General features: G+C 31.2%; 34 protein-coding genes, 3 tRNA genes and 3 rRNA genes (2 of these 40 running past the window's edge). 7 read left to right on the forward strand and 33 right to left on the reverse strand.

Translation table 11 applies throughout. The features are described from left to right. The 5 genes from LPB137_RS14255 to LPB137_RS13015 form a co-directional block, all read right to left on the reverse strand. Positions 1–19,273 carry the 5' portion of an Ig-like domain-containing protein gene (locus tag LPB137_RS14255; protein ID WP_076088778.1) on the reverse strand. The gene continues 5,594 nt to the left of window position 1, outside the view, so only the first 19,273 of its 24,867 coding nucleotides appear in the window; the start codon lies at positions 19,271–19,273; its stop codon lies off the left edge, out of view. A gap of 21 nt (positions 19,274–19,294) precedes the next feature. Further along, a complete protein-coding gene (locus LPB137_RS14260) occupies positions 19,295–19,471 on the reverse strand; it encodes a hypothetical protein (protein ID WP_156981743.1) in 177 nt (58 codons plus the stop codon). A gap of 128 nt (positions 19,472–19,599) precedes the next feature. After that, positions 19,600–21,159 (reverse strand): HlyD family type I secretion periplasmic adaptor subunit, encoded by a 1,560-nt coding sequence (locus LPB137_RS13005; RefSeq protein WP_083657270.1) that lies wholly within the window; start codon positions 21,157–21,159, stop codon positions 19,600–19,602. Continuing rightward, complete coding sequence (locus tag LPB137_RS13010; protein ID WP_076088780.1) at positions 21,156–23,321, reverse strand: type I secretion system permease/ATPase; 2,166 nt, start codon at positions 23,319–23,321, stop codon at positions 21,156–21,158. The genes LPB137_RS13005 and LPB137_RS13010 overlap by 4 nt, the downstream gene beginning before the upstream one ends. Positions 23,322–23,339: 18 nt before the next feature. Beyond that, positions 23,340–25,175, reverse strand: a complete 1,836-nt coding sequence (locus tag LPB137_RS13015) for a TolC family protein (RefSeq protein WP_076088782.1) — start codon at positions 25,173–25,175, stop codon at positions 23,340–23,342. A 146-nt stretch (positions 25,176–25,321) separates the two neighbouring features. Here LPB137_RS13015 and LPB137_RS13020 point away from each other — a divergent pair, with 146 nt between their 5' ends. After that, positions 25,322–26,035, forward strand: a complete 714-nt coding sequence (locus tag LPB137_RS13020) for a response regulator transcription factor (RefSeq protein ID WP_076088784.1) — start codon at positions 25,322–25,324, stop codon at positions 26,033–26,035. Between the two features lie 143 nt (positions 26,036–26,178). On the opposite strand, the gene rrf is transcribed toward LPB137_RS13020, so the two are convergent. The 6 genes from rrf to LPB137_RS13050 form a co-directional block, all read right to left on the reverse strand. Then, positions 26,179–26,294: ribosomal RNA gene (rrf, locus tag LPB137_RS13025) — 5S ribosomal RNA — on the reverse strand. A 167-nt stretch (positions 26,295–26,461) separates the two neighbouring features. After that, positions 26,462–29,377 (reverse strand): 23S ribosomal RNA (locus LPB137_RS13030). Positions 29,378–29,789: 412 nt separating this feature from the next. Next, positions 29,790–31,306: ribosomal RNA gene (locus tag LPB137_RS13035) — 16S ribosomal RNA — on the reverse strand. The 16S, 23S and 5S rRNA genes sit together here with 3 tRNA genes alongside, the layout of an rRNA operon. A 493-nt stretch (positions 31,307–31,799) precedes the next feature. After that, positions 31,800–31,875, reverse strand: a tRNA-Cys gene (locus tag LPB137_RS13040). 56 nt (positions 31,876–31,931) lie between these two features. Beyond that, a tRNA-Ser gene (locus LPB137_RS13045) sits at positions 31,932–32,020 on the reverse strand. 14 nt (positions 32,021–32,034) lie between these two features. Next, positions 32,035–32,121: transfer RNA gene (locus LPB137_RS13050), tRNA-Leu, on the reverse strand. Between the two features lie 191 nt (positions 32,122–32,312). Between LPB137_RS13050 and ilvD the strand changes: the two genes are divergently transcribed. The 4 genes from ilvD (at position 32,313) to LPB137_RS13070 (ending at position 37,446) form a co-directional block, all read left to right on the forward strand. Beyond that, positions 32,313–34,001 carry a dihydroxy-acid dehydratase gene (gene ilvD / locus LPB137_RS13055; RefSeq protein ID WP_076088786.1) on the forward strand — a complete coding sequence of 563 codons (1,689 nt, stop codon included), beginning with the start codon at positions 32,313–32,315 and terminating at the stop codon, positions 33,999–34,001. Positions 34,002–34,125: 124 nt separating this feature from the next. Next, entirely contained in the window at positions 34,126–35,544 is a 1,419-nt protein-coding gene (locus LPB137_RS13060; protein ID WP_076088788.1) for a Do family serine endopeptidase, read from the forward strand. Positions 35,545–35,554: 10 nt separating this feature from the next. After that, positions 35,555–36,232 (forward strand): response regulator transcription factor, encoded by a 678-nt coding sequence (locus LPB137_RS13065; RefSeq protein WP_228144715.1) that lies wholly within the window; start codon positions 35,555–35,557, stop codon positions 36,230–36,232. After that, complete coding sequence (locus LPB137_RS13070) at positions 36,229–37,446, forward strand: ArsS family sensor histidine kinase (protein ID WP_076088792.1); 1,218 nt, start codon at positions 36,229–36,231, stop codon at positions 37,444–37,446. Before LPB137_RS13065 ends, LPB137_RS13070 begins: the two co-directional genes overlap by 4 nt. Before the next feature lie 30 nt (positions 37,447–37,476). Here the strand turns inward: LPB137_RS13070 and LPB137_RS13075 are convergent, their stop codons facing one another. Genes LPB137_RS13075 through dsbD form a run of 15 tightly spaced genes read right to left on the reverse strand, consistent with a single transcriptional unit; the run spans position 37,477 to position 50,577 of the window. Next, entirely contained in the window at positions 37,477–38,337 is an 861-nt protein-coding gene (locus LPB137_RS13075; RefSeq protein ID WP_076088794.1) for a DMT family transporter, read from the reverse strand. Between the two features lie 7 nt (positions 38,338–38,344). Then, positions 38,345–38,767, reverse strand: a complete 423-nt coding sequence (locus LPB137_RS13080) for a hypothetical protein (RefSeq protein WP_076089381.1) — start codon at positions 38,765–38,767, stop codon at positions 38,345–38,347. Then, complete coding sequence (cbiB, locus tag LPB137_RS13085) at positions 38,767–39,654, reverse strand: adenosylcobinamide-phosphate synthase CbiB (RefSeq protein WP_076088797.1); 888 nt, start codon at positions 39,652–39,654, stop codon at positions 38,767–38,769. The genes LPB137_RS13080 and cbiB overlap by 1 nt, the downstream gene beginning before the upstream one ends. After that, positions 39,644–41,035 carry a cobyric acid synthase gene (locus LPB137_RS13090; protein WP_076088799.1) on the reverse strand — a complete coding sequence of 464 codons (1,392 nt, stop codon included), beginning with the start codon at positions 41,033–41,035 and terminating at the stop codon, positions 39,644–39,646. The genes cbiB and LPB137_RS13090 overlap by 11 nt, the downstream gene beginning before the upstream one ends. Continuing rightward, positions 41,028–42,608 carry an McrB family protein gene (locus LPB137_RS13095; RefSeq protein WP_076088801.1) on the reverse strand — a complete coding sequence of 527 codons (1,581 nt, stop codon included), beginning with the start codon at positions 42,606–42,608 and terminating at the stop codon, positions 41,028–41,030. Before LPB137_RS13095 ends, LPB137_RS13090 begins: the two co-directional genes overlap by 8 nt. Next, the gene (locus LPB137_RS13100) at positions 42,598–43,728 is read right to left on the reverse strand and encodes an McrC family protein (protein WP_076088803.1); all 1,131 of its coding nucleotides are present in this window, start codon (positions 43,726–43,728) and stop codon (positions 42,598–42,600) included. Before LPB137_RS13100 ends, LPB137_RS13095 begins: the two co-directional genes overlap by 11 nt. 13 nt (positions 43,729–43,741) lie before the next feature. Further along, positions 43,742–44,011, reverse strand: coding sequence for a type II toxin-antitoxin system RelE family toxin (locus LPB137_RS13105; protein WP_076088805.1), 270 nt, complete (start codon positions 44,009–44,011; stop codon positions 43,742–43,744). Beyond that, a complete protein-coding gene (locus LPB137_RS13110; protein WP_076088807.1) occupies positions 43,998–44,198 on the reverse strand; it encodes a hypothetical protein in 201 nt (66 codons plus the stop codon). Before LPB137_RS13110 ends, LPB137_RS13105 begins: the two co-directional genes overlap by 14 nt. A 47-nt stretch (positions 44,199–44,245) precedes the next feature. Then, positions 44,246–44,851, reverse strand: coding sequence for a transglutaminase-like domain-containing protein (locus LPB137_RS13115; protein WP_076088809.1), 606 nt, complete (start codon positions 44,849–44,851; stop codon positions 44,246–44,248). Continuing rightward, positions 44,845–45,858 (reverse strand): aminotransferase class I/II-fold pyridoxal phosphate-dependent enzyme, encoded by a 1,014-nt coding sequence (locus tag LPB137_RS13120; protein ID WP_076088811.1) that lies wholly within the window; start codon positions 45,856–45,858, stop codon positions 44,845–44,847. The genes LPB137_RS13115 and LPB137_RS13120 overlap by 7 nt, the downstream gene beginning before the upstream one ends. After that, entirely contained in the window at positions 45,855–46,601 is a 747-nt protein-coding gene (locus tag LPB137_RS13125) for an adenosylcobinamide-GDP ribazoletransferase (protein ID WP_076088813.1), read from the reverse strand. Before LPB137_RS13125 ends, LPB137_RS13120 begins: the two co-directional genes overlap by 4 nt. Then, positions 46,598–47,092 carry a bifunctional adenosylcobinamide kinase/adenosylcobinamide-phosphate guanylyltransferase gene (locus LPB137_RS13130; protein ID WP_076088815.1) on the reverse strand — a complete coding sequence of 165 codons (495 nt, stop codon included), beginning with the start codon at positions 47,090–47,092 and terminating at the stop codon, positions 46,598–46,600. Before LPB137_RS13130 ends, LPB137_RS13125 begins: the two co-directional genes overlap by 4 nt. Beyond that, entirely contained in the window at positions 47,092–47,691 is a 600-nt protein-coding gene (locus LPB137_RS13135; protein WP_083657273.1) for a MarC family protein, read from the reverse strand. Before LPB137_RS13135 ends, LPB137_RS13130 begins: the two co-directional genes overlap by 1 nt. 3 nt (positions 47,692–47,694) lie before the next feature. Then, positions 47,695–48,759: a nicotinate mononucleotide-dependent phosphoribosyltransferase CobT gene (gene cobT / locus LPB137_RS13140; protein ID WP_076088819.1), complete on the reverse strand. Its 1,065-nt coding sequence runs from the start codon at positions 48,757–48,759 to the stop codon at positions 47,695–47,697. A gap of 45 nt (positions 48,760–48,804) precedes the next feature. Further along, positions 48,805–50,577, reverse strand: coding sequence for a protein-disulfide reductase DsbD (gene dsbD / locus LPB137_RS13145; protein ID WP_076088821.1), 1,773 nt, complete (start codon positions 50,575–50,577; stop codon positions 48,805–48,807). A 158-nt stretch (positions 50,578–50,735) separates the two neighbouring features. On the opposite strand from dsbD, the gene LPB137_RS13150 reads away from it, so the two are divergent. Then, positions 50,736–51,095: a rhodanese-like domain-containing protein gene (locus LPB137_RS13150; RefSeq protein WP_076088823.1), complete on the forward strand. Its 360-nt coding sequence runs from the start codon at positions 50,736–50,738 to the stop codon at positions 51,093–51,095. Here LPB137_RS13150 and LPB137_RS13155 read toward each other — a convergent pair. The 4 genes from LPB137_RS13155 to LPB137_RS13175 all read right to left on the reverse strand — a co-directional run bounded on the left by LPB137_RS13155 (position 51,092) and on the right by LPB137_RS13175 (position 54,822). Continuing rightward, a complete protein-coding gene (locus LPB137_RS13155; RefSeq protein ID WP_076088825.1) occupies positions 51,092–51,493 on the reverse strand; it encodes a rhodanese-like domain-containing protein in 402 nt (133 codons plus the stop codon). The genes LPB137_RS13150 and LPB137_RS13155 overlap by 4 nt on opposite strands. A gap of 107 nt (positions 51,494–51,600) precedes the next feature. After that, positions 51,601–51,831: a hypothetical protein gene (locus tag LPB137_RS13160; RefSeq protein WP_076088827.1), complete on the reverse strand. Its 231-nt coding sequence runs from the start codon at positions 51,829–51,831 to the stop codon at positions 51,601–51,603. Positions 51,832–51,901: 70 nt separating this feature from the next. Further along, positions 51,902–53,950: an EAL domain-containing protein gene (locus LPB137_RS14310; RefSeq protein WP_122893867.1), complete on the reverse strand. Its 2,049-nt coding sequence runs from the start codon at positions 53,948–53,950 to the stop codon at positions 51,902–51,904. Positions 53,951–54,015: 65 nt separating this feature from the next. Beyond that, a complete protein-coding gene (locus LPB137_RS13175; protein ID WP_076088829.1) occupies positions 54,016–54,822 on the reverse strand; it encodes a phosphatidylserine decarboxylase in 807 nt (268 codons plus the stop codon). 130 nt (positions 54,823–54,952) lie between these two features. On the opposite strand from LPB137_RS13175, the gene LPB137_RS13180 reads away from it, so the two are divergent. Beyond that, positions 54,953–55,192: a hypothetical protein gene (locus LPB137_RS13180; protein ID WP_076088831.1), complete on the forward strand. Its 240-nt coding sequence runs from the start codon at positions 54,953–54,955 to the stop codon at positions 55,190–55,192. Positions 55,193–55,204: 12 nt separating this feature from the next. Here LPB137_RS13180 and mltA read toward each other — a convergent pair whose 3' ends face one another. The 3 genes in view from mltA to dnaK are tightly spaced (at most 35 nt apart) and all read right to left on the reverse strand, a layout consistent with a single transcriptional unit that may run on beyond the window. Beyond that, on the reverse strand, positions 55,205–56,317 hold the full coding sequence (gene mltA / locus LPB137_RS13185) for a murein transglycosylase A (protein WP_076088833.1): 1,113 nt from the start codon (positions 56,315–56,317) through the stop codon (positions 55,205–55,207). Positions 56,318–56,352: 35 nt separating this feature from the next. Then, a complete protein-coding gene (locus LPB137_RS13190) occupies positions 56,353–56,631 on the reverse strand; it encodes a hypothetical protein (RefSeq protein WP_076088835.1) in 279 nt (92 codons plus the stop codon). 11 nt (positions 56,632–56,642) lie between these two features. Further along, on the reverse strand, positions 56,643–57,671 hold the 3' portion of the coding sequence (dnaK, locus tag LPB137_RS13195) for a molecular chaperone DnaK (RefSeq protein WP_076088837.1). 867 nt of this gene lie beyond the right edge of the window; only the last 1,029 of its 1,896 coding nucleotides appear in the window; the start codon falls outside the window, past its right edge — the gene reads right to left on this strand; its stop codon occupies positions 56,643–56,645.

A 57,671-nucleotide genomic window follows, 5' to 3' on the forward strand; every position in this document is an offset into this window, starting at 1 on the left:
CATCTGTAATTGTTGCATCTACTACTAATGTTTCTCCATCAATAATATCTTCTGCTGGAATTGTTACTGTTACTGTTCCATTTGTTATATCTTCTGGTGTTAACTCTTTTGTAAAGTCTGGCTCTCCATCTCCATCTGTATCTACATCTAATGTATCTCCAGCTACTGCTTCTGGTGGCAATGTAATTACTGCTTCAACTCCTGCATTCACTTCTTCTTCATTTAAGAATCCATCTCCACCGTCTAGTATCTCTACTGTTGGTGCTGATGTTTCTTCTGTATCTACACTATAAGTCTCATCATCCATTACTGTTGTTGAGTTACCTGCTTCATCTGTTGTTGTTACTGATGCTTCTATTTTATTATCTGGATCTGCTACTAAGTCTGCTCCTGGAACGTCTATTGAGAACGTTAAATCATCTTCAACTGTTCCTGTAAACTCTTTTCCATTTACACTTAATGTTACTGTATCTCCAGGTTTTACATCATCACCAACTGTACCAGTGATTGCGATATCTTCATTTGCTTCACTCGCATTTATTACATCATCAGGTGTAATTGCTTCATCTAAAGTTATTGATGCTTCTGGTGGTGTTGTATCCACATTTGAAGAATCTGTTCCTTTTGGTGATGTATTCCCTGCTTCATCTGTAATTGTTGCATCTACTACTAATGTTTCTCCATCAATAATATCTTCTGCTGGAATTGTTACTGTTACTGTTCCATTTGTTATATCTTCTGGTGTTAACTCTTTTGTAAAGTCTGGCTCTCCATCTCCATCTGTATCTACATCTAATGTATCTCCAGCTACTGCTTCTGGTGGCAATGTAATTACTGCTTCAACTCCTGCATTCACTTCTTCTTCATTTAAGAATCCATCTCCACCGTCTAGTATCTCTACTGTTGGTGCTGATGTTTCTTCTGTATCTACACTATAAGTCTCATCATCCATTACTGTTGTTGAGTTACCTGCTTCATCTGTTGTTGTTACTGATGCTTCTATTTTATTATCTGGATCTGCTACTAAGTCTGCTCCTGGAACGTCTATTGAGAACGTTAAATCATCTTCAACTGTTCCTGTAAACTCTTTTCCATTTACACTTAATGTTACTGTATCTCCAGGTTTTACATCATCACCAACTGTACCAGTGATTGCGATATCTTCATTTGCTTCACTCGCATTTATTACATCATCAGGTGTAATTGCTTCATCTAAAGTTATTGATGCTTCTGGTGGTGTTGTATCCACATTTGAAGAATCTGTTCCTTTTGGTGATGTATTCCCTGCTTCATCTGTAATTGTTGCATCTACTACTAATGTTTCTCCATCAATAATATCTTCTGCTGGAATTGTTACTGTTACTGTTCCATTTGTTATATCTTCTGGTGTTAACTCTTTTGTAAAGTCTGGCTCTCCATCTCCATCTGTATCTACATCTAATGTATCTCCAGCTACTGCTTCTGGTGGCAATGTAATTACTGCTTCAACTCCTGCATTCACTTCTTCTTCATTTAAGAATCCATCTCCACCGTCTAGTATCTCTACTGTTGGTGCTGATGTTTCTTCTGTATCTACACTATAAGTCTCATCATCCATTACTGTTGTTGAGTTACCTGCTTCATCTGTTGTTGTTACTGATGCTTCTATTTTATTATCTGGATCTGCTACTAAGTCTGCTCCTGGAACGTCTATTGAGAACGTTAAATCATCTTCAACTGTTCCTGTAAACTCTTTTCCATTTACACTTAATGTTACTGTATCTCCAGGTTTTACATCATCACCAACTGTACCAGTGATTGCGATATCTTCATTTGCTTCACTCGCATTTATTACATCATCAGGTGTAATTGCTTCATCTAAAGTTATTGATGCTTCTGGTGGTGTTGTATCCACATTTGAAGAATCTGTTCCTTTTGGTGATGTATTCCCTGCTTCATCTGTAATTGTTGCATCTACTACTAATGTTTCTCCATCAATAATATCTTCTGCTGGAATTGTTACTGTTACTGTTCCATTTGTTATATCTTCTGGTGTTAACTCTTTTGTAAAGTCTGGCTCTCCATCTCCATCTGTATCTACATCTAATGTATCTCCAGCTACTGCTTCTGGTGGCAATGTAATTACTGCTTCAACTCCTGCATTCACTTCTTCTTCATTTAAGAATCCATCTCCACCGTCTAGTATCTCTACTGTTGGTGCTGATGTTTCTTCTGTATCTACACTATAAGTCTCATCATCCATTACTGTTGTTGAGTTACCTGCTTCATCTGTTGTTGTTACTGATGCTTCTATTTTATTATCTGGATCTGCTACTAAGTCTGCTCCTGGAACGTCTATTGAGAACGTTAAATCATCTTCAACTGTTCCTGTAAACTCTTTTCCATTTACACTTAATGTTACTGTATCTCCAGGTTTTACATCATCACCAACTGTACCAGTGATTGCGATATCTTCATTTGCTTCACTCGCATTTATTACATCATCAGGTGTAATTGCTTCATCTAAAGTTATTGATGCTTCTGGTGGTGTTGTATCCACATTTGAAGAATCTGTTCCTTTTGGTGATGTATTCCCTGCTTCATCTGTAATTGTTGCATCTACTACTAATGTTTCTCCATCAATAATATCTTCTGCTGGAATTGTTACTGTTACTGTTCCATTTGTTATATCTTCTGGTGTTAACTCTTTTGTAAAGTCTGGCTCTCCATCTCCATCTGTATCTACATCTAATGTATCTCCAGCTACTGCTTCTGGTGGCAATGTAATTACTGCTTCAACTCCTGCATTCACTTCTTCTTCATTTAAGAATCCATCTCCACCGTCTAGTATCTCTACTGTTGGTGCTGATGTTTCTTCTGTATCTACACTATAAGTCTCATCATCCATTACTGTTGTTGAGTTACCTGCTTCATCTGTTGTTGTTACTGATGCTTCTATTTTATTATCTGGATCTGCTACTAAGTCTGCTCCTGGAACGTCTATTGAGAACGTTAAATCATCTTCAACTGTTCCTGTAAACTCTTTTCCATTTACACTTAATGTTACTGTATCTCCAGGTTTTACATCATCACCAACTGTACCAGTGATTGCGATATCTTCATTTGCTTCACTCGCATTTATTACATCATCAGGTGTAATTGCTTCATCTAAAGTTATTGATGCTTCTGGTGGTGTTGTATCCACATTTGAAGAATCTGTTCCTTTTGGTGATGTATTCCCTGCTTCATCTGTAATTGTTGCATCTACTACTAATGTTTCTCCATCAATAATATCTTCTGCTGGAATTGTTACTGTTACTGTTCCATTTGTTATATCTTCTGGTGTTAACTCTTTTGTAAAGTCTGGCTCTCCATCTCCATCTGTATCTACATCTAATGTATCTCCAGCTACTGCTTCTGGTGGCAATGTAATTACTGCTTCAACTCCTGCATTCACTTCTTCTTCATTTAAGAATCCATCTCCACCGTCTAGTATCTCTACTGTTGGTGCTGATGTTTCTTCTGTATCTACACTATAAGTCTCATCATCCATTACTGTTGTTGAGTTACCTGCTTCATCTGTTGTTGTTACTGATGCTTCTATTTTATTATCTGGATCTGCTACTAAGTCTGCTCCTGGAACGTCTATTGAGAACGTTAAATCATCTTCAACTGTTCCTGTAAACTCTTTTCCATTTACACTTAATGTTACTGTATCTCCAGGTTTTACATCATCACCAACTGTACCAGTGATTGCGATATCTTCATTTGCTTCACTCGCATTTATTACATCATCAGGTGTAATTGCTTCATCTAAAGTTATTGATGCTTCTGGTGGTGTTGTATCCACATTTGAAGAATCTGTTCCTTTTGGTGATGTATTCCCTGCTTCATCTGTAATTGTTGCATCTACTACTAATGTTTCTCCATCAATAATATCTTCTGCTGGAATTGTTACTGTTACTGTTCCATTTGTTATATCTTCTGGTGTTAACTCTTTTGTAAAGTCTGGCTCTCCATCTCCATCTGTATCTACATCTAATGTATCTCCAGCTACTGCTTCTGGTGGCAATGTAATTACTGCTTCAACTCCTGCATTCACTTCTTCTTCATTTAAGAATCCATCTCCACCGTCTAGTATCTCTACTGTTGGTGCTGATGTTTCTTCTGTATCTACACTATAAGTCTCATCATCCATTACTGTTGTTGAGTTACCTGCTTCATCTGTTGTTGTTACTGATGCTTCTATTTTATTATCTGGATCTGCTACTAAGTCTGCTCCTGGAACGTCTATTGAGAACGTTAAATCATCTTCAACTGTTCCTGTAAACTCTTTTCCATTTACACTTAATGTTACTGTATCTCCAGGTTTTACATCATCACCAACTGTACCAGTGATTGCGATATCTTCATTTGCTTCACTCGCATTTATTACATCATCAGGTGTAATTGCTTCATCTAAAGTTATTGATGCTTCTGGTGGTGTTGTATCCACATTTGAAGAATCTGTTCCTTTTGGTGATGTATTCCCTGCTTCATCTGTAATTGTTGCATCTACTACTAATGTTTCTCCATCAATAATATCTTCTGCTGGAATTGTTACTGTTACTGTTCCATTTGTTATATCTTCTGGTGTTAACTCTTTTGTAAAGTCTGGCTCTCCATCTCCATCTGTATCTACATCTAATGTATCTCCAGCTACTGCTTCTGGTGGCAATGTAATTACTGCTTCAACTCCTGCATTCACTTCTTCTTCATTTAAGAATCCATCTCCACCGTCTAGTATCTCTACTGTTGGTGCTGATGTTTCTTCTGTATCGATTACTGCTGAATCTGTATCTTCTTCTGACACATTTCCTGCTACATCTGTAATTGTAGCTTTTACTTCAATCTCTTCACCTTCTGCTGGTGCTGGGTATGTTAAGGCTAATCCATTATCTAACATATCTTGATCTACTGGGTAGTCAGTTGTTGTTCCATCTGGGTTTGTTACATTTAAAGTATCACCAATTTTTGCTTCTGTTGGTACTGTTATTGTTACATTTACATCACCATTTAATTCATCTGCATTAATTAATCCATCATCATTTACATCTTCAGTAATTGTTACTGTTGGTGCTGGAGGTGGAGTAATATCAACTGTATAATCTTCAGTATCTTTTACTGTAATTTCATTTCCTGCTTCATCTTTTACTACTAAAGTTGCATCAACAACTTTATCTAAATCAGTAATAAACTCTTCACCTGGAACTTCAATAGAGAATGTTAAATCATCTTTAACTTCTCCAGAGTAATCTTTACCGTTAACTCTAATAGTAACGATATCACCTTCTTTAGCATCGCCTGTAACAGTACCTGTAACTTCTACTGGTCCTTCTGATTCTAATTTATTAATAATTCCATCTTCAGTGATTTCATCTAAAATAATTGTTGCTTCTGGTGCAGTTGTATCAACAACTGATTCATCACTACCTTTTTCTGATGTATTACCTGCTTGGTCAGTAATTGTTGCATCTACTACTAATGTTTCTCCATCAATAATGTCTTCATTATCAATTGGTACAATTACTTCACCTGCAGTTATATCTTCAGGAGTTAATACCTTTGTGAAGTCTGGCTCTCCATCTCCATCTGTATCTACATCTAATGTATCTCCTACTATTGCAGTATCAGGTAATATAACTTTAGCTTCTACTCCTGCTGCTACTTCTTCACCATTTAAGAAGTCATCTCCACCATCTAGTATCTCTACTACTGGTGCTTCTGTTGCTTGTGTATCTACAGTGAAATCTTCATCATCATTAGCGCTTGCTTTATTTCCCGCTTCATCTTCAGTTGTTACTGTAGCTTCCACTAATTTATCTGCATCTGCTAATAATTCTGATCCAGGTACTTCTACTTTGAATGTTAAACCTGGTTCTACTGTAGTTGTATACTCTGTACCATTTACAGTTACAACAACTTCATCACCAACTTTTGCATCTCCACCAACTGTTCCTGTAATCTCTACTGGAGCTTGTGATTCATCGCTATTAATAATTCCATCTGTTGTAATTTCATCTAATGTAATTGTAGGTATTGGATCAATAGTATCAACTAATGATGTATCTGTACCTGGAGCAGATGTGTTACCTGCTGTATCTGTAATTGTTGCTTCTACTGTTAATACACCTTCTTCTGGAACATCTTCTGCGTCTACTGGTACAGTTACAGTACCTGCTGTTATATCTTCAGGAGTTAATACTTTTGTGAAATCAGCTTGACCATCACCATCTGTATCTACATCAAGAATATCACCAGCTACTGCATTATTTGGTAATGTAACAATTGCTGTTACACCAGCATCTACTTCTTCACCATTTAATTTTCCATCACCACCATCTTGTATTTCTACTGTAGGCGCATCAACTGGATTAATATTAAGTTCATAATTCTCATCATCTGTATCACTTGCTGTATTACCTGCTAAATCTGCAATTGTAATTGCTGCATCAACTAATTTATCTGCATCATCTACTAAATCACTACCTTGCACATCAACACTAAATGTACCATCTGCATTAACAGTTGTAGGATAATCAACATCATTAATTGTAACAACTAAAGGATCATTCTCTTTAAAGTCACCTGTAACTGTACCTGAAATTTCAACTTGAGCTTCAGATTCTGCTTTGTTAATAATTCCATCTACTGTAATTTCATCTAATGTAATTGTAACTACTGGTGGTACGATATCAACATTTGAAGTATCTGTTCCTTTTTCTGATGTATTTCCTGCTTCATCTGTAATTGTTGCATCTACAGTTAATACACCTTCTTCTGGAATATCTTCTGCGTCTACAGGTACAGTTACAGTACCTGCTGTTATATCTTCTGGTGTTAATACTTTTGTGAAGTCCGGTTGACCATCACCATCTGTATCTACATCTAATGTATCTCCAGCTACTGCAGTATCAGGTAATGTAACAATTGCAGTTACTCCAGCATCTACTTCTTCACCATTTAAATATTCATCACCACCATCTTGTATTTCTACTGTTGGTGCTTCAGTTGCATTTATATCTACAGTGAAATCTTCATCATCATTTGCTACAGCTTTATTTCCTGCATCATCAAATGTTTCTACACTGGCATCTACAATTCCATCAGTATCAGCTAATAAGTCACTTACTTGCACTTCAATTGCAAATACATTCCCTGCATTAACAAAACCTGTATATGTAACTCCTGCAACTATTAATGTTACTTTATCTCCAATTTTTACATCATCTCCAACAGTTCCTGATACTATAATTGTATCTTCTTGTGATTCAACAAAGTTAATAATTCCATCACTTGTAATCTCATCTAGTGTAATTGAAGCTTCTGGTAAAATTGTATCTACTAATGATGAATCAATTGCTTTTGGAGATTTATTTCCAGCTGGATCTACAATAATAGCTTCTACTTTTAATTCTCCATTTTCTGGAATATCTTCTGTAGGAATATCTACTATTACTTTTCCAGTTGCTACATCAGTTGCATCTAATACTTTTGTAACATCTGCTATTCCATCACCATCTGTATCTACTTCTAATATATCACCAATATCTGCTGATTCTGGAATTGTAATTTCTGCTTGAACGCCGGCAGCTATTTCTTCTGCATTTAATTTTCCATCTCCACCATCAAGAATTTCTAAACCTGGAGATCCAATTTCACCTGCATCAACTCCATATAATTGACTATCTTCAGCTGTAGCTGTATTTCCTACTGCATCACTTGTTGTAATTGTTGCATCAATTGTAGAATCATCTGTTTCTTTATCTGCTACTAAATCACTTCCTGGAACATCAATAGAGAATGTTAAATCATCTTTAACTTCACCTGTAAATTCTTTTCCATTTACTGTTAATGTTACTATATCACCAACTTTTGCATCTCCACCAACCTTTCCAGTTACTGGTACATCTGTTTGTGATTCGGCTACATTTATTACATTATCAGCTGTTACATCATCTATTTCAATAGTTACGTTTAATTCTGTTGTATTAACTACAGACGTATCTGATGCCTTTGGAGATTCTTTTCCAATTGAATTAACAATAACTGCATCAACTGTTAATGTTTCACCATTTTCAGGAACATCTTCGGCAGGAACATCTACAATTACTTCTCCTGCTGTAATATCTTCAGGTGTTAATACTTTTGTGAAATCTGGTTGACCATCTCCATCTGTATCTACATTTAATGTATCTCCAATTTCAGCATCTTCAGGTAATGTAATTTTTGCTTTTACACCTGCGTTTACTTCTTCTGTATTTAGTACTTCATCACCACCATCTAATATTTCCACTACTGGAGCTTCTGGTATTGGATCAACAGTTAATGTTACAGTTGCTGGTTCTGATAGTAATCCATCATTATCTTCTACTGTATATTCAAACGAATCTGGTCCATTATAGTTCTCTTCTGGTGTATATGTTACCTCTCCTGTTAGTGGATCTACTACTAACACACCATGTTCTGGTTGTTTTGTGATAACTACTGTTGTTGGATCGATTGTTCCATCTACATCTGTATCATTTCCTAAAATATTTAATGGTGTTGCTAAATCTTCATCTACATTAAACGTATCATCAACTGCAACTGGTGCATCATTTACACCAAGGATTGTAAGGTTTACTGTATCTGATTCACCTTTTAATCCATGCTCATCTGTTGCTGAATAATCGAATGAAATTGTTGCGCTATCATCTGGCCCTAAAAGATTAAATAATGGACTTCTTACATCATAGTTATCACCTGTGATTTCTATTGATAATAATCCTTGTGCTTCTAATGCTGCTGCTACAGAATCTGGTATCTCAGTACTCATTGTAATTGTATCTGCACCTAGTACTAATCCTCTAGTTGTTTCTAAACTAGTGATTAATGCTTTTAATTCTGTTGCATCATTTGCATTTTCAACTGCTGCTACGAATGCTATATATACTGGGTCATTTTGAACTACTTGACCTATTAATGAATTCTCTACGAAATCAAGTATTACATCTTTTGCTTCATCTAAAGGAACTGAAGATGGATCATCAAAGATATTTCTTGCATCTAAATCTGTTTTTGTTACAGAAATTTTTAAATTATTCTCATAGTTAAATGATTGAATAGCATCACCATCTGGATCTATCGCACTTAACGTTCCATTATAATGACTATCTTCTAAAGGAACATCTAATAAATCACTTTCCATTACTGTTGTATTTAATTCTGCTACTACTGGTGCATCATTTGTGGGATCTACAGTTAATGTTACAGTTGCTGGTTCTGATACTAATCCATCATTATCTTCTACTGTATATTCAAACGAATCTGGTCCATTATAGTTCTCTTCTGGTGTATATGTTACCTCTCCTGTTAGTGGATCTACTACTAACACACCATGTTCTGGTTGTTTTGTGATAACTACTGTTGTTGGATCGATTGTTCCATCTACATCTGTATCATTTCCTAAAATATTTAATGGTGTTGCTAAATCTTCATCTACATTAAACGTATCATCAACTGCAACTGGTGCATCATTTACTGGATCTACTGTTAATTTAACTACTGCTGGGTTTGAAACATCTCCATCAACATCTTTAACTGTATATGTAAATTCATCTGCTCCGTTATAGTTCTCTTCTGGTGTATATGTAACTGTTCCATCAGGATTAACTGTTAATGTTCCATGTGTTGGTTGTTTTGTAATTACTACTGATGTTGGATCTAATTGCGAATCTACATCTGTATCATTTCCAAGAATATCTAATGGTGTTGCGATATCTTCATCTAATGTGAATGTATCATCAACTGCTACTGGTGCATCATTTACTGGATCTACTGTTAATTTTACTACTGCTGGGTTTGAAACATCTCCATCAACATCTTTAACTGTATATTCAAACTCATCTGGTCCATTATAGTTCTCTTCTGGTGTATATGTTACTGTTCCATCAGGATTAACTGTTAATGTTCCATGTGTTGGTTGTTTTGTAATTACTACTGATGTTGGATCTAATGGAGAATCTACATCTGTATCATTTCCAAGAATATCTAATGGTGTTGCGATATCTTCATTTAATGTGAATGTATCATCAACTGCCACTGGTGCATCATTTACTGGATCTATTGTTAATTTTACTACTGCTGTATCTGTAGAACCATCTTCATTTATAATGTCATAAGTAAATTCATCTGGACCGTTATAATTTTCTTCTGGTGTATATGTTATTGTTCCATCAGGGTTAATTACAACTAGACCATGACTTCCTTGAGTTATTCCAGTTACATTTAAGTCACCTGAATCATGATTTTTATCATTATCTAATACATCAATAATTAAACTTGAATCTTCATCTAATTCTCTAATATCATCAATAGCATCAACATCATTATCTAATACAACCACATTTGCTTCATCATTATCTACATCAATTGTAGAATCGGCTCCAACTGAACTTAGTAATGAAACAGTTAAATCTTCATCTTCTTCAAATGTTGCATCATCAATAGTTTCTATATCAATTGGTGCTTCAGTTTGTCCTGCTGGGATTGTAACAGTATATAGTGTAGGTTCTGTGTAATCATCATTATCTACATCACCAGTTATTGCAAAAGTAACAACAACATCTTCATCTGAAGGTGTATCAATTTTTACTGTAAATTCAGCAGTTGTTCCTTCTGGAATTGAACTTTGTTCTGTGATAATCGAAACTTTTGGTGCAGATAATGAATCTAAAATTTCAGTTGATGCTTCATCATTTAAAGCATCTATTCTTGAGTTAGCACCTGTTGTATCTGTTATTTTAATATCTAAATCTTCAGATCCTTCATATATGCCATCTACAATAGTTTCAATATTTAATGGCACTTCAGTTTCACCTGCAGGAATAGTTACAGTATAAGTCGTTGGTTCAACATAATCTTCACCATCAACATCTCCACCAATTGTAAATGTAACCACAACATCTTCATAAGCTGGATTATCTAATTTAACTACAAATTGAGCAGTTTCACCTTCATTAATAGAATCCGTTATACCTTCTAAAGTAACAACAGGTTCAGTATCATTATCTTTAATAGTTCCTAAACCTGTATCAACTCCAATATTAGCATTAGCTGATTGATTTGTTAATAATACATTAAAGTTTTCATCAGTTTCATATACAAGGTCATCAGTAATTTCAACTTCAATAGTTTGTGTTGTTTGATTTGGACTAAATGTGATTGTTCCAGTTGTTGCTGTATAATCTTCCCCTGCAATTGCATTTAAATCTTCAGTTGCAAAATCAACAGTAATTTCTTCACTACTTGGATTAGTAAGACTAACTGTAAATACCATTACACCTTTATCTTCATCTAATACAGCATCACCAATAATAATTGACGGTTTCCCATCATCATCTATAATTGTTGCTGTACCTTCTGTTACACCATTTGTTGTTTGTCCTTCTGTTACTACTGCTTCTAGTGTAAACTCTTCATTACCTTCTGATATTTCATCTTCTGTTGTAACTACTCTTACTACTACTTGAGTTTCTCCTGCTGGAATTGTCGCTTCATCTGCTGGTACCCATGTTCCATCTTCTTGTAGTACTTCTACTTCTGGTGAGTAATCTTCTTCTGTTGCTGTTCCCTCTTTTGGAGTTAAACTTACTGTAATATCTTCATCACTTGGGTTTGTAATACTTACTACAAATTGTGCTGGTTCACCCTCTGTTACATCTACATTACTTATTTCTAATGTTGGTAAATCATTATCTTTAATTACACCTGTTCCTACTGGTACACCTATCTCTGCATTATCTGATGGGTTTGTTAATTCTACTGTGAATTGTTCATCATTTTCAAACACTAAATCATCACTAATTGGAACTGTAATATATTGTACTGTTGTATCTGCTGGGAATGTTACTGTTCCATTTGTTGTTACATAATCTTCTCCAGCTATTGCTATTCCATCTACTGTTGCGAAATCAACAGTAATTTCTGAGTCACTTGGAGTTGTAAGACTTACTTTAAATGTCATTACTCCTGCATCTTCATCTAGTACTGCGTCTCCTATTATAATTGATGCTACATCATCATCTATAATTGTTGCTGTACCTTCTGTTACACCATTTGTTGTTTGTCCTTCTGTTACTACTGCTTCTAGTGTAAACTCTTCATTACCTTCTGATATTTCATCTTCTGTTGTAACTACTCTTACTACTACTTGAGTTTCTCCTGCTGGAATTGTCGCTTCATCTGCTGGTACCCATGTTCCATCTTCTTGTAGTACTTCTACTTCTGGTGAGTAATCTTCTTCTGTTGCTGTTCCCTCTTTTGGAGTTAAACTTACTGTAATATCTTCATCACTTGGGTTTGTAATACTTACTACAAATTGTGCTGGTTCACCCTCTGTTACATCTACATTACTTATTTCTAATGTTGGTAAATCATTATCTTTAATTACACCTGTTCCTACTGGTACACCTATCTCTGCATTATCTGATGGGTTTGTTAATTCTACTGTGAATTGTTCATCATTTTCAAACACTAAATCATCACTAATTGGAACTGTAATATATTGTACTGTTGTATCTGCTGGGAAAGTTACTGTCCCATTTGTTGTTACATAATCTTCTCCAGCTATTGCTGTTCCATCTACTGTTGCGAAATCAACAGTAATTTCTGAGTCACTTGGAGTTGTAAGACTTACTTTAAATGTCATTACTCCTGCATCTTCATCTAGTACTGCGTCTCCTATTATAATTGATGCTACATCATCATCTATAATTGTTGCTGTACCTTCTGTTACACCATTTGTTGTTTGTCCTTCTGTTACTACTGCTTCTAGTGTAAACTCTTCATTACCTTCTGATATTTCATCTTCTGTTGTAACTACTCTTACTACTACTTGAGTTTCTCCTGCTGGAATTGTCGCTTCATCTGCTGGTACCCATGTTCCATCTTCTTGTAGTACTTCTACTTCTGGTGAGTAATCTTCTTCTGTTGCTGTTCCCTCTTTTGGAGTTAAACTTACTGTAATATCTTCATCACTTGGGTTTGTAATACTTACTACAAATTGTGCTGGTTCACCCTCTGTTACATCTACATTACTTATTTCTAATGTTGGTAAATCATTATCTTTAATTACACCTGTTCCTACTGGTACACCTATCTCTGCATTATCTGATGGGTTTGTTAATTCTACTGTGAATTGTTCATCATTTTCAAACACTAAATCATCACTAATTGGAACTGTAATATATTGTACTGTTGTATCTGCTGGGAAAGTTACTGTCCCATTTGTTGTTACATAATCTTCTCCAGCTATTGCTGTTCCATCTACTGTTGCGAAATCAACAGTAATTTCTGAGTCACTTGGAGTTGTAAGACTTACTTTAAATGTCATTACTCCTGCATCTTCATCTAGTACTGCGTCTCCTATTATAATTGATGCTACATCATCATCTATAATTGTTGCTGTACCTTCTGTTACACCATTTGTTGTTTGTCCTTCTGTTACTACTGCTTCTAGTGTAAACTCTTCATTACCTTCTGATATTTCATCTTCTGTTGTAACTACTCTTACTACTACTTGAGTTTCTCCTGCTGGAATTGTCGCTTCATCTGCTGGTACCCATGTTCCATCTTCTTGTAGTACTTCTACTTCTGGTGAGTAATCTTCTTCTGTTGCTGTTCCCTCTTTTGGAGTTAAACTTACTGTAATATCTTCATCACTTGGGTTTGTAATACTTACTACAAATTGTGCTGGTTCACCCTCTGTTACATCTACATTACTTATTTCTAATGTTGGTAAATCATTATCTTTAATTACACCTGTTCCTACTGGTACACCTATCTCTGCATTATCTGATGGGTTTGTTAATTCTACTGTGAATTGTTCATCATTTTCAAACACTAAATCATCACTAATTGGAACTGTAATATATTGTACTGTTGTATCTGCTGGGAAAGTTACTGTCCCATTTGTTGTTACATAATCTTCTCCAGCTATTGCTGTTCCATCTACTGTTGCGAAATCAACAGTAATTTCTGAGTCACTTGGAGTTGTAAGACTTACTTTAAATGTCATTACTCCTGCATCTTCATCTAGTACTGCGTCTCCTATTATAATTGATGCTACATCATCATCTATAATTGTTGCTGTACCTTCTGTTACACCATTTGTTGTTTGTCCTTCTGTTACTACTGCTTCTAGTGTAAACTCTTCATTACCTTCTGATATTTCATCTTCTGTTGTAATTACTCTTACTACTACTTGAGTTTCTCCTGCTGGAATTGTCGCTTCATCTGCTGGTACCCATGTTCCATCTTCTTGTAGTACTTCTACTTCTGGTGAGTAATCTTCTTCTGTTGCTGTTCCCTCTTTTGGAGTTAAACTTACTGTAATATCTTCATCACTTGGGTTTGTAATACTTACTACAAATTGTGCTGGTTCACCCTCTGTTACATCTACATTACTTATTTCTAATGTTGGTAAATCATTATCTTTAATTACACCTGTTCCTACTGGTACACCTATCTCTGCATTATCTGATGGGTTTGTTAATTCTACTGTGAATTGTTCATCATTTTCAAACACTAAATCATCACTAATTGGAACTGTAATATATTGTACTGTTGTATCTGCTGGGAATGTTACTGTCCCATTTGTTGTTACATAATCTTCTCCAGCTATTGCTGTTCCATCTACTGTTGCGAAATCAACAGTAATTTCTGAGTCACTTGGAGTTGTAAGACTTACTTTAAATGTCATTACTCCTGCATCTTCATCTAGTACTGCGTCTCCTATTATAATTGATGCTACATCATCATCTATAATTGTTCCCGTTGCACTCGCTTTTGAACCTGTAGTATAGTCAGAATTTGTTGTTGTTCCTTCTATAACTTCTGCAGTTAAAGTATATATTTCATTTGTTTCTGATAAATCATCTTCAATAGTTGGAATTCTTACTAAAATTGCTGTATTTCCAGCTTCTATAGTTGCTTCATCAGCTTGTGTCCAAGTAATTCCATTATCACTTGATACTTCATAAACTTCAATTAAATCTGCATCATAATCTGTACCTTTTTTAGCTGTACCATCTTCTGTAGAGAATTTAAATTTAATATCTTCTGTTGAAGGATTAGATATTTGAACAGTGAAAATATTATAATCACCTTCAGTTACGATTGAATCTGAAATTGATAATGTTGGGATATCTCCATTATTACCACTATCGGCTATTCTACCTTCACCTTGATTATCTGCTATTTCAGAGTTTACTGGGTTTGATAGGTCAATATACATACTTTCGTCAACTTCATAAACTGTATCATCTAATACAGCAATTGAGATTGTTTTTGAAGTTTCACCTGGTAAGAATGTAATTGTTCCATTATCCGCAACATAATCTGATCCAGCTATTGCTGTCCCATCAGTAGTTGTATAATCTACAGTTACTTCATCACTACTTGGATTACTTAAACTAATTGTAAAAGTTAGTACACCATCTTCTTCATTTATAGCTGAGTCACTAACTACTATTTGAGGAGTTCCATCATTATCTAAAATTGATGCTGTTCCACTATCTGTTGGGTTTGCAGTTGTTCCATCTACTACTTCACCTTCTAATGTAAACTCTTCTACTGGCTCATCAATATCATCTTGAGTTGTTTTTACTCTTACTGGTACTTCAGTTTCACCTGCTGGAATTGTTACACTTGTTGCTGGTACCCAGTTTGTTCCATCAAATACTTCTACTTCTGGTTCAAAGTCACTATCTTCTGCTGTTCCTGCTTTTGGTGCTAAATCTATTGTTATATCTTCTGTACTTGGGTTACTTAATTGTACATTGAATACTGCGTAATCACCTTCAACTGCTTCAGAGTCTGAAATTGTAAATGTTGGAATATCTCCATCATCAAGAATTCGTCCTTCACCCTCTTCATCTGCTATTTCAGAGTTTATTGGGTTTGATAATTCTATTGTCATACTTTCTGAATCTTCAAATATTGCATCATCTATTACTGCAATTGAAATAGTCTTTGAAGTCTCACCTGGTGCAAATGTAATTGTTTCATTTAACACTGCTTCATAATCAGATCCTGCTATTGCAGTCCCATCTACTGTTTTATAATCTACTGTTACTTCTGATGAACTTGGGTTTGAAAGGCTTACTATAAATGTTAATAATCCATCTTCTTCTTGTACTACTGCATCTGAAATTGTAATTTGAGGAGTTCCATCATTATCTAAAATTGATGCTGTTCCACTATCTGTTGGGTTTGCAGTTGTTCCATCTACTACTTCACCTTCTAATGTAAACTCTTCTACTGGCTCATCAATATCATCTTGAGTTGTTTTTACTCTTACTGGTACTTCAGTTTCACCTGCTGGAATTGTTACACTTGTTGCTGGTACCCAGTTTGTTCCATCAAATACTTCTACTTCTGGTTCAAAGTCACTATCTTCTGCTGTTCCTGCTTTTGGTGCTAAATCTATTGTTATATCTTCTGTACTTGGGTTACTTAATTGTACATTGAATACTGCGTAATCACCTTCAACTGCTTCAGAGTCTGAAATTGTAAATGTTGGAATATCTCCATCATCAAGAATTCGTCCTTCACCCTCTTCATCTGCTATTTCAGAGTTTATTGGGTTTGATAATTCTATTGTCATACTTTCTGAATCTTCAAATATTGCATCATCTATTACTGCAATTGAAATAGTCTTTGAAGTCTCACCTGGTGCAAATGTAATTGTTTCATTTAACACTGCTTCATAATCAGATCCTGCTATTGCAGTCCCATCTACTGTTTTATAATCTACTGTTACTTCTGATGAACTTGGGTTTGAAAGGCTTACTATAAATGTTAATAATCCATCTTCTTCTTGTACTACTGCATCTGAAATTGTAATTTGAGGAGTTCCATCATTATCTAAAATTGATGCTGTTCCACTATCTGTTGGGTTTGCAGTTGTTCCATCTACTACTTCACCTTCTAATGTAAACTCTTCTACTGGCTCATCAATATCATCTTGAGTTGTTTTTACTCTTACTGGTACTTCAGTTTCACCTGCTGGAATTGTTACACTTGTTGCTGGTACCCAGTTTGTTCCATCAAATACTTCTACTTCTGGTTCAAAGTCACTATCTTCTGCTGTTCCTGCTTTTGGTGCTAAATCTATTGTTATATCTTCTGTACTTGGGTTACTTAATTGTACATTGAATACTGCGTAATCACCTTCAACTGCTTCAGAGTCTGAAATTGTAAATGTTGGAATATCTCCATCATCAAGAATTCGTCCTTCACCCTCTTCATCTGCTATTTCAGAGTTTATTGGGTTTGATAATTCTATTGTCATACTTTCTGAATCTTCAAATATTGCATCATCTATTACTGCAATTGAAATAGTCTTTGAAGTCTCACCTGGTGCAAATGTAATTGTTTCATTTAACACTGCTTCATAATCAGATCCTGCTATTGCAGTCCCATCTACTGTTTTATAATCTACTGTTACTTCTGATGAACTTGGGTTTGAAAGGCTTACTATAAATGTTAATAATCCATCTTCTTCTTGTACTACTGCATCTGAAATTGTAATTTGAGGAGTTCCATCATTATCTAAAATTGATGCTGTTCCACTATCTGTTGGGTTTGCAGTTGTTCCATCTACTACTTCACCTTCTAATGTAAACTCTTCTACTGGCTCATCAATATCATCTTGAGTTGTTTTTACTCTTACTGGTACTTCAGTTTCACCTGCTGGAATTGTTACACTTGTTGCTGGTACCCAGTTTGTTCCATCAAATACTTCTACTTCTGGTTCAAAGTCACTATCTTCTGCTGTTCCTGCTTTTGGTGCTAAATCTATTGTTATATCTTCTGTACTTGGGTTACTTAATTGTACATTGAATACTGCGTAATCACCTTCAACTGCTTCAGAGTCTGAAATTGTAAATGTTGGAATATCTCCATCATCAAGAATTCGTCCTTCACCCTCTTCATCTGCTATTTCAGAGTTTATTGGGTTTGATAATTCTATTGTCATACTTTCTGAATCTTCAAATATTGCATCATCTATTACTGCAATTGAAATAGTCTTTGAAGTCTCACCTGGTGCAAATGTAATTGTTTCATTTAACACTGCTTCATAATCAGATCCTGCTATTGCAGTCCCATCTACTGTTTTATAATCTACTGTTACTTCTGATGAACTTGGGTTTGATAAGCTTACTACAAATGTTAATAATCCATCTTCTTCATTAATAGTAGAATCACTAACTACAATTGTTGGAATATCTCCATCATCTGTGATTGTAATTTCAGTTTCTTCAGTAGGATTAGTAACTATACCATCTGTTAATGTAGCTTCAATAGTAAATGTTTCAGATGGTTCATGTTCTAAATCATCAATTGTTTTTACTCTTACTTGTATTTCTGTATCTCCAGCTGGTATTGTCGCTGAATCTGCTGCTACCCATTCTCCATTTACTAGTACTTCTAATTCTTCATAATCAGCTGATGAAGCTGTTCCCTCTTTTAGCACTAAATCAAAAGTTGTATCTACTGTACTAGCTTCGCTTAAACTAATTGTAACTACAGCATAATCACCTTCACTTACTGTTTGATTAGATATAGAAAGAGTAGGAGGTGTAACATCACCAATACCAATGTCATCAGTAGTATCTACAGGAACAGAAGTAATTGATTCTGAAAGATTAACCCATCTATCACTATCTGCAATTCCATTTAAAGGATCAGAAGTATTAGCAAAGTTAGCACTAAAAGTAGAACCATCACCAGTTGCATTTCCATCACCTCCAGGACCTGCTGCTGCTGCTCCTAAAGAATCAAGTAATGTTTGAAAATCTGATATCAAAGCAAGATTATCTCCAGAAGTTCCTCCTGTATCAACAGGGTTACTAGCTAAAGCTTCTAATCTATCTAAGATTTCACTTCCATTAAATGCACTGTTATCTAAAATTGGATCGATATCTTCATTTTCTACATTCTTGTTAATAATTACAGCTGTAGGATTTTTAGTGTTGTCATTATTTGCTTGTAAAAAAGGAACAATTCCATTTAATTCAACTGTGATTGTTTTCCCATCAACATTAAATACTAAAGAAATTGATTCTTGATTATCTTTAAAATTTAATATATAATTTGAAAATCCATTTGAAAAAATATATTGTTCACCCTTTACAACATTAAACTCTAAATCTTTATTTAAATCTATAACTTTATTTGAACCAAATCCATTTTTAATTGTTAATTTCATATTCATATCCTCTTTTATATCTTATAATTCTATTGTAATATCTTCGTTGATTAATAGCTTAACTAATGAGCTATCACCTGTACCTTGGTAAACATTATATGTTACGCTATCTAGTATCTCAATTGAGTTCTCAACCCATTCGTTCTCATAAAAACTTATATCTTCATCATCAATAAGTAAATAATCATCAATAATCATCTTAGACCTTTTTAATTTTATGTAATTAAAATTATTTATTCTAATATAATATGACAATAAAGTCTCTAAAAAGTTTTTTAAATATAATTTTTAAGGTTTTTTTGAAGAAAAAGATAACTAAATATTAGTTATCTTTCATGTAAGGAGTCTTGTTTAACTTTTAAGATTGGTTTTAAAAGGAAATCAAGAATAGATTTTTTACCAGTAACAATATCAACACTTGCTACCATTCCTGGGATAATAGGTAACTTAGTACCATTTCTTTCAAGATAGTTTTTATTAGTTTTTACTAAAACACGGTAATAACTTTTACCTTCTTTAGATTCTTTATCAACTATACTATCAGCAGATATTTCAATTATCTTACCTTCTAATCCACCATAAATAGAAAAATCATAAGCAGTAATTTTAATAATTGCTTTATGACTAGGATTAATAAAAGCAATATCTCTAGGATCAATTTTAGCTTCAACAACTAATGCATCACTCAAAGGAACAATTTCAACTAACTCCATTCCCGATTGAACAACCCCACCAATAGTATTTAAATTAAGTTGTTTAATAATTCCATCAACAGGAGAACTAATAACAGTTTTTGCAACTTTATCTTCATCACCTACTAGTTTTGCTTCAAATTTATTAATTAATCCAGCTGTTTTTTGTAACTCATTTGAAGCTTCAGCTCTGAATGTATTTACTTTTTCATTAATTCTATTTCGAGCTTCAGTAATTGCATAATTAGACCTTGATATAGATAATTTAGCTGTATCTAAATCACCTTTTGTTTGTGTGTATTCTTTTTCAATATTAAGTAAATCAAATTTTGATTTAACTCCTCTTGAAACTAATTTTTTAATTGTTTTTCTTTGTTCAGTAATATATCCTAAACTTTCATCGAGTTTTTTAATATTACTTCTAATTTCTTTCAATTCTTGTCTTTTTTGACTAGCTTGATTTTCTAAAACACGTACAGAAGACTTTAGTTCTCTAAATCTATTTTCTAAAAGTAGTGTTTCATTAATATCATATCTTGAACTATCTTTTAGAACTTTTTTATTAAACTTTATTTTTGGTAATGATTTATTTACATCAATTCTTGATTCAATTTCTAATCTTGCCATAATGGCTAATAAAGACAAATACTCTTGTTTACTTTCATCAAGTGTTGCTTTAAACCTTGTAGTATCAATTTTCATTAAAGCATCACCACTTTTTACTGTTTGACCTTCTTTAATAAAAATTTCTGAAATTATTCCACCATCTAAAGATTGAACTGTTTGAATTTTATCAGTAGGAATAACTTTACCATTACCTCTAGCTAATTCATCAATTTGTGCAAATGCAGCCCAAAGAATTAACGATGAAAAAACGACTGTAACTAATAAAAAAATTATATTTGAAGACTTTGATGCTTCTTCATTAGCATTAGCATAACTTGAATAAACAAATTCTAAATCATCTTCTTCCTCATCAGATACTCCATAAAGTTTTTGTATCCAATTAATTAAGCCTTTCTTAGGTTTTCTAACTTCCTTAGTGAAGTCTTCTTTCTTATAACCTTCTTCTATTTTTTCTTCTTGCTTAATTTCTTCTTTTTCTTTGACTTCTTTTTTTGAAGTTTCAATAACAGTTAAATGATCATTATCCTCACTTAAAATATTATCAAGTTTATTGTTTACATCACTCATTTCTTACTCACTTTATTTGTGAATACTTCAGATTTCGGTCCATCTACAACAATTTGGCCATTTTCAACAATAATAACTCTATCAACTAATTCTAAAAGTGATGTTTTATGAGTAACTACTATAAGCGTTTTATCTAGAATAATTTTCTTTATTCTATCTATAAATTGCTTTTCTGTTTGCCTATCCATTGAATTTGTAGGTTCATCTAGCATTATAATATTAGGATCAGAAATAAGTGCCCTAGCTAATGTAACAGATTGCCTTTCTCCACCTGATAATCCTTCCCCTCTCTCACCTACAAGTAAATCATATCCTGCTGCATGTTTTCCTAAGAAATCATCAAGACCTGCAATTTTTGAAACTCTTAATAATTCTTCATCAGAGACAAACTGCTCGCCAATTGTAAGATTATCTTTAATTGAACCCATAAATAAAAATGGTTCTTGAGGAACAGTACCAATTGCTTGTCTTAAATCAGTTGGATCAATTTGTCTTGTATCTAAACCATCAATTAAAACAGATCCATCTGTTGGCTCATATAAATTCATAATCATTTTTAGTAAAGTTGATTTACCTGAACCTATTTTCCCCAATATAGCTATTCTTTCACCTTGTTTAATTTTTAGATTTATATCTTTTAAAGTTTGATGATTCTGATCTTTATAAGAAAACTGAACATCTTTTAATTCTATATCACCTTTTAAATTAGGTCTACTAATATAAGATTTATTCTCTTTTTCAACTGGCATATTCATTACTTCATCTAAATTATCTAAAGATAACATCGTTTTATCAAATTTAATAATCATTCCAACAAGTTGAGAAACAGGAGCAATTACTCTTCCATTAAGAATCATAGCAGCAATAATTGCACCCATTGTAATTTCACCATCTTGAGCTAAATACACTCCCCCTGCAACAATTGCAATATTTGAGAACTGAGAAATAAATGCAGTAAAATAAGTAATACTTTGAGATAAAAAATGCCCTTTATCAGCATAATGAACAGTTTTATTAATAGATTGATCCCAATGAGTTCTCATTCTATTTTGAGCTTTAACACTTTTAATAATCTCTAAACCAGCTACTGTTTCAATTAGGGTAGTTTGTTTAATCTGTTCTTCTTTTACAGATTTTTCAATAATAGTTTTTAAAGGACGTTGTAAATACCATGAAAATACTAAAGAAATTAAAACAGTAGCAACTGTAATATAAGCTAATGGTCCCGCAATATATACGATTACTAGAATAAAAATTAATACAAAAGGTAAGTCAACAATAGCTGCAATAGTTGCTGATGTAAAAAATTCTCTAACACTTTCAAAAGATTGTAATCTACTTACAAACTGTCCTGTTGAAGAAGGTTTTGATTCCATTTTAATATTTAATATATGATTAAATATTTTATTAGACATTATTGTATCAGCTCTTTTACTAGCTATTCCTAAAAAATGTGCTCTTAAAACCTTTAAAATCAAATCAAATAACATTACAATAGATATACCTATAAATAAAGCCCACAATGTTTCAATTGCATTATTTGGTAAAACTCTATCATAAACATTCATTGTAAATAAAGGTGTTGCTAATATAAAGATATTTATAAATAAAGAAACTACAATTACTTGTTTATATATACCTTTATTTCTTAATAATGTACCCCAAAACCACTCTTTTGGATTGTCAACTAAAACTTCTTTTTCAATTCTATTATTAAAATTATATTCAGGTTTAATAATAATTACTTCACCTGTATATTCTGATTCTAGTTTACTAATTTCCATTACTGTTTCACCAGAACTAAGACCAGGTAGTATAACACTTGCTATTCCAGAGTCTAAATCATAATCAAGTAAAACACAAGCCCGTTCTTTATCTAGAATTAAAACAGATGGCAATGCAAGTTTTGTGATATCTTTTATATTATTTCTTTTAACAGTTTTGCCAATTAAGCCAATTTTAGCTGCTGCTTCATGAAACATTGAAATATTCATTGAAGATTTATGAATAGGAAGTCCAAAAGTTAAGGACTCTGCAGAAGTTTCTCTTTTGTGAAATTTAGATAAAAAAAGTAGACAACCTAAAAGGTCATCTACTTTTCTTCTATCTTTTAAATTAGTTAATGTTTCACTTTCAGTTAAGTTAGAATCATTATTTTCCAATATTTACCTTTTTAAAGCCTAGTGGTATTTTTTATATAACTTTTGATGTTTACTAATATTATCAATATAAGGTTTACCAGCTTTTAAATCTGTTGAGAAGTTAGCTATTGCTGCTTTTGCTTCTTTTACTGAATCAAATATACCATAAATAACCTTTGCGCTTTTCATTCCTGGTCCAAATTCATAAGTATATGCTTGAGTTGAATCTAATCCTTTTTCAGATACAAATTCATTTGCTTTTTGTAAACCTTTTGTTGTAGCAATATTAACAGTATAACTTTCTGGTGAAGCATCTAAGAATGAGGCATATTCAATATATTGTGCATCTGCAGGAATAACAACAGCAGGAACAGTTTCATCTGGATTAACAGATAATTTGTCTTCTACAACAGTATTTGCAACATCATCACCTAATAATACATTTAACTCATCTGATACTTCTTCTTTTTTTGTTTCAACTGTATTATCATCTTCTAACATTTGAGCAACTTCATCAGTTTGTACATTCGTATTAGATTCAACAACTTCAACAGGTAATACACTTGAACCATCTTGATTTTCTGTTAATATAGATTCACTTAACATAGAACTATTATTTAATATTTCATAATAGTTTGAGTATAAATCATATTCTCTATTAACTAAACTTTTTTTAGCTTCATATAGTTCAGTTTGTGCATTTAAAATATCTACAAAAGTTCTAGTACCTGCTTCAAATTCACTTTTATATACATCAACAATATTTTCATTTGCAGTTACATATTTTTTTAATACTTCAATTCTATCTTTATTTTTCATAAATCTTTGGTAATTAACTTTAGTATTTTCTACTACTTTATTTGTAATACCATCTAATCTATCTTTTTGTTCAGCTAAAAATAATTCTTCTTGCTTTGAAACAGCATGATCTCCACCACCATTATAAATATTCCATGCTAAATTAATTCTACCGTATACTTGATCTTCTTTACCTTCTTCATCTAAAGATAAGTCATTATCAGTTAAAGCTTTTAATTCTAATCCTAATGTAGGTAAAAAAGTGGCATCAGCTTGTGCAATTAATTCTCTTTGCGCTTTAATTCTTTCTATTTGTTCTAATACTTCATTGTTTCTAAGAACAGCTAATTCAACTGCTTTTTGTAAACTTGTAGGGATTTTACTCATATCTATACTAGGTCTAGTTTCAGAACCATCTGCTTCAGAACCAATATATCTTTTAAATGTACTAAGTCTAGAGCTTTTTAAATCTTTTTCTTCTAGATATTTTTCTTTCACAAAGTTTAATTTTGAATCAACTTGATATGTTTCTAATACTTCACCACTAATTGATTCTTTTTCTTTAGCTATTTCAAGATTCTCTTCATTTGTTACAATCATATCTTTTGTTAAGGCTAATAATTCATTATATTGAACTAGACCAGTATATGCAGTTATTGTTTCTAATACAACATTCTCAATATTTGCTCTAGTTCTATATTTATTTGCAAGTTCATTATGCTTAGCTTCTCTTACTCTACTAGGAGTTAAATCACCATCATAAATCATTTGATTTAATGCAATACCAAAGTTGTATCCATCTTCATCATCAGTTGTATCATTTAATGTTGATGTAGAATCATATTCTTTTTTTGTTTTACTCTTTTCTAGTGTACCATCAATATCAATTCTTGGGTAATAATTACCTCTTCTTTCATCTATATATTTTCTAAATGCTTTTTGATTATTTTTTTCAGCTATAACTTCAGGGTTAGTTGCTAAAACTTTTTCAATACTATCTTTTAAACTAATAGCATGTAATGCTGTACTTGCAAGTACAGAAATACAAGTAAATTTTAATAGTTTACTTATTTTCATTGCTTTTCCTTTGTGAATGATTGCAGAATTCTTAAATAATTTTATTCGTTACTCTATTGAAATATAACTTAAGACTTGATAAAATGTATTGTAACATAAATAATAAAATTTTATGTTATAATTTATAATATTTTATAAGGCTTTTGATGAATACCATTGAAAAACAACTCGATTTTAATAATATATTAAAAAATTTAAATATTTTATATATTGAAGATGAAGATAATATAAGAGAAAATGTATCTAAAACATTAAGACTAATATGTAAAGAAGTTTTTGAAGTTAGTAATATTTCAGAAGCTATAAAAGAATCAATAGATAATAGAATTGATATAATAATTTCTGATATAAATCTAGGTGTTGATAATGGTTTAGATTTTATTGAAGAGCTTAGAAAAACTGACAAAAATATTCCAGTAATACTCATAAGTGCTTATACAGACACAAAATATTTACTTAAAGCTACAAAATTAAAATTAGTTGATTATTTAACTAAACCTATAGATTTTAAAATGTTAAAAAATGCTTTAACAAATTGTGTTCATGATATCATAGATAATGCTAAATATATCATTAGCTTTCCTCAAAATATAAACTACAATGTTCTAGAAAAAAAACTATATAATTTACAAAAAAAAGAAGAAATCACTCTAACTTCAAAAGAAGTCTTATTATTAGATTATTTAATAAAATATAATAATAGAGTAGTACCACATGATGAATTAAAAATTAATATATGGGAAGATATGTATGATGCAAGTGATTCTGCTTTAAAAAATTTGCTAAATAAGTTACGTAAAAAAATAGGAAAAGAAACAATAAAAAATATTTCAGGTCTTGGATTTAGAATTATTATATAAAGATTTATAAGAAAAAGATTAGAAAGAAGATTTAAATAAAAGTATAAAAGAAAAAAGCTAAAACAGGAAAAAAGCGGCTAAAAAAAAAGCTTTCAGCTAAAAGAACAAAGTTCAAATAGCTAAAAGCTTAGTAAATACTCAAGAGCTGGCAGCGGCCTACGTTTCCACAAGGGGACCCTGCAGTATTATCAGCGATGAAGAGCTTGACTTCCAGGTTCGAAATGGAGCTGGGTATTTCCTCTTCTCTATAACCACCAGCAAAACTGAGTAATCAATATACCATTGCAAAAATGCTAGTATACTCATTACTCAACTTAATCTGTGAGTAAAGATATTAATAATGTTAAAGTCAACGCATTTTATTTTTTATTCATACATACTGTACACTTAATAAGATAGTAAACCAAAGAATACTAAATTTGAATTATAAATAAGCCAAACGATCTATTAGTACTAGTCAGCTAAACGTCTTACAACGCTTACACATCTAGCCTATCAACCAGCTAGTCTTGCTGGGATCTTCAGGGAAAGTTAATCTTGGAGTTGGCTTCGTGCTTAGATGCTTTCAGCGCTTATCTCATCCGTACGTAGCTACCCAACGATGCTCTTGGCAGAACAATTGGTACACTAGTGGTACGTTCATCCCGGTCCTCTCGTACTAGGGACAAATCTCCTCAACTTTCCTACGCCCACGGAAGATAGGGACCGAACTGTCTCACGACGTTCTGAACCCAGCTCGCGTACCGCTTTAAATGGCGAACAGCCATACCCTTGGGACCTGCTTCAGCCCCAGGATGCGATGAGCCGACATCGAGGTGCCAAACCTCCCCGTCGATGTGAGCTCTTGGGGGAGATCAGCCTGTTATCCCCGGCGTACCTTTTATCCTTTGAGCGATGGCCCTTCCACACAGAACCACCGGATCACTATGACCGACTTTCGTCTCTGTTCGACTTGTATGTCTCACAGTCAAGCTAGTTTATGCCATTATACTCAACTGGCGATTTCCATCCGCCATGAACTAACCTTTGTAAGCCTCCGTTACTTTTTAGGAGGCGACCGCCCCAGTCAAACTACCCACCAGACATTGTCCTGAACGAGGATAACTCGTCCCAGTTAGTAACTCAAATATTCAAGGGTGGTATCTCAAGGATGGCTCCACTAGAATTGGCATCCTAGTTTCATAGCCTCCCACCTATCCTGCACATGAATATCCAAGCTACAGTGTCAAGCTGTAGTAAAGGTGCACGGGGTCTTTCCGTCTTTCCGCGGGTAGGAGGAATTTTCACCTCCACTACAATTTCACTGGATCCCTGGTTGAGACAGCTCCCATCTCGTTACGCCATTCATGCAGGTCGGTATTTAACCGACAAGGAATTTCGCTACCTTAGGACCGTTATAGTTACGGCCGCCGTTTACTCGGGCTTCAATCAAATGCTTCGATAAATCTAACATCATCAGTTAACCTTCGAGCACCGGGCAGGCGTCACACCTTATACATCCTCTTACGAGTTAGCAAAGTGCTGTGTTTTTGGTAAACAGTCGGGAGGGACTCTTTGTTGCAACCTCTCTAGCTTTCGGAAGTAAATTCCTATACCAAAGTAGGCACACCTTATACCGAAGATACGGTGCTAGTTTGCAGAGTTCCTTAACCAGGGTTCTTCCACGCGCCTTAGAATACTCATCCCACCCACCTGTGTCGGTTTACGGTACGGGCAACAAACAATATGCTTAGTGGCTTTTCTTGGCACGACAGTATCATCGATTCTCCATCTCCTCCGAAGAGTGTCAGGAGCCTGTAAGATCTCGGTCTCATGTAATCCGGATTTGCCTAAATTACGACCTACGTCCTTCGACCCACTATTCCATCAGTGAGCTCGATTAACTCTATGCGTCCCCACATCACGCTTGTTTGTTGGTATTGAAATATTAATCAATTTGCCATCGTCTACCCCTTTCGGACTCGACTTAGGACCCGACTAACCCTACGATGACGAGCATCGCGTAGGAAACCTTGGGTTTTCGGCGTTGAGGATTCTCACCTCAATTATCGCTACTCATGCCTGCATGCTCACTTCTATCCGCTCCAACGCTCCTTACCGGTACATCTTCAACGCTGAATAGAACGCTCTCCTACCACTCAATATAAAATATTGAATCTAAAGCTTCGGTGCATATCTTAGCCCCGTTATATTTTCCGCGCAGAATCACTAGACCAGTGAGCTGTTACGCTTTCTTTAAAGGATGGCTGCTTCTAAGCCAACCTCCTGGTTGTCACAGTAACTCCACATCGTTTTCCACTTAGATATGACTTTGGGACCTTAGCTGTTAGTCTGGGTTGTTCCCCTCTCGACATAGGATTTTATCACCCTACGCCTGACTCCTGCGATTACACATATAGTATTCATAGTTTGATAGGGTTTGGTACCGCGGTAAGCAGCCCTAGCCCATTCAGTGCTCTACCCCTATATGCTACTACGCAAGGCTATACCTAAATATATTTCGGAGAGAACCAGCTATCACGAAGTTTGATTGGCCTTTCACCCCTATCCACAAGTCATCCGAGCACTTTTCAACGCACACCGGTTCGGTCCTCCACTGGCTCTTACACCAGCTTCAACCTGCTCATGGATAGATCACTTCGTTTCGGGTCTGCAGCATCTGACTAAGTCGCCCTATTAAGACTCGCTTTCGCTACGGCTTCGCACTTGGCTTAACCTTGCCAGACACCACAACTCGCAGGCTCATTATGCAAAAGGCAGTCCGTCACCCTGATAAATCATAGGGCTCCGAATGATTGTAAGCTAATGGTTTCAGGTTCTATTTCACTCTCCTCGCTGGAGTACTTTTCACCTTTCCCTCACGGTACTTGTTCACTATCGATCTGTAAGTAGTATTTAGGATTAGAGGGTGGTCCCCCTAGATTCAGACAAAATATCACGTGTTCCGTCCTACTCAGGATACCAATAGAGCTATTGAACATTTCGATTACAGGAGTATCACCTTCTACGCTTAACCTTTCCAGGTTATTCATCTATATTCTCTAGTCTCACATCTTGGTCCTACAACCCCCTATGCAAGCATAGGGTTTGTCCTAATCCCATTTCGCTCGCCGCTACTTTGGGAATCTCTTTTGATTTCTCTTCCTCTGGTTACTGAGATGTTTCACTTCACCAGGTTTGCCCACTTTCGTGTAACTAATATCTCTATTAGCTGGGTTGTCCCATTCGGAGATCTACGGATCAAAACTTCTTGACAGTTCCCCGTAGCTTTTCGCAGTCTAGTACGTCCTTCATCGCCTCTTACAGTCTAGGCATCCACCATTAGCCCTTAATAGCTTATAATAAACAGAATTTAATCTGTCGCATTTGATAATTATTCTTTGGCTACTATCTTATTAAACATACTTTAATGCATATTTCATAAAATAATAAATTGTGTTCTATCTAATCTCTTAGATAGTTTTTAAAATTGTTTATTAATCTTTACTAATAAATTAGTATTAATTAATGAAAAAATTAAAAGACTTTAACATTATATTTTTAAATATCTTGCTAGCTTAAAAAAACAAGTTTTTTCAAGGTAACGCGTTTTGGTAATTAAACCAAATATAAATACTTTATATTAAGTACTTATATTTAGTTTGAATAACTAAACTCTAATATGTAAGGTTTTTAATAATCTTTATAAACCGAACATAATACTCTTTATTGTTTTTCTTGATGAGACTTAAAACGAATTAAGTCTCTTTCTCTGAAAGGAGGTGATCCAACCGCAGGTTCTCCTACGGTTACCTTGTTACGACTTCACCCCAGTTACTGAATCCACTGTGGAGGGTAGCTACTTTAGCATTCCCGCTTCGAATGAGTTCAATTCCCATGGTGTGACGGGCGGTGAGTACAAGACCCGGGAACGTATTCACCGTAGCATTGCTGATCTACGATTACTAGCGATTCCAACTTCAAGCAGTCGAGTTGCAGACTGCTATCCGAACTGGGAGATATTTTTGAGATTTGCTCCACCTCACGGTATTGCTGCTCTTTGTATACCCCATTGTAGCACGTGTGTAGCCCTGGACGTAAGGGCCATGATGACTTGACGTCGTCCTCACCTTCCTCCTGGTTACCCAGGCAGTCTCATTAGAGTTCTCAGCCGAACTGTTAGCAACTAATGACGAGGGTTGCGCTCGTTGCGGGACTTAACCCAACATCTCACGACACGAGCTGACGACAGCCGTGCAGCACCTGTATGATAGTTCTAGCAAGCTAGCACTATTACATCTCTGTTATATTCTATCTATGTCAAGTCCAGGTAAGGTTCTTCGCGTATCGTCGAATTAAACCACATGCTCCACCGCTTGTGCGGGTCCCCGTCTATTCCTTTGAGTTTTAATCTTGCGACCGTACTCCCCAGGCGGCACACTTAATGTGTTAACTGCATTACTGCAAGGTCTAGCCTCACAACAACTAGTGTGCATCGTTTAGGGCGTGGACTACCAGGGTATCTAATCCTGTTTGCTCCCCACGCTTTCGAATCTCAGCGTCAATAATGTTCCAGTAGATCGCCTTCGCAATCGGTATTCCTTCTGATCTCTACGGATTTTACCCCTACACCAGAAATTCCATCTACCTCTCCCATATTCTAGATAGAAAGTTTCAAAAGCAGTTCAATAGTTGAGCTATTGGATTTCACTTCTGACTTTTCTATCCGCCTACATTCTCTTTACGCCCAGTGATTCCGAGTAACGCTTGCACCCTCCGTATTACCGCGGCTGCTGGCACGGAGTTAGCCGGTGCTTATTCATATAGTACCGTCATTATCTTCCTATATAAAAGGAGTTTACGCACCGAAATGTGTCATCCTCCACGCGGCGTTGCTGCATCAGACTTTCGTCCATTGTGCAATATTCCCCACTGCTGCCTCCCGTAGGAGTCTGGACCGTGTCTCAGTTCCAGTGTGACTGATCATCCTCTCAAACCAGTTAAGCGTCATTGTCTTGGTGAGCCATTACCTCACCAACTAACTGATACTGTACAGGCCGATCTTCAAGCTATAAATATTTCCCTTGCTCCCTTATGGGATAAAGGCATATAGGGTATTAGCAATCGTTTCCAATTGTTATCCCCTTCTTGAAGGCACGTTACCTATATATTACTCACCCGTGCGCCACTTAGCTGACAATTAAAGCAAGCTTTAATCCGTTCTCGTTCGACTTGCATGTGTTAAGCACGCCGCCAGCGTTCACTCTGAGCCAGGATCAAACTCTCCATAATATGAAGTTACATAATTTAATATGTAATAGTTTGAAACTGACAAATTTGTATTGTTATACAAAATTATCACTCAAATTTATAGACAAGAATTAATTCTTGTTATAATATTTTTATTTTTTTTAAATCTATTTATTTTAGATTATATATTAGAGTATTATATTCAGTTTATAAAGATTACTTTACAAACTTCATTACATTGTTAAAGATCATCCATCGTATCGGCTGTTCATCAAATGTTTTTGATGTCGTTCCTCTGTTTTTGGACGGGAATTATAGGGTATAATTTTCTTCTTGTCAAGGGGTTTTTCTTAGATGTGGCTTAAATTTTGGAATTCCTTTGATTTTGTCTATTTTTTATCAATTTTGCTATTGAATTATTAAATTTTTTTATCTAAGCATATTACAGAGTATAATATATAAATAATAGTCAATAAAATATATCTAGCAATAATACATATTATAGAAAAAGAATTAAATATTTGAATTTAGAAAATGGAGGAGCTAGTCGGACTCGAACCAACGCATACCGGATTTGCAATCCGGGGCATTACCAGCTTTGCTATAGCTCCAATGTTAGATAAATCATTTTTATATTGGAAAGAAAATGATTAGTTGTAAATAAAAGTGGCAGAGAGCAAGGGATTCGAACCCTCGGAGGCGTGAACCTCGCCGGTTTTCAAAACCGGTCCATTCGACCAACTCTGGCAACTCTCTACTTTTATAATTAGTGGTGCGAATGGTCGGAATTGAACCGACACTCCGAAACCGGAATTGGATTTTAAGTCCAACGCGTCTACCTATTCCGCCACACTCGCACTATTTGGTAGAATCTAAAAAACTGATGTTTCTTAAATTGGAGTGGAATTATAATAGATTAATTATTCTTTGTCAAGAGTTTTTATAAAAAATGTTAAATTTTTTATTTTTTTTATTTTTTAATAAGATATCAACAGCAAAACATGTATAATAATTGAATAAACTATGTATACATTTAAAGGATTTAAAATTGAGAAGTGATGAAGTAAAAAAAGGCTTTGATAGAGCACCGCATAGATCTTTGTTAAGAGCTACGGGATTACAAGATGATGATTTTGAGAAACCATTTATTGGAGTTGCAAACTCTTTTATTGAGTTAATTCCTGGGCACTTCTTTTTAAACAAAGTTGGTGTGATTATTAAAGATGAGATTAAGAAGTGTGGTTGTGTACCTTTTGAATTTAATACTATTGGTGTTGATGATGGTATTGCAATGGGGCATGATGGTATGTTATTTTCATTACCTTCAAGAGAATTAATTGCAAGTTCAATTGAAACAGTAATGAATGCACATAAATTAGATGCAATGATTGCTATTCCAAATTGTGATAAAATTGTTCCTGGTATGATTATGGGTGCATTAAGAGTTAATGTTCCTACTATTTTCGTATCTGGTGGTCCAATGCAAAAAGGACATACTGAAGATGGAACTCCAATTGATTTAGCAACTGCATTTGAAGCTGTTGGTAAACATGAAGCTGGTGAAATTACAGATGAAGAGTTGCATGATATTGAATGTAATGCATGTCCAAGTGGTGGTTCATGTTCTGGAATGTTTACAGCAAACTCTATGAATACACTTATGGAAGCTATGGGAATTGCACTTCCTGGAAATGGAACAATTCTTGCTTTAACTCCTGAAAGAGAAGAACTATATAGAAAAGCAGCTAGAAGAATTTGTGAAATTGCTTTAGATAAGCAAGCAAGAGAAAAATACTTATTAAGAAATATTCTAAATGAAAATGCAGTAAGAAATGCATTTGCTGTTGATATGGCTATGGGTGGATCTTCTAACACTGTATTACATATGTTAGCAATTGCTAGAGAAGCAAAAGTTGATTTTAACTTAGAAGATATTAATAAAATTTCTAAAAGAGTTTCTCATATTGCTAAAATTTCTCCATCATTATCTACTGTACATATGGAAGATATTAATGTAGCTGGTGGTGTAAATGCAGTTATGAAAGAAATGACTAAACGTGGTGAAGATATATTACTTGATAATCTTACGATTACTGGTGAAAGTACTTTAGAGAAAATAAAAGACGCTTATATTAAAGATACAAATATCATTCATACTATTGATAATCCTTATTCTGATGTTGGTGGATTAGCTATTTTATATGGTAACTTAGCAGAAGAAGGTGCTGTTATTAAAACTGCTGGAATTACTGGTGCTCGTGCTCTTTCTGGGAAAGCTGTTTGTTTTGATGGACAAGCTGAAGCTATTGCTGGTATTGTTGGCGGAAAAGTAACTCATGGTGATGTTGTTGTAATTAGATATGAAGGACCTAAAGGTGGTCCAGGAATGCAAGAGATGCTTGCACCTACAAGTTTAATTATGGGAATGGGAATGGGTGATACTGTTGCACTTATTACTGATGGTAGGTTTAGTGGAGCTACTAGAGGAGCTTCAATTGGTCACGTTTCGCCTGAAGCTGCTGAAGGTGGAATGATTGGATTATTAAAAGATGGAGATATTATTAATATTGATGTTGATGCTTATCTTTTATCTGTTGATTTATCTGATGAAGAAATTGCAAAAAGAAGAGAAAACTTCACACCAATTAAAAAACCACTTACTTCAAGTTGGTTAGGACAATATAGATCACTTGTAACTAATGCAAGTAACGGTGCAATGCTAAAAACTGACCTTTAGTCTTAAATTTAATAGAATCAAGGAAAAACCTTGATTTTATTAACCAATTATTAACTATTGATTGAAAAATAGTTTACACTTATACCCTACAATTATATTAATCAAAAACTCAAAAGGATATATTGTGAAGAAAAAACTTTTATTTGCCTCAACATTAATTGCTAGTCAATTATTCGCTGAAACAATAAATTTTGATATGATGGATAAAAATCCTGAAAGAATAGCACCTAATACAAATAATCAAATTTTATCATTTAATGGTGCTATTAAAAAATCTATGAAATCAATTGTAAATATTTCAACAAAAAGACATGTTAATTCATCGACTGAAAACTTACCCTTACAAATGTTTAATGACCCATTTTTCAAAAGATTTTTTGGAGATCAATTTGGTAATCAATTTAAACAAAATAGAGTACAAAGATCATTAGGTTCTGGTGTGATTATTGCTAAGAATGGATATATTGTAACAAATAGCCATGTTATTGATAATGCTGAAGAAATTACTGTAACAATTGGAAATGATACAACAGAATATAGTGCTAAATTAATTGGAAAAGATGCTGATAGTGATTTAGCTGTTATAAAAATTGAGTCTGATAATTTAACTCCTATTAAATTTGGTCATTCAAAAGAGCTAGAAATTGCAGATATGATTTTTGCAATTGGAAACCCATTTGGAATTGGAAGTACTGTAACACAAGGTATTATTTCAGCTTTAAATAAAAATAAAGTTGGAATTAATAGATATGAAAACTATATTCAAACAGATGCATCAATAAATCCAGGAAACTCAGGAGGAGCTCTTGTTGATAGTAGAGGGGCATTAATTGGAATTAATACTGCTATTATTTCCAAAAGTGGTGGAAATAATGGAATTGGATTTGCAATTCCTGTAGCAATGGTTAAAGATGTTGTTAAAAAATTAGTATCAGATGGAAAAGTAACTCGTGGATATCTAGGTGTTGCTATTAGTGATTTAGACAAAGAAATGTCAAAAGTTTATAATCATAAAAAAGGTGCTTTAGTTCTAGATGTATCTCCTGATACTCCTGCTTTTAAATATGGTGTTAAAAGAGGTGATTTAATTTATGCTATTAACAATAAAGATATAAAAGATAGAACTTCATTACAAAATGTTGTAGCTTCATTTAAACCAAATGAAGAGATTGTACTTAAGATTGAACGAGATAAAAAGAATATTGAATTAAAAATCATATTAGGAAATAGATCAAGTCTAGTTCAAATCCAATCTAACAACGGTAGAGTTCTTGGCGGATTAAAAGTAAGTGCAATTGATGCTAATATGCAAAAACAATTTAGATTAGCTCCTGATACAAAAGGTGTGTTAATTTCTGATGTTGAACCAAAAAGTAAAGCTGAAAAAGTTGGTTTCCAAGCTGGAGATATTATAATTCAAATTGAAGATGTTGAAGTTAAAAACTTCCAAAATCTTGAAGTATCTTTAACAAAATACAAAAATAAACATAAAAGAGTTTATGTAAATAGATATGGGCAAACTATACTATTTGTTATAAAATAAAGGATTTACAATCATAAAAGTATTAATGATAGAAGATGATTTAGAGTTAGCTCAAATCATCACTGATTATTTAGCATCATTTGATATAGAAGTTACAAATACAGATAGCCCTTATAATGGGTTATCTATGCTAAGTGTAAATAAAGAGTTTCAATTAATTATCTTAGATTTAACTCTTCCTGAAATTGATGGATTAGAATTACTTCCTAAAATTAGAGAGAAATCTGAAATACCTATTATTATTAGTTCTGCAAGAGATGATATTTTGGATAAAGTTATGGGTTTAGAAAGAGGTGCTGATGATTATTTACCAAAACCTTATAATCCAAGAGAACTACAAGCTAGAATAAAAACTATTTTAAAAAGAATTGATAAACCAAGTGAAGTTAAAAAAGAAGAACATAATTCTGCTTTTAATATAAAAGAAGAAGATATGCAAATATCTTTTCAAGGTTCATCACTTACTCTTACTTTAGCTGAATATGATATCTTAAAATTACTCATTCAAAGAAATGGTGGAGTGATTGCTAGAGAAGATTTTATTTATGCTAGTGATAGTATTGAAGATGATTCATCGTTAAAAAACATTGATGTAATTATTTCAAGAATTAGATCAAAATTATCAAAAATTGATAATAGTAAAACATATATAAAATCTGTTAGAGGTATAGGATATCAATTAGTATGATTAGAAATATCTCTATTTCTGCTTTTATTAATATTATATTTTCATTAGCATTTATTGCAATACTAATTACATTTTCATTTTTTATCAGTTTTGATAAACAAAAACATGAAATCACTCAACAAAATAGATATGAGCTTATTGCTGAGAATTTTTTGAGTACTTTTCAAAATTTACCTGATGCACAATCTCTTTTTAAACTTTTTAAAAAATTTCAAGTTAAGCCATTAGAAGATAGAGATGAAAAACTAGAGATAATCAAAAATGCCCAAGAACTTACAATCACTCAAAATTACTTAGGAACATATAGAGTTTATAAATATGATAATACTTATTATATTTATGTACAACAATATGGATACAATCTTATGTTAAAAGATATAAGAAATCATAACTATAGTATGGCAATAATTGTAGGAGCTTTTATTCTTTCAATTGTAACAATACTTTTTTTATATGCGATTTTAAAAAGAAAATTAAAACCTTTAAAACTATTAAATAAGCAAATTATTGAGTTTTCAAATGGTAATAAAGATGTTAAAATAAAATCTGTTAGCAATGATGAAATAGGAACAATTGCAAAAAGTTTTAATGAAGCAATTACACTTATAAATAATCAAACAAAATCAAAAGATTTGTTTATGCGTAATATGATGCATGAACTTAAAACTCCAATTACAAAAGCCATGTTTATTGCAGAAACTCTAGATAATGAACAAACAAGAGATAATCTACAAAGAGCTTTTAAAAGAATGGACGATATTATAAAAGAGTTAGCAACTGTTGAAAAGCTAACATCTGCTAATAGTATGATGTATAAAGAGCCAACATCATTTTTTAATATTTATAATAAAACTTTAGAAATCATGATGGTAAATCCTGAAAATATTGCATCTAAAATCAAATCATTTAACTTTTCAGTTGATATTTCTATGTTTTCAATTGCTCTTAAAAACTTGATTGATAATGCAATTAAATTCTCTCCGAATAATAAAGCAATTATTAATGCTTCAAAAGATGAAATACAAGTTATATCTCTTGGAGAACCATTACAATATGATTTAAGTTATTACACAGAAGCTTTTTCACAAGAAGAAAAAAGAAGTGATGGCTTTGGATTAGGTTTATATATCGTAAAAACCATTGCTTGTTTACATGGTTATACTTTAGAATATAAATATGAAAATGGGAAAAACTACTTTATGATAAAAATGTAAAATAGCTATTATTATAACTTTTATGAAACTCTATTTTTTATTATAAAGTTTCATAAAATTGTAGTGAAGATATAAAGATAAAGCTATAACTGCACTTCCTAAAAAAAGTAACAAATAATTACTTGTTTTTTCCCAAATGATAAGATTTACAAGTAACCCAACTGGAACTAAAGCATTATTCATAATTGCAAGTACTCCTGCATCTACTAAACAAGCACCTTTGTTCCATAAAAAATATCCTAAACCAGAAGCTGCAACACCTAACCAAAATAAAACACCCCATTGAATTAATGAAGGAGATAGTTTTTCTGGATTTGCAAAAAGTATGAAAGATATAGCACTTATAATTAATGCTCCAAAATGAAAATATCCAAAAACATCTCTTTGTCTAATTTCTCTGTGTGACTCCATTACCTTTTTATAAGTACTTTGCCCCAAAGCAAAACAAATACTAGCGCCTTGAACCATTAAAAAACCTGTAATAAAATCCTCATTAATATTTTGATATCGAATAATATATGCACCAAATACAGCTAACCCAGTACTTACAAGATAAAGTGCTTTAAATTGTCCTTTTAACCCATCATAAAATAGTGTTACGTAAATAGGAGTGAATACAGTAAAAAGTACAACCTCAGGAACACTTAAAAATAGGAAGGACTTATAAAGAAAGATATACATTAGGCCAATTTGTACTGTTCCAATAAGCATGATTTTTAGTTTTAATTTATTGGGAATGCCTTTAAATTTTGTAAAAGGTAAAAAAACTAATGAAGCTAATGCAACTCTAATAAGTACTGCAAAATAACTATCCACTTGACCTGCTAAAATCTCACCTATTAAACTAAAAGAAAATGCCCAAAGTATTGTCACAAAAATTAAATATTGCATTTATTATTTAGCTTCTTACATCTTTCATTACTTCAAACCAAGAACGGTTAAAATGTTTTTTTATATATTTTTCTCTATGAGGAACTATACATCCTGAACAATTTTGATGAATATAATCATCTCCAATATATTGTGATCCATCTCGAGATTTAATATTACATACAGAAAATAAAGTTCTACCTTCCTCTGTTTTTTCAAAGCCTTCTGTTTTAAATCTAAAGTTTGGACAGGCACATAGATAACAGTTTAGGTCTTCCATATCATGGCATTTTTTATTGTCTTTATATAATGGACAGAAATCTGGCTCATTTTTTACCATATTATCAAATCTAAAATATTCTATTACCTCATCAACACTTTTATCTTCTAATTTTTTCATTACATTTGCGTGAAGGTTTCCTTGCTGGATAAACCATTCGTCATAAGTCATCATAGTACTCCTAAAATCAATACAATTATTATAAATAAATCTAAGCGATACTTTAACGAAAGTGTCTTTAAAACATCACTATTTTCAATACTTTCTTTTCCTATTCCAAAAAAAGCTTTTTCTTTTACTTTTCCAAAATATGAAGTTGAACCTCCAAGTTTTAAATCAAGACTTAAAGCCATTGCTGCAATTGGTAAGCCAGCATTTGGACTATCATGTTTAGAGCCATATTTATTAAACTCTTTTAATGCTTTTTTACTTGCAAATAATAGTCCAATTAAAAAAGCTGTAATTCTTGCAGGAATGTAGTTTACAACATCATCCAGTATTGCGGATACTTTTCCAAAGTTTTCATACTTTTCATTTCTATATCCAACCATTGAATCAAGTGTATTGATAGCTTTATATAAATATGCTCCAACTATTCCAAAACATAATAAATAAAACAAAGGAGCTATCACTCCATCACTTAAGTTTTCAGCGTATGTTTCTACTGCTGCTTTATTTACATCTGAGTTTGTCATATCGCGTGTATCACGACTAACTAACATACTAATTTTTTGTTTTTTTATCTCTAAATCATTACTTGATATTACATCTTTCACGCTATCGTATAGCATTTTTGAAGCAAGTGTAAAAGAAGCTAAAAAGCCTTGAAAAAATACATTATCAAAACTAGCTAGGAAAGAAGTGATGAGATATACTATTAAAAGTAATGAAAGAGTAAGAATTGCACCTACTTTAATTGAATCTTCATAGTATTTTTCTTTAAACCAATTTATATAATCGCCCATTAAAATAATTGGATGTTTTATAAATTTTAATTTCTCAAACTCTCCAAAGATATTATCTAAAATATAAGCTATCAAAGCAATACTATAAAACATTATCTACTATCCTTTGAACATCGAGTTTATCTTTCATTGTATTTACAAAAGTATCTATTGAATTCTTTTTATACTCTTCAAACTTATACCCTATATATGAAGAATTAATTTCTTTAAAATATGAAGTTCTAAACTCATCATTATCAAAAATGCCATGTACAAAAGTACCTTTGAATTTTTCACATTCAAATGATAATGAATATTCATCACTTTTTCCATGATGTATTTCAAAACCTTCTATTTGTGTATTAAATAAATCGTATGTTTTTTTTTCTAATATCTTCTGTTTTTCAAAAGTAATACTAGCAGGAATTTTGGCAAAGCCCTTTTCTATTAAAGCTTCACTATTTTCTAGTGCATACTTATCATCAAGATTTTCAAACATCATTTCATAACCACCACAAATACAACATATATCTTTTTTGTAGTTCTTAATTTGTTCAAATAGTCCATTTTCTTTTAGCCATTTTAAATCTTTTATCACAAGTTTTGAGCCTGGAAGTATTACAAGGTCAAACTTTTCAAGTGATACATTATAATCTACAAACTCTACAAATACCTCATCATCTGCAATTAGTGGTTCAATGTCATTATAGTTACTCATATATGGATATGAAATCACTGCAATATCAAGTTTTTTATTTTTAGGATTTTGTATAAAGTTTTTTAAAGAAGCTGAATCTTCAAAGCCTAAGTTAAATGGAATATATGGCAATACTCCTAAAACCGGAATTTTAAAATCTTCTTCAATTATTCTAATACCTTCATCAAATAAAGATAAATCACCTCTAAATTTGTTTACTACTACACCTATGATATTGTTTCTTAACTTTTCTGGAAGTAAATGATATACACCATAAATAGATGCAAACACTCCACCTTTTTCTATATCTGCTACTAATATGATTTTGGTATTATATTCGTTTGCTATAAAGATATTTGAAAGGTCTTTATCCATTAAGTTTAATTCAACTGGACTTCCTGCACCTTCATTTACAATGCAATCATATTTTGAATCTAAGTATTCATAGCATCTTTTAACAGCAGGTTTTAGTAAATCTAAATCTCTATAGTATTCTAGTACTTCTTTATTTGCTACTACCTTACCCTCAACTATTAAAGAAGCAGAACTTCCTCGACCAGACTTAAGCAATACTGGATTTAAATGATATGAAGTTTCAACTCCTAGTACTTCACTTTGAAAGTATTGGGCAATTGCTATTTCACTTCCATCATCACATACGTGAGAATTATTTGATACATTTTGTGCTTTAAAAGGTGCAACGCTGTAACCTAAGTCTTGAAGTATCTTTGCTATTACAAATGTTATAGTTGATTTTCCTGCGTCTGAGGAAGTGCCTAGGATTGATATGTTATTCATATACATCTTCATTTAATAGTTGTGTTACTTTTTTATAATTATCTTCATCTGCATAAAAATATTCTTCAAGTAATGGCTTGATTTTATATTCTTTTACAAATTCTAATTCTTCATCATTTACAACTTTCATAAAATAACTATGACCTAATTTATAATCTTCACCTATATTTTCACCAATAAATTCATTTAAATTCTTCATTAAAACTTTTGCATTATAAAAGTTTATCAACTCTTCATTTGGTTTCATTTTTAAAAAAGTGAATCTTCTTCGTAAAGCTATATCAATAGTAGCAATTGATTTATCAGTACTATTCATCGTACCTATAATAAATAGATTTGATGGTATTTTAAATTTCTCTTTTGAATAAGGAAGCGTTATCTCATAATCATCTCTTTTATCTTCTTCAATTAAAGTAATAAGCTCTCCAAATATTTTAGAGATATTTCCTCTGTTTATTTCATCTATTACTATGTAGAAGTTTTTTATATTTACTTGTCTAACTTCATCAATCTTAACTTTTTGTTTTTTTTGAAATTTATTAAATGATTTAATAAGATATGAAAAATAAGTTGCATGCTGATTTGCTAATCCACTCAAGCCTTCAGATTTTTTGATATCTTTTCTTTCACATATATTTAATTTATTCATTAACTCAATATCTGAAAATTTCATTCTTTGAGTATTTCCCCAACTATCACCAGTATATCTAAAGGCATCCTTTTCTATATCTGTAATGTATGCAGTATTATTTATTGTAAATTTTTGATTTGCATCTATTTCTTCTTGTATATAATCTTTATATAATTCAAATAATTCAAAAAAAGTTTTTTCATCTTTAATAGTGTTTATATCTTTATTTGATTCTTCTATATTTTTATTTGCAAGCTCTGCAATTTCTTTAAATATCCCATCTTCTAATTTTATATTTCCACCATCGGTTGGTCTAAATCCTTCAATAAAATCTTCATAAGAGTAACTTTGATGAAAAGTTACAAACTCGATTCTTTTTTCATCTTTTATATTTTGAAAGATATCATTATATTCATCTGTAATATTATCATTAGTACTTATTGATTTAAAAATATTTTGTTCTTTAATACCCTCTTCTATCATTGATATAAGTTTTTTATAATTATGTGTTTTACCAACTCCTGGTGCACCATATAGCATTATATTTCTAGTACTTATTTCATGATTACTATCTTCTTCATTGTTAATTACTTCTAAGCTAAACTCTTCCTTTATGGCAAAATCAATCATTTGATTAATATTGTCACAGTTTCCTCCATTGTTACCCCACTGTGTAGTAAAAAACAATTCTTCTTTATTGTAGATAATTGGGTCAAAGTATCTATTTTTTTGATTCTCAGTTTTCTCTTCCCATTCATCTCTGGATAAAACAACAAAATTGTTATTACAATGCATTTTATTAAATAATTCTTGAATAACTTTGTATGATAATTCTAAATGTAGTCCTAAGTATTGTTTAAAAATATTAAAACATAAATCTCTTAATGATTTACCATTTCTTGCATTTTTTTTATAAATTATATCATTAAATTTAACTTCCATATATTTTCTCCAATTTTATTTTAATACTTCTTATATATTCACTATAACTACTATCATCATAATTTAAATCTACAGTTTTAATTCTAAGATTTACTTTATTTTCATTCTTACCTAAAATCAATTCATCATCATATTCATTTTTATACTTTGGGTATAAAAGCATAGTATTTTTTATCTTATAATTATTTGCATAAACATACATTTGAAACTTATCATCTCTTTTAATTTTATGTTCACTACTTAACTTTTTATACTTAGTATCAATTATCAAATCATTTACAATAATATCTGGTTTTAATATCAAGTCTTCAAAAGTATCACAACTTTGGAGTTTTGTATTTGGTTCAATTTCTTTACTCATTTTACCAATAAATTTTTCAAATAAGATATTCATATCAAATAAAAAGGCAAAGGATTTTTTATCTAGTGAAAATAAAGGAATATATTTATTTAAAAGTAAAAGAGCAAACTCAAAAGAGTCTTTGAATCTTTGATTTAATCTATTAAAATGAATATTCAAACTATTTATATCAAAGTTCTTATCTTCTACCTCATCAAAAATTAATTCACATTGTTTTAAAAGCTTTTTATCTTTTACACTTTTTGCTAATATTTTTATTGCGTATAAGAAAAATTGATTTAAACTATTATTCATAGAGAATTCATCATATTCACAATAAATCTTTGTCTTTGAGAAGTTATACTTTAAATTTTCATTTATTAGATATTTCCCTCTTAATGTAGTCAAGTTATTTTCTTGAGTTGTATACTCTTTATAAATACCTTTTTGTAACTCTTTAAATAAATTTTGTGCGAACATTTGAATAAAGACTTCTATAAAACTATGCTTATGATTTTGACATGAAGCTAACTGTTCATTTTCAAGTTTTATGTCATAACAATACATTAACATATATATAAATATGTCTAAATTATTCTCATCTTGCTTAGAAATTTTAGGAAGAATAAAATAGTCTTTATTATAAATATTAAGAATTCCACAGTATTGTTGAGTTCTTACTTTTCCCCAATCTTCTTTAAAGTATTTATGTAAAGATTTATTATCTATTATAGTTTTTGAAATTTCTTCTGGAACTTCTTGGTATTCATATAAATACATTTATTCTTTTTCCTTAAGGAAATTTTCTATAGGCTTCTTTTCTGTGTCGAACTCTTATTATTTCTATAATAAGTTCATCTTTTTCAATCGAGTAAATTACTCTGTAATTTCCTACTTTAATTCTATAAATAGATTCAGTACCTAAAAGTTTTTTATAATTTGTGGGAAAAGGATCATTTGATAGGTTTTCTATTGAAAGAAAGATTTTCTTTATTTCAGTTTTATCAATCTTTTTAAATTCTTTTTTAGCAGATAGTTTCCACTGAATTTTATATAAGGCCATCTTCTTTTAATTCCTTGTAAAAATCTTCACTAGAAATTGATTCTTCATCTTTTCTTTGGGCAACAGTTACTAAATCTTCAAAGTCTTCAAGCATATTTTCATATTCTTCAATTGATATGATAACTGATGTTTTTTCTCCATTATCATTTGTAATATACTGAGGGTGTAAATTCATAGACATAGTCATTAGATACTCCTTTTTATAATAATTATATTATATCAAATTTTTATTTATTACTTATATTCTAACTTGTCTACTACTAACTGCTTATTCTTAAAAGGGTCAATAATCGCTTCGATTTCGTCAAATTTATATTTCAACCTAAAACCTATTTTTGAGTTTGTTGCTGTTGATTCTAAGATATAAAAAGCCTTATCATTTACATATAATGCTTTTTTATTTGCTAATTTACTTTTTAAATTTACTATTACAAATATATGTTTTGGAACTAACACAAAGTAAGCTTCATAGCCTTTCATATTTAGCATTGAAATTAGAAGATTTGATTTATCATCACAATCTCCAAAGTTTTGACTTACTACTTGCTTTGAACTTCTAGCAACACTTTCATTAACTTTATATGGTATTCTTGTTACAAAATCTAGCATTTTTTGAACTTCACATATTTCATTTTCTTGGCATGTTTTTGTTAGATGATTTGCAAGTCTTAAAGTGTAATCATCACGTCTTACTTGATTTACATAAGTTAAATCACCTATATCTATAAATTGTTTTTTGACAATATTATAAGATGTAAAAATCATATAAATTACGTAAGCAATAAAAATGAAAGACAGAATAAATGAAAAGTATTTTAAATATTTATTATTTACTAACATATTTCTTCTAAGGCTTTTTTCAAAATACTTAAATGATTTGATGATTTAACAGCGATTCGTACATATGAATCATCTAAAAAATCAAAATTTTGGCAGTTTCTTATCATGATTTTATATGGTTTTAGTTTTTCTTGAAATTGCCTTGCATTTATAGTTTTTAGTTTTGCAAGTATATAGTTTGCACTACTTTGATATATCAGTTCAATTAAATCTGAATTTTTTAGTATATTTTCTAATTCTAATTTATTTTTTGCATTTATTGCTTTTGAGATTCTTTTAAAACTATTATCTTCAAGAGCAGCTTGTAAATAGTTTGAATCAAAAGTTGAGAGTTTCCACATTGGCTCAAATCTTTTTAATGAATCAATATTTTTTTCATTTGATACAATACAACCTACTCTAATGCCCGCACTTGAATAAAATTTTGTCATAGATTTTAAAATATATAATTTATCATATTTTTCTAAATACTTAATAGCTGAATCCCCATCACAAAAATCTAAAAAGCTTTCATCTATTAAAATAGTACAATTTCTTTCAATCCAATATTCCATCAAATTATCAAAATCATAATATGTTCCATCAGGAGTTGAAGGGTTTACAAAAATTACTAAGCTCTTTTCTTTTACTGGTAAATTCATATTTTCAAAGCGATTTATTGTTCTTAATTCATAGCCAAAGTTTACACAAGCTTTTTTATACTCTAAATACGCAGGTGAATAAATAGTACAATGTTTTAAATTTAAGTGCCTAAAAAGTGCAAAAATAGCTGAGCTTCCACCATTGAAAAGCTCCATCTGAGATGGTTTTATCTTATAGTTTTTTGCAATCTTTTCATATAACTTGTCATAAATTGGATAAGAAGAGATATCAAGATTATTAAAATTAATATTTACCTCTGGTTTTATAAAGTTGATGTTTGAAGAAAGGTCGATTATCTCATCTATTTTACAGTTTAACTCTTTGGCAAAGAGTTCTACTTGTCCACCATGTTCATAAGTTTTCATAAAATTAAAGCCAATGCGATATTTAATAAAAGCAATTCTGTATGTTCTAGAGTAAAGCCTAAGCAATCACCATTTACAAAAGAAAACTTTTTATCTAAAACTTTTAATATAAAATAAAAACTAAGAAGTGAAATTATAAAAAGTATTATTACATTTGAAGCAAAAAACATAGCTATTAAAACATAAAGTAAAGTGATTATTTTAAGCTTCCCTACTCCTGCACTTTGAAAAGCAAGTGATAAAAAGCTATCTTTGTTAAATTTAAAAAATTGTAATAAATACATGAAATTTAGTCTAGAAAACACTAAAACTATAATAAACAAAGCATACTCTTGTTTATATAAAATATAAGTAGAGATTCCAACTTTTAATAAAACAAAGCAAAAAGCATATAAAGCACCAATTGCTCCAATAGTTGGGTCTTTCATGATTTTATATGGATCTTTTCCTGAATAAGAAGCAAACCATGCATCAACTACATCACATATAGCTTCTAAATGTAAAAATCCATAAAGAACCAAATAAAAGACAGATGCAACAAAAGCTGAATATAATGGATTAAAAAGCTCATTTAAAAAAAGATTTAAAGCTATTACAGTACACCCAAGTATAAAACCAACTAATGGCAAAAGAGCAAGAGAGTATTTATAAGTGTCATTTGTAATTTTCATCTCTTTTACAAATACAGGAATAATCGAAAAATACGAAAGTGCAAAATAAAAAGCGTTTAGTATTTGTTTCATTTTAATCTTTTTGAAAGTGAATATTTAACTTCATAAACTTCATCACAAAGCTTTACTAACTCTTGTCCTATAAGTCCTGAGAAATCTACAAATCTTCTAGACTCACTATCAAAAGGAATTACTCCACAAGAAACATCATTTAAAACAAAAACAATATTTGCATCTATTTTACAGACATTTTGTAATTGTTTTTTTAATACTTCTTCATCTTTTTCAAGATTGTTAAAAAGCCACATAGAAACACAATCAACTAAATATGTTTTATTATCTTCAATTACTTTGTCTAAATCTTTTGGCTCTTCAATAGTTAAAAACTCATCAACTCTATCTTCTAAATGTTTATCAATTCTATTTTGCATTGAAGAGTCATTGTAAGAATTATCGTAAGTAGCAACATAATATGGTTTCTGATTTATTGAAAGTTCAAGTGCTTTTTGTGAAGCAGCGCTTGTTTTCCCTGATTTTTGACCACCAAAATATAATATTTTCATTATAAACCTAAAAAGTTTTTAATACCCGTAAATACAATTTGAGCAGATAAAGCAGCTAAAAATAATCCTGTTATTTTTGAAATCACTAAAAGCCCTTGTTTACCGATAATCTTTTCAATAATATTAGAGCTATAAAGCATAATCCCTATTACTAAAACAGCACAAATCAAAGCTAAACTTCCCATTACCATTGAAGACTTGTTTTCAAAAGTTGCCCCCATTACTAGTAAAATACCAATAGTTCCAGGTCCAATGGTAATAGGAATAGCAAGAGGTACGACTGCTAAGTCTAAGATATCTTTATCTCCTACTTTAGCTGTAGCTTTGTTCCCTTGGATTAATTCAACTGCGGATAAAAACATTAGTGCTCCAGCACCTATTCTAAAAGCATCTAAAGTTATTCCAAATACATCAAAAATATGATTACCAAAAAACAATAATACTAAACTTACTACAATCACAGATGTTGTAACTTTAATTGCTAACTTTTTTCTTTCTTTTATTGTTGCATCGTGAGTTACTGTTAAAAAAACAGACAACACAAAAAATGGTGTCATAATAAAAAACATTTTTAAAAATGTTGATATAAAAATTTCCATGATTTATCCTAAAAAACTTTCAATTTTTTTTGTTAATGTGATTTTTTCAATTGAATTAATTGCTGCATAACATAAAGCAGCACCACAACCAACACCCTCTTTTGCTTCGCCTTCATCATATAGTTTCAATGCAGGGTGAGAAGATTCTGAAAAGTCAAAACTAGAAGCATAAGCATTTATAGGAAATGCAAGCTGTTGTAAAAGTGCTTTTATATTTGAGTTTTCATCTTCATTAATCCATTTAGTAGTACATAAAGCAATATTTGAAGAGTTAATTTCTCCTTGCATACTTTCTAAAATAGAATTAACAATTAAAAGTACAGTAGCCATTTGAGTACCACCAGCTAGTATTACTTTTAAATCTTTTGATGTACTTCCTAAAACAAAACCTGCATTAAAAATTAGCATATTATCAGCTACATTTGATAGTTTTGCAAAAACATCATCATTTTGTAAAACTCTATTTAAAGCATTTTTTATTGTTTCATTTTTAATATCACTTGGATTATTTTTAAAAGAGCTTGAAAAATATCCATCACTTGAATAACCTAAAGCCTTAGCTGTAGCATTTGCTGTTGTTGTTCCACTTGGAACTGATTCTGCAAGAATTACATAATCGTCATTTGTTTCATACGAACTTGCAAACTGTACTCCTGCTTGAAAAACTGCCATTGCATCAATTTTTGCACCATCATCAATTCGTGCACTTGGCTCTAAATCAAAATCATGTATTTTAAAGTAATCAATTTTTGGTTTAACTTCTAATCCTAAATCAAGTATTTCAATATTTGAAAAAGGTTTTAGTTCATGAACTGCCCTTGTGATAAGTGCAGGAGTTGGTACTCCTTTTGGAGTTTGAGCAATATCTTCTAAAGAACGAACTTCTTTTAAACATAAGAATTCTGCATCTAATGTAGGTGTTAATGAAAGTTTTCCAGGAATTCCAGCTTGAGAGATATTAGGAATTTCACAAGTTTTTGTAACACTTCCTGATAAAAGGAAAGTTGCTTTTTTACCTCTTAAATATTCAAGAAAATCGCTACTTCCCAAAATTGTTTCAAAGTTCATTTGAAGCCTTTTATTTAATTTTTAGGAAGTATAACAAATATGCGCTTATTTAAAATATTTATTCACAATTTCAAGAAAATCTTTTGGATTTTTGTATCCTACAATTTTAGAAGCTTTTACTTCTTTATTATTTGTATCCCAGAAAACTAATCCTGGAGGTCCAACTATTCCATATTTTGTTTGTAAAGCTTTATCATCATCATTGTTTGCTGTTACATCAGCTTTTAAAAGTGTAAATCCTTGAAGTTTTTTAATTACTTCAGGATCTTTGAAAGTTATCTCTTCTAACTCTTTACAAGCTACACACCAATCCGCATAAAAATCTAACATTACGGGTTTAGAAGAAGCTGCAATTGCTAAATCTAACTCCTCAATATTTTTAATATAAGAGAATTTCAAAGCTTGTGTTTGACTAACAACTCCTGAAGCATTTGTAAATTTTTCAAATGGTTTTAAAGGATTTGTAGCTCCTGAGATAGTTCCAAAGAATAAAGAAACACCGTAAAGGAATATTACAACAGTTACAAGTTGAGCTAAAATATGTTTGTATACGTTTAAGTAAATTGCAGCTCCTAAGAATAATAATGACCATAAAAACATTACAATACTTGCATCTAAAACTCTATCTAACATCCAAATAGCAATTGCTAGCATTACAATTCCAAATACTTTTGAAACAGAATCCATCCATCCACCAGGTTTTGGCATGAATTTTCCTGCACCAATTCCAATTAATAACAATGGCATTCCCATTCCTATGCTTAACACAAACAGTGCAAGTCCACCTAGAACTGCATCACCTGTTTGTCCAATATAAACCAAAGCACCTGCAAGTGGAGGAGCAACACAAGGTCCAACAATTAATGCTGAAAGGAACCCCATAATTGCAATTCCTAAGATACCTTGTTTCTCTTTTCCATCTGTAGTTTTATTTATTTTATTTTGAATACTTTGTGGTAACTCGATTTTAAAGTATCCAAACATTGAAAATGCAAGTGCTATAAATATAGCTGCAAAAACAGTTAAAACATAAGGATTTTGAAGTGCTACTTGTAAGTTTGCACCAAATAATCCTGCTATTACACCTGCAATTGTATATGCCATTGCCATTGCTAAAACATAAACTAGTGACAAAAAGAAGCCTTTACTTGCTGTCATTTTTTCATTTTGAGATGCACCTACAATAATTGAAGATAAAATAGGAATCATTGGAAAAACACAAGGAGTAAATGAAAGTAATAAACCAAATCCAAAGAATGTAGCTAAAACTAATAACATATTTCCTGTTTTCAAAGTATTTGCAATACTGTCTGTTTCATTTAATTCAACAGTACTATCTGCTAATTTTTCTACTTTTTTTTCACTTACTAATTGACTTGTACTCTCTTGCTTTGAAGTATTAGAAAAATCATTTAACTCAAACTTCTCACTCATTGGTGCATAACAAAGCCCAGCTTTAGAACAACCTTGAAACTTAAAAGTTAACTCAGCTGTGCTAGTTGCTATTTTTGATTCAATTAAAGAATAAGGTACTTCAATATTTTGATTTGTAAAATGAACAATAAACCCATCATATTCTACAGGTTTTGGAATATCCACTTCTTTTGTAATATCAATTTTTGAAGGTTTGGTAATTAATACTTGAAGTTTATCATCATATAAATATATATCCTTCCCTAAATTTAATTTGAAAACAATTTTTTTATTTTCTTTTACTATTTCCGTTTTAAAAGCTTCATCTGGCTCTAAAAAATTTTGTTCAAATTCTAATGAAAAAGCATATAAGCTTATAAACAATAGTAATAATATTTTTCTCATCAATAGTCCTAATATGGTTTGGTTGTAAATATATCTTATTATATTAAAATTTTGTAAAGAGTTTGTTAATTCTAAATTCTTTTCTTATTAAATATAAGATTTTATTATATTTATTTATAAGATAATTATGATAAAATCTTCTTTATAAAAGGATATTTATGAATGAATTAGTAGATTTACAACCAAGAATTGTAGAAAAAATGATTAATGATAATATTGTGATGATTGATGTTAGAAGGGAAGAAGAATGGAAGAGAACAGGATTAATTAAAAATTCTCATCTTTTAACATTTTTTGATGACAATGGTGAATATAATTTAGAAGATTGGATGAATAAATTTGAAAAGCTTGTTACATCAAAAGATCAAACTTTTATTTTAATATGTGCAAGAGGAAATAGAACTAGAACTATTGGGAATTATTTGATATCGCAAGATTATAAAAATACATCTCATTTATTTGGAGGAATGGTTTTATGGCAACAAGAATTAAGAGAAACTACTAAGTATGAAGCTTAGTAGTTTATAATTTTTCTATCTGAATCAACCCATTCATCAATTCCACCTTTAAGATACATTGCATTTCTCATCTTTTTTTCATTATATAACTTTGAAGCCAATTTTTCTGCTTTTTTGCCATCTTTTGATATCAAAACAAATGCTCTATTTTTGTCTTTAATTAATCTTATTAATGTATGTAACCATTTTTTTTCATCTTTACTTGTATAGGTTATTCTATAAGAGTTAGGAATAATTCCTGTTTGCTTCCATTTACTTTTATCTCTAATATCAACAATAATAATATTTTTCTGGATAAAAACTTCAAGTTCATCAACTATTAATGATTTAACATCTTTTGCAAAAGATGCCGTAGTTAGGTATGAAATTAGTGTAATAAGTATAAATAGCTTTTTCAATTGTTTCCTTTAATTAAATTAATAAGATAATTATAACAAAAAAAAGTTTCTAAAAAGTATTTATAAAGTAAAGATAAGAAAAAAATCTTATCTTTTATATTCTGAGATTATGCGTTTTTTCTATCTTCGCTAGCTTTTTGTAAAATAGTAATAATTTCATCTAAGTTTTCATAAGGAATATGTGATTTCCATTGAATATCTGTACCATTTAATGAAACACCAATACTTACGATATCTGCTGTATCTTTTCCGTAAGGCTCAGTAACATTAGAAACTGAAATAACACCTTTTTTTGTACCTGCTAATGGTAATGAACCTAGTTCTGTAATTGTAGACATTTTGTACCCTTATTATTTAATTTTTAATTCTGCTATTATTTTACAAAAATAAACTTTTGTTTTATTAAAATTACTCAATATGTGGATCAGGTTTTCCTAAATGGAAACCTTGGAATTCATCAACTCCTAATTCACTAACCAAATCAAACACCTCTTGTGAATGAATAAACTCTGCAATAACCCTTATATTTAAAGCTTTTGAGAATTCTATTATAGATTTTACCATTTCATATGAATTTTTATCCGTATTAATGTCTTTAATTAAAGAACCATCAATTTTTATATAGTCTGGTCTAATTTTTAAAATATGTGCAAAGTTAGAGTAACCTGTACCAAAATCATCAATTGCAATTTTAATACCTTGATTTCTATATTTCTCGATAAAATCTTCTAGGATAGTATAATCTGCAATATGGTCACTTTCTAATATTTCAAATACAATTCTTTTTTTGTTAACAGAATCAATTTTATCTAAGTTTTTATCTAAAGATTCAACAAAATCTATATCTAAGATATCTTTGAAACTTAAGTTAAAAGATATTTGTTTATCAGTTCTATTTAAATCAGATAATGCTTTTGAAATAACTTGATTTGATAATTGTAAATATTGCTTAGTTTTAACAGCAACATCTAAAAATAAATATGGAAGTAAATAAGTATCATTTCCTTCTTCATCTAAGTCTTTTATTCTCATTAATGTTTCATATTTTACTATTTCTTTGTCTTTGTTAAAAATAGGCTGATAAAATGGAGTTACTGTATTGTCTTTTAATGCACATTTGATTTTTTCTCTCCAGAAAATTGATTTCTCAATAATCTCTTTTGTATCTAATTCATTATTGTAAACAAAGAATCTTTGATTATTTTTCTTAGCTTTCTTTAAAGCAATTCCCGCAGTTTTAAGTGGTTCTTCTTGTGCAATTGAAATTCCTAATGTAATATCGATAAATATTTCAATATCTAGTTCTTCAATAAGAATAGCTCTATTTTTAAATAATGTTGATAACTCATTAATGAATTGGTCATATTTAGAGAATCCCATCATTCTTTTATCTGTAACACTAAATACATTACCATGAATTCTATTTACAGTAACATTGTATTTATTAGCAAACTCATTTAAAACATTCGCTGTTTCAATTAAAACTAGATTACCAGTTGAGAAACCATAAAGTTCATTAATATCATCAAAAGAATCAATATCAACTAAAGCCACTGAAACAAAATCACAGTCTTTAATATCTTCTTGTAATGCATATCTATTTTTCAGATTTGTTAGCTCATCGTAGTAAAGTTTGTCACTAATCTCTTTTGTTTTCTTTTGAACATGATCTTCTAATGTTTTTCTATTTGTTTCAACTTGATCAAGTAAAGTATTAAATTGATTTGCTAAAAAACCAATTTCATCTTTTGATTTTGGAGCTGATTCAAATTCATTAGTTTCTACTTGTGCTTTTTGAACTTCAGAGAACATCTTGTTAATAGGAGCAACCACTTTTACAGTAATAAATATACCTATGATTGCAAGTACTACGAATAATAAAATCGAAATGTTTAAAATTAAAGAATTAATTCCATCAACATAACTTGAGAAGTCTTCTTTATAAATTGAAGAAACTATGTACCAATCTAAACTTTTATTGTACTGTACCCACGAAATTTTTGGATAAGCATAGTTATAAATGTCATATTGTTTATTCCATAAATATTCAAAAGCCGTTTTACTATTATATGATTTTTTAATTTCATCTAAAAAAAGTTTATTTTCAGAATTTGGAAGAATTAGTTTTGATATATTTTTAGAGTCAAATTCATTACTTGAATCAATTACTACATTTCCTGAACTATCAAAAATATAAATTTGCCCAGTTTTTGCTAAAGTTACACTACTTAATAATAGTTCAACTTCTTTTAGTAATAAATCTTTATTTTCAAAAGTCTTAGATTTATTATTTATTATTGAAACAACTTTATTAAATTGAAGTCTTTCATTTTTAATTTCTGTATCGCTTAAGTAAGTATTTACTTTTGGTGAAAGAAAAAATACGACAAAAAATAAGTAACCAAGCAATGCTATAATAAGCATCCAACCAATTTTTAAAAAGATTTTATTATTCATAGTTATTCCAATTCTTTAGTTATGATTATTATAGCAAAATTATTTTTTGTTATTTATTAAGAAAATTATATTTCTTTTGCTATAACTTGTCCGAATCTAACATCTTGATTTAATAATTCTTCTATTTCAACACTATTTTCTTCCCATAGCATTACTACAGTTGAACCCATTTTAAAGTAACCTAAACAATCACCTTTAGAAATTTGTACATTTTCATATTCATATACTTTTATTTCTGCTGTATCTAAATTTGTTTCAACTTTTGGTTCGAATTCAAATACCATTTGACCAACATTAAGAGCACCTACAAAAACCATATAAAATAGCTTTCCATTTTTTTCACACTCTATAATAACTCTTTCATTTTGTACAAATAAATCAAGTTCTTTATTTAAATATTTTAAATTTACAGGATATAATTTTCCTGGAACATGAATAAGTTTTTTAAGATTAAAATCACTAGGAGCATGATATCTATGGTAATCTTTTGGTGATAAATAAAAATTCATAAATGAACCATTTTTAATTTTTTCTATTTTATCGTTGCAGTAGTAAGTTAATAAATCTTCTACACTATATTCCATTCCTTTAATTTGTAAAGCAATATCATCTTCTATTTTTCCACATTCAGTTATCAAACTATCAGTTGGAGAAATAACTACATTTTTATCTTCATTAATTTCTCTATTTATTTCTAATTCTCTTGTAAATAAAGCATTTAAAGATTTATAAAATTTTGGTTTTTTAAACTCACTCATATCTAAACCTAAAAATTTTACGTATCCTGCATTTATAGTTTTTTGAATAAATGAAGGAAACTCTTTTTTTGCAAATTTTCCAAAGTTCTGAGAAATTAAATTTGTAATATGCATTTTGTTCCTTTTGTATTAATAATTGAGATATTTTATCTATATTTACTTCTTAAATGGCTTTAATAAATTAAATTGCACTTTTTAGCTATTATTTCAGCATTAAAATTTATAAATTATATAAGGAGTTTTTGTGTACAAAATAGTTGTAGCAAACCAGTGCGCATGTTTTAAAAAAAGTAGTTTAGAAAGTAATATAAAGTTTCAATCAAAAGATGATGCACTTATGAAAGCATTAGAAATGAAGAGTACAATGAATAAAGATTTTTGTAAAAAGCATGAGTTTGAAGTAGAAGAAATGTATAACAATTTTGTTATAAAATTTTATTCAGATGCAAGAGATAATTGCTGTGGAAATGGTTGTTGTAGTTAAGAAAGTTTTCTTTTAATCAACTACAACATTAGGAATTAGCATAAAAAGTCTTCCTTCTTCTTTCATAAGACCTGCTAATTCCATCGCTTCATCTCCATATCCTAAAAAATAATCTGCTCTTATTTCACCTTTAATTGCACCACCTGTATCTGCTGCAATTACAAGTTTATTAATAGCTTTTTTTGTTTTTGGATTTGATGTTTCTAAGAATACTGGCATGCCTAAAGGGATATATCTTCTATCAACTGCAATATTTCTTTTTGCTACTAAAGGTACATTCAAACTTCCTGTTGCTGTTTGTTTTTTTTCAGTAAAGAAAACATAACTAGGATTATAGTTTAATATTTCATCAACTTTTAGTGGATTTTGTAATAAAAAAGCTTTTATAGTTTGTAAACTCACTTCTTCTTTTTCTAAGTAACCATCTTCTATTAATTTTTTACCAATTGATCTATATTTTCTTCCATTTTGATTTGCATAGCCAACATTAATTAACTCTCCATTATCTAATAAAACTCGTCCAGAGCCTTGAACTTGTAAAAAAAACAAATCAATTTTATCTTCAACATAACAAAGAACTTCTAAATCATCTCTTTTTTCAATTTGCTCTCTTGTATCATAAGGATAATATCTTCCTTTTTTTAGTTTTGCTTTATATCTTAAATGCTTAAAATTTGAATGTCTTTTTTTATTTTTAATTGTTACTAAATCTTTTGGAGTTTTATATATTGGATATGGATATAAATCAGACTTTGTTCTACTTCCATAAAGTAAAGGTTCGTAATAGCCTGTGATTAAACCAGTATCACCTGTACTTGAAACTAAAACTTTTGGTGTAAAGTTTTTTGTAAAAAACTCTTTTCCATTAGTAAAATCTAGCGAGTTTTCACATACATCTTTAAATTGTTCTTTTCTTTTTGATTTTGTACAAGCTTTTTTAAATACATCAAGCGCTAAGTCTAAGTCATCATCATAAAAGCCATCTAAATAGTCAAAGGGAGTTTTTTTTATTTTTGTAAGTTGTTTCGTTTTTTCAGTAGGTTTTACTTCTGGTAATACTCCATTTTTTGTAGTACAACCAATAAATAAAAAGAGTAAAAATGTAATAAATAAATAATGTTTCAAAGTACTAATCCCAAGTTTTTTGGAATTATATCCACTTAAGAGTTATAAACTTCCTTAAGTCCACACGATTTGCATCTATATTCAATATCTGGAACACCAGAGCATCCACCACCTTTTAATATTTTAGCACTTATAACTTCTTGTGTAAAAGTTGTTTTTGTATTATCATCAAAAAAAGTTTTTGTTTTTTCTTTACAATCTGGGCATTCGCCTGATTTTAATTTATCTAATCTTGAGTTTTTGCTTTTGAAGTATTGTAATACAGAGAATATTACAATTAAAAAAGTAAGTAGTAGAAATATTATTGTTTGCATGAAGCAGAGATTTACTCTACTTCAGCATCGATAACATCGTCATCGTCTTTTTTAGCTTTTTTGTTTGGTTGTTCACCAGCAGCACCTGCTTGATCTCCATCTTCTTTTTTATACATAGCTTCTGCTAATTTATGAGATTTTTCAGTTAAAGCTTTCACTTTTTCTTCAATTTGCTCTTTAGTAGCATTTTCATCTTTTAATAATTCTTCAAGTTCAGCTGCTGAATCAACGATTGCTTTACTTTCTTCTTCAGAAACTGCATCAGGGTTTTCTTCTAATGTTTTCTTAGTTGAATGTAATAAAGCATCAGCTTGGTTTCTTACTTCAATTACTTCTTTTTTCTTAGCATCTGCATCTTTGTTTGCTTCAGCTTCATTTACCATTTTTTCGATTTCTTCATCGCTAAGTCCAGATGAACCAGAAATAGTAATTTTATTTTCTTTACCAGTTCCTTTATCTTTAGCAGATACATTTAAAACACCATTTGCATCAATATCAAATGTTACTTCAATTTGAGGAACACCTCTTGGAGCAGCAGGGATATCAGATAATTCAAACATACCTAAAGATTTATTATCTTTAGCAAATTCTCTTTCACCTTGTCCTACGTGAATAGATACTGCTGGTTGGTTATCTTCAGCTGTTGAGAATACTTGAGATTTTTTAACAGGAATTGTAGTTCCCTTTTCAATTAATTTAGTTAAAACACCACCTAAAGTTTCAATTCCTAGTGATAATGGAGTAACGTCAAGTAATAATACATCTTTAACATCACCTTTTAATACACCAGCTTGAACAGCAGCACCTGCAGCTACAACTTCATCAGGGTTAACACCTTTATTTAAATCTTTTCCAAAGAATTCTCTTACAACTTCATTTGCTTTTGGTAATCTAGTAGATCCACCAACCATAATGATTTCTTCAATTTCATCTTTATCTAAACCAGCATCTTTTAAAGCAACTTTGATGTGCTCTAAAGTTTCAGTAATTAAATCTTCAGTCATTGATTCAAACTTAGCTCTTGTTAATGATTTAACTAA

It is taken from the genome of Poseidonibacter parvus, assembly GCF_001956695.1.
GTDB lineage: Bacteria > Campylobacterota > Campylobacteria > Campylobacterales > Arcobacteraceae > Poseidonibacter > Poseidonibacter parvus.

Bases quoted from the DNA above. Each gene is read 5' to 3' on its own strand.
- LPB137_RS13120 (WP_076088811.1), bottom strand. From the start codon at position 45,858: ATGAAAACTTATGAACATGGTGGACAAGTAGAACTCTTTGCCAAAGAG.
- cbiB (WP_076088797.1), bottom strand. From the start codon at position 39,654: ATGTTTTATAGTATTGCTTTGATAGCTTATATTTTAGATAATATCTTT.
- LPB137_RS13095 (WP_076088801.1), bottom strand. From the start codon at position 42,608: ATGGAAGTTAAATTTAATGATATAATTTATAAAAAAAATGCAAGAAAT.
- LPB137_RS13005 (WP_083657270.1), bottom strand. From the start codon at position 21,159: ATGAGTGATGTAAACAATAAACTTGATAATATTTTAAGTGAGGATAAT.
- LPB137_RS13150 (WP_076088823.1), top strand. From the start codon at position 50,736: ATGAATGAATTAGTAGATTTACAACCAAGAATTGTAGAAAAAATGATT.
- LPB137_RS14260 (WP_156981743.1), bottom strand. From the start codon at position 19,471: ATGATTATTGATGATTATTTACTTATTGATGATGAAGATATAAGTTTT.
- cobT (WP_076088819.1), bottom strand. From the start codon at position 48,759: ATGAACTTTGAAACAATTTTGGGAAGTAGCGATTTTCTTGAATATTTA.
- LPB137_RS13090 (WP_076088799.1), bottom strand. From the start codon at position 41,035: ATGAATAACATATCAATCCTAGGCACTTCCTCAGACGCAGGAAAATCA.
- LPB137_RS13175 (WP_076088829.1), bottom strand. From the start codon at position 54,822: ATGCATATTACAAATTTAATTTCTCAGAACTTTGGAAAATTTGCAAAA.
- LPB137_RS13075 (WP_076088794.1), bottom strand. From the start codon at position 38,337: ATGCAATATTTAATTTTTGTGACAATACTTTGGGCATTTTCTTTTAGT.
- LPB137_RS13130 (WP_076088815.1), bottom strand. From the start codon at position 47,092: ATGAAAATATTATATTTTGGTGGTCAAAAATCAGGGAAAACAAGCGCT.
- LPB137_RS13020 (WP_076088784.1), top strand. From the start codon at position 25,322: ATGAATACCATTGAAAAACAACTCGATTTTAATAATATATTAAAAAAT.
- LPB137_RS13080 (WP_076089381.1), bottom strand. From the start codon at position 38,767: ATGACTTATGACGAATGGTTTATCCAGCAAGGAAACCTTCACGCAAAT.
- LPB137_RS13135 (WP_083657273.1), bottom strand. From the start codon at position 47,691: ATGGAAATTTTTATATCAACATTTTTAAAAATGTTTTTTATTATGACA.
- LPB137_RS13190 (WP_076088835.1), bottom strand. From the start codon at position 56,631: ATGCAAACAATAATATTTCTACTACTTACTTTTTTAATTGTAATATTC.
- LPB137_RS14310 (WP_122893867.1), bottom strand. From the start codon at position 53,950: ATGAATAATAAAATCTTTTTAAAAATTGGTTGGATGCTTATTATAGCA.
- LPB137_RS13105 (WP_076088805.1), bottom strand. From the start codon at position 44,011: ATGGCCTTATATAAAATTCAGTGGAAACTATCTGCTAAAAAAGAATTT.
- LPB137_RS13110 (WP_076088807.1), bottom strand. From the start codon at position 44,198: ATGACTATGTCTATGAATTTACACCCTCAGTATATTACAAATGATAAT.
- LPB137_RS13100 (WP_076088803.1), bottom strand. From the start codon at position 43,728: ATGTATTTATATGAATACCAAGAAGTTCCAGAAGAAATTTCAAAAACT.
- LPB137_RS13070 (WP_076088792.1), top strand. From the start codon at position 36,229: ATGATTAGAAATATCTCTATTTCTGCTTTTATTAATATTATATTTTCA.
- LPB137_RS13160 (WP_076088827.1), bottom strand. From the start codon at position 51,831: ATGTCTACAATTACAGAACTAGGTTCATTACCATTAGCAGGTACAAAA.
- LPB137_RS13125 (WP_076088813.1), bottom strand. From the start codon at position 46,601: ATGAAACAAATACTAAACGCTTTTTATTTTGCACTTTCGTATTTTTCG.
- LPB137_RS13115 (WP_076088809.1), bottom strand. From the start codon at position 44,851: ATGTTAGTAAATAATAAATATTTAAAATACTTTTCATTTATTCTGTCT.
- LPB137_RS13015 (WP_076088782.1), bottom strand. From the start codon at position 25,175: ATGAAAATAAGTAAACTATTAAAATTTACTTGTATTTCTGTACTTGCA.
- dsbD (WP_076088821.1), bottom strand. From the start codon at position 50,577: ATGAGAAAAATATTATTACTATTGTTTATAAGCTTATATGCTTTTTCA.